This window comes from Microbacterium sp. zg-YB36 (assembly GCF_024623575.2).
Lineage (GTDB): Bacteria > Actinomycetota > Actinomycetes > Actinomycetales > Microbacteriaceae > Microbacterium.
This window is the reverse complement of record NZ_JANJFD020000005.1, coordinates 1-56937: the sequence shown is the minus strand read 5'-3', so window position 1 is coordinate 56937 and position 56937 is coordinate 1. Positions and strand designations below refer to the sequence as shown.

Here is a 56937-nt window from a genome sequence, read left to right as displayed (position 1 = left end):
ACCAGGCGATGAAGGCGATGGACGTCGAGGAACTCGAGATCAGCCCCTGGGCCCTGCGCGAGGGCGTGCTGCTGCGGTACATCGAGTCGCTGTCGTGGAGTGCCCCCGGCGTCTGACCGCTGCCGAGTGAGTATTCGTCCCCTCGAGTGAGTATTCGTCGCGGCGAGTGAGTATTCGTCGCGGCGAGTGAGTATTCGTCGCGCCCGACGCGAATACTCACTCGGCGGCGTGAATACTCACTCGGCGGCGTGAATACTCACTCGGCGGCCTGCGGGGTCGTCATCGAGCGCCACGGCACCCGGCCCCTTTACTCGCGAACGCCACGGCGGGAGTATCACTTCATGGATGCCGCGAAACCACAGATTCGCACGCCCGATCAGCGCATCCGAGTCTTCATCAGTTCCACGTTGAGGGAGCTCGAGCCTGAGCGCCGCGCCGTGCGCGCCGTGCTCGAGCGGCTGCACCTGGCCCCGGTGATGTTCGAGCTCGGCGCCCGGCCCCACCCGCCGCGCGCCCTGTACCGTTCCTACCTCGAGCAGAGCGACATCTTCATCGGCCTGTACTGGGAACGCTACGGCTGGGTCGCCCCGGATGAGGAGATCTCCGGCCTCGAGGATGAGTACCGTCTCTCCACCGCCCTGCCGTCGCTGATCTACATCAAGGAGCCGGCCCCGAAGCGCGAGGAGCGCCTGTCCGGCCTGCTCGACGCCGTCCGCTCCGACGACCGCACCTCGTACAAGTCGTTCCACACGCCCGAGGAACTCGCCGACCTGGTGCTCGCCGACATCGCGACCCTCCTCGCCGAACGCTTCGACGCGGCAGAGGCCGCAGCGGCGCAAGTCGCAGCGGCCGAGGCTGCGGCCGCCGAAGCCACAGCAGCCACCGTGTTCGACCCGTCGCCCACCGGCTCGCTCTCGATCGTCGGCGCGATCCCGGCACCCTACTCGTCACTGGTCGGCCGGGAGACCGAGATGGATGCCGCCCGCGCGCTGCTGGCACGCCCCGGCGTGCGCATCCTCACGCTCACCGGACCGGGCGGCGTCGGCAAGTCGCGCCTCGCGATCGAGCTCGCCCTGGATGCCGCGACCTCCGGCCGCGACGTCGCGTTCGCGGCGCTGGAGTCGGTCACCCGCCCCGAAACGGTGATCACGGTGATCGCCCGCGCCCTCGGCGTGCGCAATGTGGGCGACGAGCCGCTGGCGTACAAGGTGCAGGCGGCGATCGTCGACCGCGACGTGCTGCTGGTCGTGGACAACATGGAACACCTCATGGCGGCATCCGATGTGCTCGTCCAGTTGGTCAGCGGCGCGCCCCGGTTGCAGCTGTTGGTGACCAGCCGTTCCCCACTGCGGCTGCGGGCGGAGCAGGTCTTCGAGGTGGGGCCGCTCGAAACCCCCGAGCCCGACACCGACAACGAGACCGCCGCCTGCGCTTCGGCCGTGTCGCTGTTCGTGCAGCGCGCGACGGCGGTGCGGCCGTCGTTCCGCCTGACGCCGGAGAACACCCCCGCCGTGATCGCGATCACCCGGGTGCTCGATGGAATCCCCCTCGCGATCGAGCTGGCCGCCGCGCGGGCGCGCATCCTGAGCCCGCAGCAGATCCTCGCCCGCCTGGATTCCGCACTCACCCTGCTGGTCGACGGCGCGCGCGACCTTCCCGACCGGCAGCGCGCGCTGTCCCGCACGATCGAGTGGAGCGTCGATCTGCTCGACGAGCGCTCCCGCACCGCGCTCGGGGTGCTCGCCCCGTTCTCCGGCTCCTTCGCCCTGGCGACCGCCGAGCACGTTCTCGCGAGCGCCGGTGTCGACGACCCGTTCGACGTGCTCGAAGCTCTCACCGACGCCAGTCTGCTCAGCCGCGTGGATGCCGGCGAGATCCCGGCGTTCCGGCTGCTGGGTACGGTGCGCTCCTACGCGCTGGGCATGCAGCCGGCCGACGAGGCCGAGCGCAACGTGCAGGGGTGGATCCGCGCCTACCTGTCGTTGGCCGAGGATGCCGGCGACGGTTTGCGCGGCTCCGATCAACTGGAGTGGCTGGCACGGCTGGAACTGGAGATCGACAATCTGGCCGCCGTCATGCGCACGCTGCTGAACAGACACGAATTGGATGCCGCAGCCGAGTACGCCTGGCACCTGTACCTGTTCCTGTGGATCGCCGGCTACCTCGGTCTCGTGGCGGGCTGGATGGCGGAACTGCTGGCGGCCGCCGACCGCGAGGACATCGCCCTCACTCCGCGCAGCCGGGCGATCGCGCTGTACTACGTCAACGCCGTGCGCTTCTGGCAGCAGGACGACTACGACCCCATGCCGGGGCTGGAGTCCAGCCGCGACCTGTTCCACGAGGTCGGCGACGAGGACGGCGCGGCGCTGGCGGGGGTGTCGGTGGGGCTCGCGCAGCTGGCGCGGGTGCCGGTGCCCGACGTCGCCGCCGCGACGGACGAGCTCGAGCGCAGCTACGCCCGGTTCCAGCATGCGCAGGACACCTGGGGGCAGGCGATGTCCCTGGTGATGCTGGGGCGTCTCGATCTGGCCACCGGCTCCCCGGAGTCCGCCCGGTCGCGCTTCGAGCAGAGCCTCGCACTGGCGCAGGCTCAGGGCGAGCGGCTCGGCATCGTCATCGCGCAGAATCACCGCGGCTGGGCGAGGCTGCTCAGCGGGGATGCCGAGGGGGGCACGGCCGATTTCATGGCATCCTTCGAGCTCTCCGTCGCGCTCGGTCACGACGACGGCACCGCCTACGGCCTGGAGACGTTCGTGGCGGTGCAGGCAGCGGCGGGCAACGCGATGGCGGCGGGGCTGCTGCTGGGCGCGTCGCAGCGACTTCGCCGGCGCACTGGTCTGGGCAACCGGGGCGCGTTCGATTACCACCTGGCGCCGCTGCAGGCGCTGCGTGATGCGGGGAAGGGTGAGGAATTGGATGCCGCGGTGTCCGACGGCCTGGAGCTGACGGTGGCGGAGGTGCTCGACCGTGTCCGGCCGTGACTTTCTTCGCCCCACGTCCGACCGGGTGTTCGCGACGACCCGGTGGGTGGCCGTGGTCATCATCCCGTTCCTCGTCATCGCGGCGTTCCTGCTCTATGTGTTCCCGACCCGCACCGGCGAGCTGTTCGCCTGGCCGATCGATCCCCCGCTGACGGCGTATCTGCTCGCATCGGCATACGTCGGCGGGGTGTGGTTCTTCCTCCGCGTCGCGACCACGAGACGGTGGCACCGGGTGTCGCGCGGGTTCCCGGCGGTGGTCGTGTTCGCAGGGCTCCTGCTGATCGCGACGCTGCTGCACCTGGACCGGTTCTCGCAGAACCTGTCGTTCTACACCTGGCTGGTGCTCTACGCCACGACACCGGTCATCGTCGCGGTGCTGGCAGTCGTGCAGCGGCGGGAGGATCCGCACGTGCCGGAACCGGCGGATGTGACCATCCCCCGCGCGGCGCGCATCGCGCTGGCGGTGATCGGTGCCGGTGCGCTGTGCGTGGGGCTGTTCGCGTTCATCGCGCCGGCCGCGGCGGTGGAAGTGTGGGCGTGGCAGCTGACCCCGCTCACCGCGCGGGTCACTGGGGCGGTGCTGACGCTCACCGGGGTCGTGAACGCGGCGATGCTGTGGGATTCGCGGTGGAGCGCGTTCCGCGTGCTCTTCCAGGCGCAGCTGCTGAGCCTGGTGGCGATCGGGCTGTCGCTCATCGTGCGCCGGGAGGATCTGCTGAGCGAGCGGCCCGCCGCGCCGCTGTTCGTCGCGCTGATCGTGTGCGCGCTGCTGGCATACGGCGGGCTCACGGCGTGGTGCCAAGTGCGACTGCGCCGCGCGCGGGCTGCGCGCACGCGTGTCGGGGCCGTGGCCTGAGCCGGCGGGCGGATGCCGCGCGAATACTCACTCGGGAGCACGAATACTCACTCGGGAGCGGAGAGAGCCGGCCCCCAGCGGCGCGGCCCTCTCGCGGCTCCGGCGCTTGTGCACGAGCGCGGATGCCTGACGGCGTGGGGTAGCGAGATCGAGCGTGGGGGGTTGCCCGATCAGCGCGGTTCCGAAGCCGTGTTAGGACAGTTGTATCGCATCCAGCACGATTGTCGTAATTCGCCGGTCAGACGCGCAGCGCGAGCCGTTTCTGCACCACGGCGGCGAGGTCTGCGGCGACCGCCGAAGCGGTATCCGCGGTCTCGGCTTCGACCATCACGCGCACGAGCTGTTCGGTTCCCGACGCGCGCAGCAGCACCCGTCCCGACAGTCCGAGCGACGCGGTCGCGGCGGCGAGGGCCTCCTGCACGGTCGCGTCGTCGTTCACCCGAGTGCGGTCGACGCCGGTGACGTTGATCAGCACCTGCGGGTACACGGTCATGACGGATGCCAGCTCGGCCAGCGTGCGGCCGGTGCGTGCCATCTCGGCGCACAGGTGCAGGCCCGTGAGCAGTCCGTCACCGGTGGTGGCGAACTCGCTCATGATGACGTGGCCGGATTGCTCGCCGCCGAGCGAGAACCCGCCGGCGGCCATGCGCTCCAGCACATAGCGGTCGCCGACACCGGTCTGCTCGACGTGGATGCCGTTTTCGGTCATCGCACGGTGCAGACCGAGGTTGCTCATGACGGTCGCCACGAGGGTGTCGTGCTTGAGACGGCCGCGTCGCTTCATCGACAGCGCGAGGATCGCCATGATCTGGTCGCCGTCGATGATGTTGCCGGCGGCGTCCACGGCGAGGCAGCGATCGGCGTCGCCATCGTGCGCGATGCCGACGTCGGCACCGACACGTACCACTTCACCGGCGAGCACGTCGAGGTGAGTGGAGCCGACGCCGTCGTTGATGTTCATGCCGTCGGGGTCGGCGCCGATGACCGTGACGCGGGCGCCGGCATCCCGGAACGTTTCGGGTGAGACTCCGGATGCCGCGCCATGGGCGCAGTCCAGCACCACGTGCAGACCATCCAGGCGATAGGGCAGCGAGCCGAGCAGGTGCACGACGTAGCGGTCTTCGGCGTCGGCGAACCGGCGAATGCGACCGACAGCGCCGCCGGTGGGCTGCAGCTTGGGCCCGGACATCGCCTCTTCGATGCGCGCCTCGACGTCATCGGGCAGCTTCGAGCCGCCGCGGGCGAAGATCTTGATGCCGTTGTCGGGTGCGGGGTTGTGCGAGGCCGAGACCATCACGCCGAAGTCGGCGTCGCGGTCGGCAACGAGGAACGCCGCCGCCGGGGTCGGCAGCACACCGGCATCCAGCACATCCACGCCCGACGAGGCGAGACCTGCCGACACGGCGGCCGAGAGGAACTCCCCCGACATCCGAGGGTCGCGCGCGACGACGGCGGTGAGCCGCTTGCCGGCCCTGCGCCGAGCCTCGGCGATACGCCCCTGGCCCAGGACGACGGCAGTCGCCTGGGCCAGGGAGAGCGCGAGGTCGGCGGTGAGGGGGCCGTTGGCCAGCCCCCGCACACCGTCCGTACCGAACAGCGCCATGTGCGGTCGGATCAGCGCTTCGAGTACTGAGGCGCCTTGCGGGCCTTCTTGAGACCGGCCTTCTTGCGCTCCTTGACGCGAGCGTCGCGCGAGAGGAAGCCGGCCTTCTTCAGGGTCGCGCGGTTGTTCTCTTCGTCGATCTGGTTGAGCGAGCGAGCGATGCCGAGGCGCAGCGCGCCGGCCTGGCCCGAGGGGCCACCACCGGAGATGCGGGCGATCACGTCGTAGCCACCGGCCAGGTTGAGCACCGTGAACGGGTCGTTGATCAGCTGCTGGTGCAGCTTGTTGGGGAAGTAGTCCTCGAGCGTACGGCCGTTGACCGTGATGGTGCCGGAACCCGGAACCAGGCGCACGCGGGCGATGGCCTGCTTGCGGCGGCCGACGGCCGCACCGGGAACGGAGAGCACGGGGCGCTCGACGGTGGCCTGGGTGGCCTCGTCAGCGGGCGTCTCGGTGGAGTAGTTCTGCGGGGTCTCTTCGATGTTCGCCATCAGTTTGTCCTTAAATCTGAGGGGGCGCTTACTGGGCGACCTGGTCGAGGGTGTACGTCTTGGGCTGCTGTGCCGAGTGCGGGTGCTCGGCACCGCGGTAGACCTTCAGCTTCGACAGCTGCTGGCGACCGATGCTGTTCTTGGGCAGCATGCCGCGCACGGCCTTCTCGACGGCGCGCTCGGGGTTCTTCTCGAGCAGCTCCTCGTACGCGACGGACTTGAGGCCGCCCGGGTAGCCGGAGTGGCGGTAGGCCCGCTTCTTCTGGAGCTTCTGACCCGTCAGCGCGACCTTGTCGGCGTTGACGATGATGACGAAGTCACCGGAGTCCATGTGGTTGACGAAGGTGGGCTTGTGCTTGCCACGCAGAAGCGCGGCAGCGTGCGATGCGAGGCGGCCGAGGACGACGTCGGTTGCGTCGATGACCAGCCACTCGCGCTGGATTTCGCCAGCCTTGGGGGTGTAAGTGCGCGTCACGATAGTGCTGCTTTCTTGTGTCGAACGGAGGAGTTCGTGAATCCCACTCCGGGGTGGTTCGATCCCGATGCGGGTCGAACACGCCAGTGGAGGGCTCACGTTCGCGGTACCCACCAGCAGGCAGCAGGCACCAAAGAGGTAGTTTAGCACGCCACCCCTTCGGTCGAAGATCGAAGCCATCGGATGCCGGCGGGCGCGAGATCCGCGTGAGGTTACGCCTCCGGTTCGCCCCTGGCAATCCCCTGGGTGCGCGCTGCACCGCGGGTTAGCGTCGACGCATGAGCTCCGCTGACCCCAGAGAGCCGGGATCCCCGGTGTACGACCAGAACTCCACTAGCGCCGCCGTGCCGGTGGAGTCCCAGCACACACTGCAGCGCGATGTGCACGAGCGCGAGAAGGAGCGCTTCGGCGGCTTCAAGTTCGGCGCCGCGTTCTTCGGCTGGCTGACCGCCATGGGGGCCACCGTTCTCCTCACCGCACTGGTGGCGGCCGTCGGCGCGGCCGTCAGCGGGTTCGGATCGGGCACCACCGTCGATGACGCCGTGGATGCCGCCACCGATAACACCGAGACCGTCGGCGTGGTGGGTGCGATCGTCCTCGGCTTGGTGCTGCTGATCGCGTATTTCGCCGGCGGCTACGTCGCCGGGCGGATGGCACGGTTCAGCGGGCTGAAGCAGGGCCTGGCCGTGTGGATCTGGGCCGTGGTCATCGCGATCGTCGTCGCCATCATCACCGCGATCGCCGGGAGCCAGTGGAACATTCTGGGCAACCTGCCGGGCCTTCCCGCCATCCCGGTGACACCAGAAACGGCAACGCTCACCGGCATCCTCACCGCTCTCGGGGTCGCCGTCGTGACGCTGGTCGGGGCGCTCCTGGGCGGAGCGGCTGGCATGCGCTACCACCGCCGGGTCGACCGGGTCGGTCTCGGCCGATAGGAGAAGACGCCACATGATCAGCGCACACAACATCGCAAGCCTCGTCGGACGCCACGTCGTCGACGTGGAGGGCAAGAAGGTCGGCTCTGTCGGGCAGGTCTTCGTCGACCCCCGCACCGGGCGGCCCAACTGGGTGACCGTGAAGACCGGCCTGTTCGGCACGTCCGAGACCTTCGTGCCGCTGGATCAGGCGGACGAAGTGGATGGCAACCTGCGGGTGCCGTTCACGAAGGACGCCGTGAAGGATGCTCCCCGCTTCGAGTCCGACGGCGAGCTCAGTCGGTCGCAAGAAGACGAGCTATACGCCTACTACGCCGACCATGAACCGCGCCGCGACGACGTCCGCGATGGTGGCGAGAACGACGATCCCGACGCGACGCAACCGCACGCGCAGGATGCCGGCACGCAGACGGCGCAGTCCGCGCAGACCGCGCAGACCGGCACCATGCGGCTGCGGAAGTACGTGGTGACCGAAGAGGCGACGGTGACCGTCCCCGTGACGCGCGAGGAAGTGCGTGTCGAGTGGGTCGGCGAGGCCGAAGAGGCATCCGCGCCCGAGGAGAACACCACCCCGACCGACCGCTGATGCGGTGACAACCCCAACGAGAGGAGAGCCCATGGCGCTCGGAGATGACATCAAGCACGAAGCCGAAAACCTGAAAGGCAAAGCCAAGGAAGGCACAGGCAAGGCAACCGGCGACAAGTCGCTGGAAACCGAGGGCCACGTCGACCAGGCGAAGGCCCAAGGCAAGAAGGCAGTCGACGACGTCAAGGACGCCTTCACCGACAAGTAGCCTTCAGCAAAACAGCGATCGCTCCCCCAGCGGGGGCGATCGCTGTTGCGTAACGGGGCCGGTCAGGCCGGGATGAAGTCGAATCGCTTTCGGGCGCCGCGGCGGGGCGTGCGATCCGGATCGACCCAGCGCGGCGGGATGAACCAGACGTCGGCGCAGCCGCCGTCGCGTTCGATGAGCGCCAGCTTCTGGGCCTTGGTGAACAGCCGCTTCTTGGGACCCCAGTCGAGAATCTCGCTCTGCCTACCGAGCACGCAAGGGATCACGCCGCCGCCGGCGGCCATGCGCCGCGCGGTGCTGATCGAGATCGGCTGGGTGAGTCCATCGATGGTGGCGTTGCCGGTGCCGTTCTCGAGGTCGTCCAGGGAGACCCGCAGTCGATCCGAGCACCGGTATCTATTTCGGCGCCTCGAATAACGAGACGCACGCCAACGGCGTGCCCTACCTCCGCCCGGTGCGTTTCGCGGTCATGAAACCGGGCGATCCCGTGGTGCCGCTCGCTGACCTGTGGCCGACGATCAGCCCCGCCCTCTTCATCGCGAACGGTGCCGTCTGGTGTGGCCCGTTCAAGAAGCCATTGCTGACTCTCTAGCGCACCAGGGAACTCGCAGTGTACGGGCGAGTTCCCTGGTCGGCCGCGCGCCGGTACGGCATGCGGCGAATCAGCGCATAGATGAGCCGGTCCGTCCGACGCGTGATCGACCGAATCACCGGGTAGCCGCGCCGGAAGTAGCGGCCCCGGATCTCGTCCCCTTCGTCGTTGCCACCCTCGCCCTTGGTGACGGTGATGTTCGATGCATGCAGTCTGAACGCCGCGAGTTCGCGGCGCACGTAGTGCAGTCGCCCCCGGCGTTGCAGGCGGGCGAATAGATCCTGATCCATCGCGCTCTGGTACAGCTCGTCAATGCCTCCGATCTGCTGCACTGCGGCCCACCGGAACAGGCTCCCCTGCTGCGGGATGAGGTTCTTCCCGACACGGAAGTACCACCGTCCCCAAATGCCGGGGCGCTGAACCCAAAGCGTGGCGCCGTCCTCATCGATATACCGAACCTGCCCGTAGACGGCCGGCGACTTCGGATGCTCTTCGAGATGCCGCGTCGAAGCGAGCAACGATTCGGGCGCTAGCAGGTCATCGTCCCCGAGCCAGGCAACGAACTCTGCCTCGTGAGGGGAGTTCCATCCGTCGTTGATAGCAGCAGACAACCCGCGACGGTTTGACCTCAGCAACTCCACCCCGAGGTCGTCACAGATGTCCTGAATGGGTGCGGAGTCCGGCGCGACAACACGCACGATGGGTTGAACGTCTGTCTCCTGGTCGAGAATCGATCGCAAGGCATCTATGAGCCAGTCACGGCGGGTTCCCAAGGTCGGCACGACCATCAGCACTTGTCCATCGATCATGCGGCCGAGCCTACCGAACCTGTATCGCACGTCACGCAAGCCCACCGACGCCAACACGCTCGGTCTCCTGCTCGACTGCACCCGAACGACAGGGGCCACACCCTGCTCGGACAGGACTACGCCCGCGCGCTGACCGCCTAGTTGATAGCGGCTACGAGTTCGGCGTACTGTCGGGCCCCGCCGGCGGTCGGATGCACCCCATCGGCACCCGTCTCGACCTCCCATCCGAGTGCTGACACGTAGGGCACGCCGAGGTCGTCGCACGCTTCGCTGAGCGTCGCGTCGACCTCGGCCTCACCCTCGCGGCCCGGAACGTCGACTGGGCCAACCACGACAACCGGGATGCCGTCGAGCGCGTCCAGCGTCGCCGAGAAGCCCGACCGGATGCCCGTAGCGTCGAGCCCAACATCGTTCAGCCCGCCCGCGACGATGACCCGCCCGGGCTGGGCGGAGGCCAACGCACGCACGCGCGCCGGGAACGCGCCGTCGCCGCAGTATCCGGCGTTCGAGAACCCTGTGCCACCCTGACCAGCCACCACTACCTCGCCGCCCGTCTCATCCGCGAGCACGAACGGCCAAGCATCCCGATATTCCGCCAGCGTGTCACCCGTCGTCCATGAATCCCCGAGGATGCCGAGCGGCGGGGACTCGCCGGGAACCTCGATCACCGCGCCCCGCTCATCGACCTGGTCCCTGATGCTGTCGCACAGCGCGGCCACGGTCGCGACACTCGACGCCTTCCGCACAACGAACACGCCAGCAGCCGCGACGACCGCGACAACGACGATCCCCGCCACGATCCACAGCACACGCCTACGCACGCGCCCGACCCTATCGGCCAGATGAGATCCGTCTCATCCGCGCCAATGACGCACAGGAAGGGCCTGTTATCGACGACCGCCCTGCCGTTGTGTCGGCTGGCATTCGGGCGCTTTCGTCCTACCGATGCCAGTCCTAACCTGAATGACTCCCGCAACGGAGACGCCGCGGCAGGTGCTGGCCCGCCGGTCGACGCTTGCCGAACAACTCACCCACCTGGAGCTTGAAATGACATACGAACGCGCCGTATACGCTACCGGCATCGCCCACCCCGCTGTGACGGCCTTCCTCGCGGAACCCTCGCCCGTCGCCGCACCGCGGTCGTGCGCGCTCACCCGAAAGCGCTGATTCGGACACCCGCCCCGTGGAGGACTACGCCGCGACCGTGCCGACGACTCCCAGCGCGATGAAGCTCGCGTTGTAGAAGAGGTGTACCAGCACCGCCCCCCAGATGCGCCCGGTCAGCAGCACGAGCAGGGCACACGCAAGGCCGACGGCCCCGAGCGCGACGGCAGCATCCACCGTGAGTGTGCCGCCGATCGAGTGCACGACGATGAACAGTCCCGTCGACACCAGCGCAGCGGCCGCCCCTGCCGCGAGCCCGCCGAAGGCGTGGCGCAGCGCGGTGTACACGGCCACGAGAATCACGGCGCGGAAGAAGAACTCTTCCAGCACCGGCGCCACAAGGATCGCAGGCACCGCTTCGGTCCACAGCCACGACGTCGGCAATTGCCCATCGAACGTGGTGAAACTCGGGAACGGCGGCTGGGTTCCGGTGGCAGTCTGCAGCCAGCCCTGCATCAGTCGCAGCAGCATTCCGAGCGCGACACCATAAAGCGCGTCGATGGGGCGCAGCCTCAGCAATCCGGCCGGCCTAGATCGCCGAAATGCGATGACAATCGGAATGAGTATCGACAGCCACAGGAAGAAAGTGCTCAGCGGCGCCGCCCACGGCGTCGTCGGCATGAGCCACGCGACCGCGTACCCCAGCAGCACCCCCGCGCCTAGGCTAAACAATGCCCATGCGGCGAGCATTTCGCGCCACTTGTGCACGGTGCGCCCGCCCAGCCGCCAGTCGGTTCTGCGACGCCGTGTGACCGCGTCGGATCGAGCCGGACGAGCCGACGAAAATTCCTGCGCGGGCGCGTCCGTGACGTCGCTAGGCTGATCGGGCACGGCCTCACGTTACCGGGGCCGTCCTCGCCCGCAGATCCACTCGCAATGACACCCCCACCCGGGAGGTTCCGCAGTGTTCGAAATCCTCACTGTGTGCACGGGCAACATCTGCCGTTCACCCCTCGCCGCGCTGATGCTGCGCACGCGCTTGGCCGACCTCGATGGAGTCGTCGTGCACAGTGCGGGCACGCACGGCCTGGCGGACGCCGCCATGACCGATGAGGCGGTCGAGTTGGCGGTCGCCCGCGGCGCCCTGCCCGATCACGCTGCGGCGCACCGCGCGCGGTTCCTCACCGAGCAGCATCTGGCGAGCCCCGACCTGATCCTCGCCATGGCGCGTGAGCACCGGCGAGCGATCGCCGAACTCGCACCCGCACGGCTGCGTTCCACCTTCACGGTGCGCGAGTTCGCTCGCCTCGCCGTCACGCTCACCGATGAGGAGCTGACCGACGCAGCCGACGCAGCGAGCATGACAGATGCCGCGGCGCGCCTTCGCGCGGCATCCGCCCTCATCGCCCGTCAGCGCGGACTGCTGCCGCCGCTGCCCGACCCTGCCGATGACGATGTAGTCGACCCATTCCGGCGGTCGTGGAAGACATACGAATTGTCGGCGTCGCAATTGGACCCCGCAATAGACGCGGTGGAACGCGTGGCGAGGCTGGCCGCGGTGGGAATCGCTGTTATGCCAGACTGAGACGAAACCCCGACAGACTCGCCCGTCCCCCGGCGCGATGCACCGAGAGGCATCATGGAGCTCAGCGACTACATCCGCATCCTCCGCAAGAACTGGGCCGTGATTCTGGTTGCGACTTTGCTGGGGCTCAGTGGCGCGGCAGCCTATTCGCTCACCCGAACGCCGATTTATGAATCCTCGAGCACAGTATTCGTCTCCACGCAGACGAGCGGCACAGTGGCCGAATTGCAGCAGGGTTCCAGCTTCACGCAGGCCCGTATCAATACGTATGTGGGTTTGGTCAAGACGCCGATCGTCATGAACCCGGTTATCGCCGAACTGGGTCTCGGCATCACGGCGGGCCAACTCGGACAATCAGTCGCCGCCAGCGCGGCGCTCAACACCACACTCATCACGATCACCGCCGAAGACGCCGATCCGGTGCGTGCCGCGGAGATCGCGAATGCGCTCGCTGCGGGACTGACTGCGGCAGTGGATTCGATCGAGCCCACGGGCGAGTCGGGCATGAGCCCCGTGAAGTTGTCACGGGTGAGCGATGCACAGCCCGCGATGTCACCAGCCAGCCCAAATGTGCCGCTCAACCTGGCGTTGGGCACGCTGGTGGGCCTGGCCCTGGGCCTCGGAATCGCCGTGCTGCGGACCGTGCTCGATACCCGCGTGCGGACCTCCCGCGATATCGAGCAGGTCACCAAGGCCCCCATGATCGGCGCAATTGCTTTCGACCCGAAGGCAAAAGAGCGGCCACTCATCGTGCACGCGGATCCCCTCAGCCCACGCGCCGAGTCGTTCCGGGCGCTTCGCACCAACCTGCAGTTCCTCGACATGGGCGGGCGAGCGAGCTTCGTCGTGACGAGCTCCGTGCCCAGCGAGGGAAAATCAACCACCACGATCAACCTCGCCATCGCCCTCGCCGACGCCGGCAAGCGCGTCGCCCTGCTCGATGCCGACCTGCGCAAGCCGAAGGTGGCCGAGTACCTCGGCATCGAAGGCGGCGCGGGATTGACCGACGTGCTCATCGGTCGAACCCGTGTGGGCGACGTGATGCTGCCGTGGGGTGGCCGCAGTCTGTACGTGCTGCCGGCGGGCAAGATTCCCCCCAACCCGAGCGAACTGCTGGGGTCCCGCCAGATGCAGCAGCTACTCGAGGTGCTTGAGCGCGACTTCGACGTGGTGCTGTGCGACGCTCCCCCGCTACTGCCGGTGACCGATGCCGCCATCCTCGCCCGCGCCACGAGCGGGGCAATCGTCGCCGTCGCTGCCGGTCGCACAACGCGCCATCAGCTGTCGGGTGCGCTCGAGGCACTAGAGACCGTGGGGGCGAAGGTTGCTGGCGTTGCCCTGACAATGGTGCCGACACGCGGACCCGACTCGTATTACGCCGGGTACGGCGGGTACGGCGGGTACGGCTACATCCAGAAGGACACGGCGAAGAAGGCCTCTCGCGGCCGCAAGCGCAAAACCCCGCTCGCTCCCGCGCCGACCGTGGCGCAGGCAGGGCGTCGTTCCACTCAGGGTCCGCCGACGGCCGCGCGCCGCCCGGTAGCGGAGTAACCCCGCTCATGGCACGCCGCCCGCGCGGTGTAACACGCACGAGCCGCCTGCTCGCGGTGGCCGCCGTGGCGTTGCTCGCGATTGGCTCGACTGCGCTGGCTGCCGCTGCCCTGCAGCACGGCAACCCTGACACCCCGTCGCGCACGCCCGCGCCAGCGCCCACGTTTGACCTGGGCGTGGAAAGCGGAGTGCCGGAGACCCCGGCAACGGTATCGCCGCCGCCTGCACCGATCGCAGACGCGCCCAGGGCGGATGAGCGCTTTCTTTCGATCGGCTCGGGTGGCATGTGGCGCGCCACCGCTGGCGAGTGTGGAGTGACCCCGCCAGTCGTGGAACGTTCGACCGACGGCGGCCACACCTGGACCGACGTGACGCCGCTCTACCGCGGCATCGGCCAGGTGCAGGGCCTGGATACGTTCGCTGGAACCGAAGCCGAAATGCTCGCCCATATGGGCGATGCGTGCGACCTCGAGCTCTTGCGCACCTTCACTCAAGGCCGCTTCTGGGAGCCCTATCCCGACGTTCTTCCAGATGCGACCTACCTCTCTCCGGTAGACCGCGGTGTAGTCGTGACCCCTGATGGCGAGATCGATGCGCCGTGCGATGATGCGTGGGGATTGCGCACCTCGGCGGACCTGGTCGCGCTGATCTGCGAAGGAATCGCCTACCGGCTCACCGACGGCGAATGGACGTCGCTCACAGATGACTCTGCGGTCGCACTCGCCATCTTTGACGACGTTGTGGTCGTGGCGCACTCCGATGCCGCATGCCCCCAGTTGGCTGTCTCGCGGCTGGGCGCCGAACCAGCGCTTGCCGGCTGCGTGGACGCTGCGGATAGGACGGCGGCAGCGCTGGCGGTGAGCGGTGACGGTCTCCTGGCCTGGTCCGGCGACCGGTTGATTGCGGTCGGGTGAGTCGCCGTGATTCCTGGCGTCGTAGAGCCGTCATATTCGACTGATAGGTTTCCCTACGGCGGTATGACAATTCGTATGGGCGTGAAGGGGCAAGCTTGAGGGCGAATGATCAAGTCAGGTCGTCCGATGTCGCGCGCTCCTTTGTCTCCCACGTAATTCCGCCTCGCAAGTCCACCCCGGCGATCGACCGTTGGCGTGAGCACTACAGCCGTCGACTATGGCTAACGGACACACTTGTGCTCACCTGGATCGTATACGGCACTCAGATCGCCTGGTTCGGCCTAGGCAATGTGGACGTCACCGTCCGCGCCGACAGCCGGCTGAGCGAAGTCTCATACTGGGCGTTCTCGGCGATGCTGATCGTCCTATGGATGTGGATGCTGAGCTTGTTTGACACCCGCGACTCGCGCATCATCGGGAGCGGCCCGACGGAGTACACGAGTATCATGCGAGCGAGCATGGCGCTCTTCGGCGGCATCGCGATCGTCGCGTTTCTAACCCGGGTAGATGTCGCACGCGGCTACCTTCTAATTAGCCTGCCGTTCGGCATGGGGGTACTTCTCTTTGTGCGGTGGCTCTGGCGACAGTGGCTCGTCGCCAAGCGATCTGTGGGTGAGTACTCCGCCCGTGTGCTGCTGGTGGGCTCCCGCCAGTCCGTGCTCGATATCGCGGCCGAGCTGATGCGCGCGCCCAGCAGCGGTTACCGCATCGTGGGGGCGTGCATGCCTGGGGCAAGCGAGCACGAAACGCTCGCCGCAACGACAATCCCGATCGTGGGAGACGTGAGTGCTGTAGACCACGCCGTCGCCGCCACGGGCGCCGACACCGTGATCGTCACGAGCACCGACGAGCTTCCTCCAAACAAGGTGAAGCAGATCTCGTGGGGCCTAGAGGCCGGCCGTCAGCACTTGGTCATCGCGCCGAGCATCATGGACGTCGCCGGTCCGCGCATCCAGACACGACCGGTCGCGGGCCTTCCCCTTATCCACGTTGAGACGCCACGCTTCAGCGGCGGTCAGCGGGTGGTGAAGCGCGCCATGGACCTCGCCGCGTCGATAGTCGGCGTCGTCGTCATTAGCCCCCTGCTCGCGTTTTTCGCAATCGCCGTGCGACTGTCGAGCGAGGGTCCGGTTTTCTTCCGTCAGACGCGCATCGGCCTCGGGGGGCGGGAGTTCACCATGCTGAAGTTCCGCACGATGGTGGTCAACGCTGAGGAGCTCATTGACGAGCTCCGCGACCAGCAGCGCGACAGCGGCAACGAGGTCCTGTTCAAGATGAAGGACGACCCTCGCGTTACTCGGATCGGCCGCATCATGCGCAGGTTCAGCCTGGACGAACTGCCCCAACTGTTCAACGTGATTGGTGGATCGATGTCACTCGTCGGGCCACGCCCGCCGCTTCCCCGCGAGGTGGTGATGTACGAGCAGCACGTTCACCGTCGCTTTCTCTCGAAGCCCGGCATCACCGGGCTGTGGCAGGTGAGCGGCCGCTCAACTTTGAGCTGGGAGGACTCGGTTCGACTCGACCTGTCCTACGTCGATAACTGGTCGCTTGTGAGCGATCTCGTCATCCTCGCGAAGACAGTCAAAGTTGTCGCAGTGCCTGGGGAGACCGCGCGATGAATGCGCACGACGATATGACTGATGCTGACGCGAGGACCGGACGCATAAGAAGGTTCCTGCTGGGAACGCTCACTTTCCAAGGACTCCCGGTTCTCGGGGGAGCATTCCCCCTGGCCACCATAGTTGCAATCACATTAATACCCGTCCGACCGGTCGCCAAGCGACCCATTTTTGCCAAAACGCTGCCGTTCCTCGCAGTTCTGTGCGTCGCGGCACTACTCGGGTCATCACTTCTGCAGCAGCGAGCTATCCCGCAAGAGTCAATTTCGTACCTCGGCGCCACGGCGCTGCTCCTTTGGGTCGGCATTGGAACCGCGTCCGGGGCACGCGGCGCCTCAGAAATCCTCTTGTGGACCTCGGTCGGGACCGGCGCCTACTGGTTGGCCGTCGGCAACGACCTCACCCGCGCTGGGCTTGACTACCTTTGGAAGTTCGGAATCGCCTTTCAAGCTGTTGTCATCACACTCTGGATAGTAAGTCGACACGTCAAGAACTACCGTGCGGCCAGCGTCGCGGTACTAGTCCTGGGCACATTAGTCAGTCTGTTCGCGGGCTACCGCTCGGCAGCACTGATCGCGCTCGCGGCCGCTCTCATCACGGTCGTAAAGGGCACAGACCGCCGGCTGGGACCGATGCGGCTCACTTTCGTAATCGCCGGTGGCGTGGTGGCCTACTGGCTACTCACGGCGAGCATTGACGCTGGCCTCTTCGGAGTGGAGCTTCAGATAAAAACGCTCGCACAGTCCGGCTCCGGAGTTCTTGGTGGGCGGACGGAGTTGGCGCTGTCAGCAGCCGCGATCGGAGCTGCTCCCGCCTTCGGATGGGGATCGCTTCAAGCAGTGAACGCCGAAACCATCGGCCGTGCGCAGCGAATCGCCGAACACTTCGGGCTGGACCCGTCTGTGTATCTTCCCATCTGGATCCGCCCTAACGGAGCCCTCTCCGTTCACTCAATGCTCTTCCAAGCATGGATCGAAGGGGGCTTGATTGCCGCGGTGTTTCCGTTGGCACTTGTCGGACTATTGATCTGGTCCGTGCTTGCCTCGCGCGGGCGGTGGTCAGCGTTGACCGTGTTCGCCAGTCTCGCCACAACCTGGGATCTCCTGTTCTCTCCTTGGGACTTTGGTCGCTCTGCCCTAATCGCGGCCTCCTGCGCACTGGCCGTCTGGTCGATCGTGAGCGCCGGGAGATCGGATACCACGGGCTTCCGCACGACACCGTCGCTTCAGCAGCGCTCACGCCTGGGACACCACATTGAGCACTGATATGCACCTGGCCCTTAAGCGGAGAGGTCTGGCAGCTACCCCGCAGCGATCCGGCGATCCGAACACGCCGAATCGCAGGCCACGGGGCGACGGAAGGCGGGAGGCGTATGTCAGACGCTGATGCGCCCGGCCCACCCGCCCGCCGCACGGTCGGACTTAGTGCTCTGGTGAGGGTGGCCACTTTTCCATTCACCGCCATCGCCGCGTTTGCCTCGGCAGCGCTGATCATCGGTTACGCGGGTCCGACCTCATACGCCGCGATGTCGGTGGTTATCACCCTTTCCCAACTCGTCCCCTATGCCGACCTAGGCGTAGGTGCCGGTGTTATCAATGCAGTCTCAACGGCAAGGCCCGGCGACGATTCTGGCAGGCGCGCAGCAGCGAGTGCAGTTCGGTTGCTGCTTCTTTCGGGAGCAGCAATCGTGATCATCGGCGTCGCTGTCGCCGCCCTCGTTGGCTGGCCCTCGGTGCTCAGCCTCGACGACCAGAACCTCGCTGGCCTACCAGAGGCGATACTCGGAGTGATCCTACTGATTGGGGTAACGGTTCCCCTCGGTATCGGCCAGAGGATATTGACTGGCTTGTTCCTAAACCCGACCGCAATTGCGATTTCCGCAGTCGGGCCAATGCTCGGGCTCATCGGGACCGCCTCGATCGTGGGTGCCGGTCTCCCCCCTGTTTTCCTTGTCTTCCCCCCAGTTCTCGGATCGGCCGCGGCCGCGCTAATTGCTTCGATGCTGGCATTCCGGAGGATCAGCTTCCGCGCCGCCGACGTCTTTCGCGTGAAAAGCTTCGGCTCCCCTGGCCTCCTTCGAATCGGGCTGTGGTACTTACTCTTAAGCATTGCGTCCGCAAGCGCTTTTCAGTCTGGTCGCCTGGTCCTCGCGCACACCTCGTCACTTGAGATTCTCGCGCAGTTCGCGATCACGATGCAGGTTTACTCACCGGTTTGGTCGTTCTTTGCAGCCGGGGGCACCGCACTGTGGCCGATATTTTCCCGCCGACGGATGCAAAATCGAGCTTCATCCCCCTTGTTCTTCCGGATGACCGTAATATTCGCGTCCGCGGGCGTTCTGTGCGCAGCATGCCTGGTGGCCCTGGGCCCGTGGGTTGCGGCCGTGCTGTCGCAGGGCACGATTGATACAGGCCGGCTCGTCTTCTTGGCTTGCGGTATTTTAATCGTTGCGCAGTCATTCCAACTTGTTCAAGGAGTTTTCCTGACCTCTCAGAGGGGCATCAGGCATCAAGCCCTTTGGTCTCTCCCGCTTGCGGTCACAGTGATTCCACTTGCGCTCGTATGGTCCGTGCCGGCCGGCGCCGCGGCCCCTTTTATCGCGGCCGCGACGGGCGTCACGTTGTTTCAGATCGTGCCCAACTTCATACGAATTCGCAGGCAGGGAGCGCGCTCAAATGAATCCGACTAGCCCAAACCCGAGTTGGGCCCGCCTTCGGGCCGGGGTTCCGGCACTCTTTGGCGAGTTTCGGGTTTCCATTCCGCGGACGGTTCGCGCGCGGGCCCTTTCCCCGAGTTCTCGTGGCAACAAGGTTCGCCCTTCGAGGCGGAGGCTCAATCACGGCCCCGCGGGGCGGGTTTCTTCACCTGGGCACAGGCTACTTCGGCTTTGTGGATCGTCATGTTCGTAGCCTTCTGCGAATTCGGGGCGAACTGAAGATTCAGGGGAGCGTCCGTATCGCTCGCGGTGCCGCGTGGGATATGGGAGAGGGTGCGATCGTAGAGGTAGGGAACGGCACCTACTTTTCACCCTTCACGAGAGTAATCGCGACGGGACGAGTATCAATTGGCGCGCGGTGCGCAATCGGTTGGTCGACCGAGATCTTGGATACGAACTTCCATAGCCTCTCCGACGAGTCGTCATCGACGGCGGATTCGACAAGCGTCACGCTCGGTGACCCTGTCTGGCTTGGTAGCCATGTGAAAGTTCTGCGGGGAGTTTCCATCGCCGATGGATGCATCGTGGCCGCGGGAAGCGTCGTCACACGCTCCGCGCCTGAACCCAACTGTCTCTTGGCTGGAGTTCCGGCTCGCATCGTTAGACGCGGGGTTGAATGGTCTTAGTGCATCCCGGCGGCCAACACGCGGGTTAGAGAGACGCCAGTCGCTCAGGGCTTCTCGTCCCGCCTTCACACCTCGAGTTAGGCAGTGTATGCCGAGCCGTCGGCAGCCTTGGGGGCGGCGGCGACCGGCAGCCGCCGCATGACGCCGAAGACCAGTCGGTCCGTGACGGAGGTCAGGGGGCGAACGAGTTTCGCCCATTTCGAGTACTTCTCGCGCAGGCGGGCACTCTCGTCGATGGATCCTATGGAGTCCGCGTGGGTGCTCGTAATACTCGCCGGGTGGATACGGAAGGCCGCTACCTCAGTTGGAACGTAGCGAAGCCGCGCCGCCTGTCCTAGGCGCATGAACAAGTCTTGGTCCATAGCAGCAGTGAGGGATTCATCTAGTTTCCCCACACGAACGACCGCTGACCACCTGAACAGAGCACCGGGCTGTGGAACGAGGTTCTTACCGAGGCGGACATACCACTGCGCCCACCAGCCCGGCCTCATCATCCACATGGTCGCCCCGGTCTCCGAGATGAAACGAACCTTACCGTAAGCCGCCGACGACACCGGATCGGCATCCAGTGCGGCAATCGTGGACCCCAACGATCCGGGGCTAAGAAGATCGTCATCTCCGAGCCAAGCGACGTACTTGGCCGAATGAGGTGCTGACCACCCGTCATTAATGGCCGCGGACAGGCCAGGTCGTTCAGACTCGAGCAGTTCGATGCCGAGCTCCTGTGCAAACCTCGTGAGCCCCGCCCTCTTGGGAGCAACCAACCGAACACGGACGTGCACCCCAGCTGACTCAGCACTCTTGATCACGGATGAGACGGAGGCGCGCAACCATTCCGGCCGCGAGCCGAGTGTCGGGATGACCACCAGCACATTCTCATTCGACTCCGTGCTGTACAAAGTTGACCTCTTCTCGATGGTGGGCGAGAAACTGAGACCGAAGTGAGAAATGACCCTCGAGAACGTTGCGTCGTTTTCGGATGCGCCCACATTCCGGTGATAAAGCGCATGTTCCTGACTTGCTCCACTAGGTGCATAGTCCCGCACAATCGCCACCCTCATTGCGGGAGTTCCCGCAAGCCCAGCGGCGGCCTTGAACCAGATATCGTCTGCAGACGGCGCCAATTGGGCGGCTAGGTCGAGTGCGGCGGCGATAGGGGCAAGACCGTTGGGCGGATAGAGAATTCCGCCGCGCCCCGTAAGAAACACGAGGTTGCTGGCTTCCAGGGCCGGCGCCTCTGGCCATGAGGTGTACGGTGCAAATTCCCCGTCATCGTTGAACGAGATTGTCGTTCCGCGCGTGCCGATGACCGTGTTCGGAAACCACTCTGCGGCTGATGCGAGTAACGCCAGCCAACCTCTGCTGTAGAGGACATCGTCGTCGGCCGTGACAATCTTCCGAGAAGGGAACTCCTCGATCGCCGGCACAAGCTTCTTGTAGGATCGCGTGTTTGTGTCGACCCACCTAATCGACAGTTGCGCGCGATGACGGCGCACAAGCCTCCGCAGCGGAGGCGGGAGATCCAATTCCGCCTGCGGAAACTCTTCGGCGGCAAGGTAGAGAACGACCGGGGCCCCGACGGATTGCATTAATAGGCTCTTCACCGTGCGATGCACCACGCGCACCCGTGCCGGATAGGACGTCAAGGTCACCACGAGATCATCCCGAAGCCCCCTGGGGCGACGGGCGGGCGCGAGGGTTACGGTCGCTCGCGCCAACAAGCGATCCTTCTCACGAGCGATTCGGGACTTCATCCGCACCGCCGCAACCCGCCCAATGCGCGCCTCATTCGGTGCACCGTCGGCCGACCGGAGCCACCGGCGCCAGAAGGCGGTGGGCGCATGCTCATTCACTGGGCCACCTGCCGCACGATTCGAGCTGGATTCCCCACTGCGGTGGTTCCCTCAGGAACGTCCTTCACCACAACGGACCCCGCGCCGATCTTTGCGTCCGCGCCGACGCTGATTGGGCCTATCAGAACGGCGCCGGCGCCAACCTCACACCGATCGCCCAGCGTGGGACTGGCGCCACTGTCTCCGCGGTTTCCGATGGACACGTGCTGGCGCAATACAACGTCCGCGCCGATAAGCGTGTCGACGTTCACCACCAACCCGAACCCGTGCGCGATCGTTAGGCGGGGGCCTACGAGGGTCTTCACCGGGAGCTCCACGCAGAGAACCCACTCAGACAAGACGTTGTACAGAAAGATGATCGGTAGCGCCCAGATCTTTGGTCGTTTGTCGAATGGCCACCGCGCGGCTTGAGCAAGCCGAAAGGCGAGCAACAGAACTTGGGTGCGGGGCCTGTGCCTGTTGCGCCAGAAATCCTGGAAGAGCCATCCACGAGACCAAAATGGCCTGTATGAGCGTGGGCACCCGTATCGGTGGCTTGTGGCCCCCTGCCGCGCAAGATCATGACTTACATTCTCTATCACTCCGCCACAAACTGTGGCGGAATCGCATTCGTTCAAGTTACTTATCTCCGATTAGTTCTAGGATCACGGCGGCACTATGGCGCCCAAAGTCGTCCCAGGTGAGTTGCGACACCAACTGTTGTGCGCGCCTGGAGACATCCGAGAGGATCCGTCTGTCGCCATCCAGCGACGCCAGAAGTTCACCAAGTGCGGCGGCATCTCCTACGCGCACAATTAACCCGTTCTCACGGTCGGTAACCGGCTCACCCACGCCAGTGCTCTCGGTCAGGATGCACGGCAAGCCCGCTGCCATGGCTTCGAGCGCGACCAGTGCAAACCCTTCCGCCAGGCTCGGCAGCGCGAGCACATCCGCTTTTCGATATTCGAGTTGCAGCGCTGCGGACGATAGCGGCCCCAAAAGTTGGACATTAGCCATGGGAAGTGCGCGCTCGCGGACAAGGGCACCGGCGTCCCCCGCAACCCGCAACTCAACTCTTTCACCCAGGCGTGCCATTACCTCGAGGAGATACCCGATTCCCTTTCGCTGGTTCGCTTGTCCCGCAAACAACACTTTCAGCGGTCCGTTGTCTGCCGCATTGACATCTCGCCACGTGAGCGCGGGGGCGCCGTAGCGGACGACCTGTACCCGCTTAGTAGACCAAGGGGCCGGATTCTCCGCCACGAAATCACTCCCCGCAATCACCATGTCGGCGGCTTCGATTTCCTCTCAACGGTCTTGGCGGAGATGCTCGTATGGCGCGAGCGCCGCTGACCATTCAGGGTTGCGCGAGGCCTCCGCGTCGAGAATTGCAACCAACGTCCGGCTGTCCACAATGGGCTGCAATAGTACCCGCTTGGATCTCCCGGAGGCGCTGCGAAACGCTCGCAGGCTGCAGGTCTTTGGCCAACCACGGCGTCGTAGGCCATTGAGTGATGTTCCACTACTCTTGCTGCTGCCGCGGCCACGCTCCGCGTCCGCCTCCTCATTGCGCGAAGTGCGTGATCGCTATCGCGAAGGCGAAGGGCCCGGAACAAGAGTTCCCATGCGAGCCCGCGATGGTGGATGTTGACGCGCTGGGACGTTTCCCGCGGGAGAACTCGGGACTCAAGCGCAGGCGCCACCCTCGGAAACCACTTCCCTACACGTCGGATAAACGCAGATTCCTTCAACTGGGAACCTGTCATGTAGTCGACGTCACATCCCGTCGCAGATAGCCGCATGGCAACATGCCGGGGTTCAGGATGCGTGGCCGCATTGATAACGAGAATTCTGACGCGACCGTCGCCGCGCCCGCTTGACTCACTGCGTCGAGATAACATCTTCTTTTCCGTCCAGTCATGACAGCCATCGTCAGGCGAGCAGTTTCAATACCCCCTGGTGGTAGTTCTGTACCATCTGCTCCAGAGTCGGGTAGTCCCAGTCAGCCGGTCCGAACCCCGACCTGTTCGCAATCCGCTCAACCAAGTCAGCGTAGGCCAACGGGGTGTCCTGCGACGTGAAGACCGAGACGCCCTCGGCGAGGTACTCCGCTTCGGGAGCGTGGTAGGGCCAAGTCGTCGTAATTATCGGGATGCCAGCCGCTAGAGCGTCAACGGCCAGGAGCCCAATCCGACCCGGCGACAGGATCGCAATTGACTGCGCGAGGAGATTCGCCTTGTCATGTCCTCCCACATAGCCCAGGATCCGCACCTGTCCGCGGCCAGCGGCCGAATCGAGCAGGTGCCGATCCTCTCCTTCACCGCCGACGAGGATCCTCACCGGTACGTCACGGTCCGCGAGGATCTGGAGGACTTCTGCCAAGAATCCAAGACGCTTGCTACTGTCCAGCCCTCCCAGAGAGGCAAACGTCGCGATCTTTGTCTTGTCTAGGTCAACCGCCGACCGCACCGCACGAAGGTCTCGGCGAAGCGCTGTCGTGTCCACGGAGTTCATGACCGTCGTGACGTCGTGCGGATGGGCACCCCAACTGATGGCCTTTCTGGCCCCGGTTGGCGTGTATGCGAAGATATGGTCCGCTTTGCGGACCATCCACCGCTCGAGAGCAGCGTCCAGCGGGTTAGGCGGCGAGACATACGACTCCACATGCCCCCAAAGCCCAACCGAGGTGTTTCTGCTCGTCAAGGCAAGGTAGGGGTCTAGGGAACTCCCCATCAGTGGCATAATCACCGCGTCAGCACCCTTCCAGAACCGCCGGGTATTGCCGACCGTCAGCGTGCGACCAGCCACTTGCAGTTGTCGTGGAGCTCCATCGACAGCCCACTCCGCCCTTGCCTGATCTCCGCGCGCGGCTTGAGATCCATTGGGCTTCCCCGCCACAACCGTCATCCCGATGCCGTCGCGGCTCAAGACTTCTCGCAACCCCGAAAAAAAGGCGACGCGGTACAGAGGGACGTACGGCTGCACGATGCAGACCTCGGCCGCGTTAGCCATCTGCCGCGCCCGCGTAATCCGCGCTGAGAGACTCGGCCACCACAGCGATATTGAGCTCGGCATGAAGGTAGGTCTTCGCACCCGCGACCATCGCCCGTGCACGGTCCTCATCCCGCAACAATCCTGCGACCGCCGCGGCCAAGCCCTCTGGTGATCCGTTCGTCACCGCGGCCGCGCCATACTGAAGGCACATCTCCGCGATCCCTAGCGACTCTGTGACCACAACTGGCGTCTCTGCACGGAATGCTTCTAAAACGGTCATCGGAAAGACCTCCCCCACGGATGGGAGAACGAAGACGCGGGCGTTAGCCAGGAATTCGTCGGTCTCGCTTGGGGAAACGGCGCCGACGATGCTGAGCCGATCACCAAGGCCTGACCGGCTTGCAGCGCTTTGGACCGCGGCAAGCTCGCCCTCGTCGGGGCCCGCGAGGACATACCGGAGGTCAGGAAACTCCGCCGAGAGGATCGCGGCCATCTCAATGAATGCCACGGGGCGCTTCCGCTCGTGCAGCCGTGCCATGAACAGCACCGTGTCTTCGCGTGCTGGAGGGGTGGCCGCCGAGAGGGGAATCACGACCCCATTGCGGATCCGCTTGAGTGTCGCTTGCGGCTCGACCGACGAGACGTCTCTGTCCTCGCGCCCAGTCAGGGTGTACACGGCCCTCGCTGATCTGAGGATCGGCCGGGTGTACATCGCGTCGATCGGCACCGAGAGCGGGTTCGAGGATCGATCGATCATCCCGTGCGTCTGAACGAAAAGTGGCACACCCGCGCGCAGCAGCATGGCGGCGGCGGGAAGTGTCACGAGATCGCGGGCAAGGTGGACATGAGCTGCATCGATCGCTGCGGCGTCTGCTTTCAACGCGGTCGTCAAGCCGACAGCTCGCATCCCGGCGAAACCAAGTGAATCAAAGCATCTACGCGCGGGGAACAGCCGACGCTCGTACCCGTCCACGGCGTCGTGGGTAGCGCCAGGCAATGGAGCTGCCGCCCAGAGGGTAACGTCATGGCCGGCCGCAGCGAGCGCCGCGCACTGCGCCTCCGCCACACGAGTCGGGCCACCGAATGCTCCGTCGGGAGAAAGATAGGTGACGATTTGAGCGATCCTCATAGCAAGGGCCTCTCGATCTTGTCGCCACAGGAACAAGCGGCTCGCGGAGAGCCCTCCCCGTCCAGACAACTCATGAGCCGTCCCAAGTCGTCACCAATGGAAATGTCGATCGACCAACAAAGCTCATCAGGTTTGCGCCGAGTCTTGAGCGTCATCAACTCGATCGAATCTATGCCCGACCACCACGCATTCATCGCCGCTCACGACCGCGTTTGGTGGCACGTCTCCAAATACAACGGTCAGGGGCTTCACGAGCGCAGATCTTCCCACAGTAGCGCCTCCTAAGACGACGCAGCGCGACGTGATCCAGACGCCGGCATCGATGTGGATTGGACGAGTGATCAACGCCATGTCGCGACGGTGGGCGTGACTCCCGGTCGTCATGAACGTCTCCTGCGAGATCACGACATCGTGACCGATGTAGATGTGGTCCTGATTGTGGAACCAGACCCCCTCTCCAACCCAGGAGCGATTTCCGACATGCAGCTTCCAGGGGAACTTCACCCGCGTCCGCGGACGAAAGACCACTCCGTCTCCGATTTCGGCACCGAACGCTCGAAGCACTCGCACTCGCAGACCTGAGCTGATCTGCCACGGATTCGTGACAAAGAGCAGTTCACAGGCGGCCCAGAGGTAGACGATCAACGCTGGTCGGTCCCAGGCGGCGCGCTCTCCTGGCGCTTTCGATAGATCGATCACCGGCACGTTGTCCAAAAGTCCTGCCTTTCGGTAACCCGGACGAAATCACACCCACGATAGCCTCGTGATGTGTCAGACCAGTTACGCCGAGTCCTCATCCTCGGACTCAACTATCCCCCGGAGCGTACGGGCATCTCTCCATACACCGGCGCGATGGCGCGCGGAATCGTGGGTCGTCAGTACGAGACGCGGGCACTGACTGCACATCCCCATTATCCAGACTGGAGGGTGAAGCCAGGTTATGGGCAGTGGGTGCGGCGCGAAATCATCGACGGTGTGCAGGTCACCAGGCTTCTTCATTATGTACCCTCCCGTCCTTCGGGGTTCAGGCGCGCACTTTCAGAGTTGACCTTTGGTCTCCGACAGGCCGGACAGCCCTGGGAAGAGCCTTCGGTGATCGTTGCTTCCTCACCTGCCCTCATATCCACAGCAGTCGCCCGCCTTCGTTCACTGATCACGCACGCCAAGACACCCTTCGTTGTGTGGGTGCAGGACCTCTATAGCCTCGGACTGAGCGAAACCGGCCAGTCGAACGGTCTCGTCCTGAGGGCGATGCACCGCGTTGAAGGATGGTTGCTTCGTCACGCCGACCGCGTCATCGTGATCCATGAGCGATTCGCATTGCGCGTACACGAGGACTTCGAGGTGCCGCTATCGCGCATCGAGGTGATCCGAAACTGGACCCACCTTCCACCAGCCGCACCAGTAGATCGCGCCCTCGTGCGTGAATCGCTCGGGTGGTTATCCGGCGAAACGATTGTGCTTCACGCCGGAAATATGGGCGTCAAGCAGGGGCTTCGGAATGTGGTCGAAGCAGCACGCCTCGCGCATGACCGGGACGATCGCGTACGGTTCGTATTTCTTGGAGGCGGTTCGGAGCGCCCTCATCTGGAAACGCTAGCAGCGGGGCTAGACACAGTCACCTTCATGAAGGCGCTTCCAGACGATGAGTTCGCGGCTGCTCTACAGGCCGCCGACGTGCTGCTCGTCAATGAGAAAGAGGGGGTAGCTGAGATGGCGGTGCCGAGCAAGCTCACTTCCTACTTCTCGGCAGGTCGCCCCGTGCTTGCCTCTACCGACGCAGATGGGATAACCGCGGAAGAGATCCGACGATCGAATGCGGGTGTTGTCGTACCCGCCGGCGACCCTCAAGCCTTACTCGACGGGGTCCTCACATTGACCGCGGATCCCGCCCGAGCGAACACCCTTGGCGCGAATGGCCGCAGATTCCGCGATAACGTACTCGCTGAGACCACTGCGATCGACGCCTTTGACGCACTATTGTCACGCCTCATCGACGCTGACGATCTCTCGATCCAGCCGCCACCTGACCGCACGCTGCATTCCCGCCCGACGAACACGGAGACACGATGACCAAGCGCGCCCTCATTACCGGCATCACTGGCCAGGATGGCTCCTATCTCGCCGAGTTGTTGTTGTCCAAGGGCTATGAAGTGCACGGCCTCATCCGCCGCGCCTCCACCTTCAACACCTCACGCATCGATCACCTTTACGTCGACCCGCACGATCCCGAAGCGAAGCTCTTCCTGCACTACGGCGATCTCAGCGACGGCGCGCGCCTGGTGACGTTGATGGCGCAGATCAACCCGGACGAGGTTTACAACCTCGCCGCACAGTCGCACGTGCGGGTGTCGTTCGACGAACCGGAGCACACCGCCGACACCACCGGTACCGGCACGATTCGTCTGCTCGAGGCGGTGCGCCTCTCCGGCATCCACACGCGCTTCTACCAGGCCTCGTCGTCTGAACTCTACGGCGCGACCCCTCCCCCGCAGAACGAGGACACCCCGTTCTACCCGCGCTCCCCCTACGCCGCGGCGAAGCTCTACAGCTACTGGATCACCAAGAACTACCGCGAGGCCTACGACATGTTCGCGGTCAACGGGATCCTGTTCAACCACGAGTCTCCTCGCCGAGGGGAGACGTTCGTCACCCGCAAGATCACCCGCGCCGTTGCCCGCATCAAGGCCGGCACCCAGAAGGACCTGTATCTCGGCAACCTGGAATCCATCCGCGACTGGGGTTACGCCGCCGAGTACGTCGAGGGCATGTGGCGCATGCTGCAGGTCGACACACCGGAAGACTTCGTCTTGGCCACCGGCGTCGGGTACACCATCAAGGACTTCCTCGAAACGTCCTTCGGCCACGTCGGACTGGACTGGATGGAGTTCGTCAAATTCGACGAGCGCTACCTGCGCCCCACCGAGGTCGACGCCCTCATCGGCGACCCGTCAAAGGCGGCGGACAAGCTGGGTTGGACCCCGACCATCGACGGCAAGGAGCTCGCCAAGCTCATGGTCGACGCGGACCTCACGGCCCTCGAAGAGGGCCAGCACTGGATCGACACCGTCAAGCTCCCCTCGTGGGCCGCAGCGTGACCGCGAGCGACCGGCTCGATTACACGCCGGGCGAACTCGATCGCGACGCCACGTTCTACGTGGCAGGGCACCGTGGCCTCGTCGGGTCTGCGATCGTCCGTAAGCTCGCGGCTTCCGGATTCGGGAAGGTCGTGGGCAAGTCGTCGGCCGAACTCGACCTGAAGAACCGCGACGCGGTGTTCGAGTACATGGCCGAGATCAAGCCGAGGTACATCGTGTTGGCCGCGGCGAAGGTCGGCGGAATCCTCGCCAACAGCACGTACCCGGTCGACTTTCTCAGCGATAACCTCCGCATCCAGACGAACGTGCTGGATGCCGCATTGGCGAACGATGTCGAGCGCGTCGCTTTTCTGGGCTCGTCGTGCATCTACCCCAAGCTGGCCGCGCAGCCGATCCGCGAGGACTCGCTGCTGACGGGGCACCTCGAGCCCACTAACGACGCGTATGCGATCGCGAAGATCGCCGGCATCCTGCACACACAAGCCGTGCGCCGCCAGTACGGGCTCCCCTGGATCTCCGCCATGCCGACCAATCTTTATGGCCCCAACGACAACTTCTCACCCCAGGGCTCGCACGTGCTGCCCGCGCTCATCCGCCGGTACGACGAAGCCGCGTCATCGGGCGCACCGACCGTCACGAACTGGGGCACCGGCACACCGCGCCGCGAGTTCATGCATTCCGACGACATGGCCGACGCCGTATTGCATCTGATGGAGCACTACGACGGTCCCGAGCAGGTGAACGTGGGCACGGGCACGGATGTGACCATCCGTGAGATCGCCGAGGCCATCGGCACCGTCGTGGGATTTACCGGGAACACCGAGTGGGACACCACCAAGCCCGACGGCACGCCGCAGAAGCTGCTCGATGTCTCCAAACTCGCCGAAGCGGGCTGGACCGCGAAGATCACTCTCGAAGAGGGCCTCGAGCGCACTGTTGCCTGGTACCGCGACAACGTGGACGCTATTCGCGAATAGGCGATGCTCAGGCGAACTCGTCGTTGTCCTGCACTTCATGCGCGACCGAGCAGTAGGGATGCGCACCGCGCCATATCGCGCGGTGCGGACGCACTAAAGCCCCGCATTCCTCGCACTGGACAGTGCCGACGCCCCACATCGTCCTGTCCACGAAAGCCAAAATCCCCATGAGCATCGTTCCCCCACAACGCCCTTACCGCTCCGCACGAGCGGACCCCAATGGACCCCATCGTCCGCACGCGACGCTACGCCCCCTATAGGCATCAATCAATGGCCTCCGCGGTCTGCTAGGAATAGGGAAGGACACGATAGCCGCCCACCGGTGCCGGCACCCGCATCCGAAGCCCCTACTTCTTCGACCTGAGGAATGCCATGCGTCTGTCTGTCATCGGTTGCGGTTATCTCGGCGCGGTTCACGCGGCGGCCATGGCATCCATCGGTCACGACGTGGTCGGCATCGACGTGGACGAGAGCAAGATCGCGTCCCTCTCGCGCGGCGAGGCACCGTTCTTCGAGCCGGGGCTGCCGGAGCTGCTGACCGAGGGCATCGCGTCCGGCCGGCTGCGGTTCACGACCGATATGGCCGAGGCGCAGGGCGCGAAGGTGCACTTCATCGGCGTCGGCACCCCGCAGCAGAAAGACGGGTCGGCGGCGGACCTGACCTATGTGAACGCCGCGGTGGACGCACTCATCCCCTACTTGTCCGAGGGCGATGTCGTCGCAGGCAAGTCGACTGTGCCGGTGGGGACGGCTGCCACGCTCGCGGAGCGCGTCGCGCCGACCGGCGCAACGCTGGTGTGGAACCCCGAGTTCCTGCGCGAGGGCTTCGCCGTGAAGGACACCATCGACCCCGATCGGATGGTCGTCGGGGTGCGCGAAGACGGCGAGCGCGTCGCCGACATCCTGCGGGAGGTCTACCACCCGTCCGTTGCCAAGGGCACGCCCTTCATCGTCACCGACTACGCCACCGCCGAGTTGGTCAAAGTCGCCGCCAACGCGTTCCTGGCCACGAAGATCTCGTTCATCAACGCGATGGCCGAGATCGCCGAGGTCACCGGTGCCGACGTCACCACGCTGGCCGATGCGATCGGACACGATGCGCGCATCGGTCGCCGGTTCCTGGGTGCCGGCATCGGGTTCGGCGGCGGGTGCCTTCCGAAGGACATCCGCGCGTTCGCTGCCCGTGCCGAAGAGCTCGGTCGGGGCGAGTCGATCGCGTTCCTCCGAGAGGTGGACGCGATCAACATGCGCCGCCGTGACCGGGCGGTCGACCTCGTCGTGAGCGCCCTGGGCGGATCGGTGTTCAAGAAGAACGTGACGGTGCTGGGCGCAGCATTCAAGCCGCACTCCGACGACATCCGCGACTCGCCCGCCCTCGACGTCGCCGTGCGCCTGCATGGCCTGGGCGCGTGGGTCACCATCACCGACCCCGAGGCGATCGAAAATGCACGGGAGCGGCATCCGCAACTGAATTACGTCGCCGACCGCGACGAGGCTTTGCGCGGAGCCGACGCGGTGATCGTCGTGACGGAATGGGACGAATACCGGCGGCAGATGTCCCCTGAGCACGCGGCATCCCTCGTATCCGGACGCGTCATCGTCGACGGCCGAAACTGCCTCGACGCTGCTGCCTGGCGTGCCGCCGGGTGGGAGTACTACGGCATGGGTCGCCCCTAAGTACCAGAAATGCGCATCCGGATGCAATGGTTTTACGCCGCTTGTCGCGGCGCCCTAATTTGATCTCGGCGGCCTCGGATTTTAGAGGGGTCTTGCCGGGGCCGCCTTCTCCCGTCGCGATTGCCCCTAGCGCTGAGCGCGCGATCTGGGCACAATCAGATCCACCGCGAACGGACGAGGGGGTCCCGTTCTCGGGGGTGCAGGGGGAACCATGGCGCACACAGCATCGCCGAGGGCTGTCGTTATCGAAGACGACACCGACGTTCGCCATTTGCTGATTGAGATCCTCACCAGCGCGGGATTCACCGTCACCGCCGCCGAGAACGGCATCGACGGCATCGCCGCGGTGGTCGCCTACGATCCGGTGATCACCACCATCGATGTCGACATGCCGGGCATCGACGGGTTCGAAGTCACCCGGCGCATCCGCGCGCAGGGCAGTGACGCCTACGTCGTCCTGATCACGGCGCTCACCGATGAGGCCGATGCGGTGCTGGGGTTCGGCGTCGGTGCCGACGACGTGGTGACCAAGCCCTTTCGCCCGCGGGAGCTGCGAGCGCGACTGCTCGCCCTGTTGCGCCGCCCTCGCGTCTCCGACCCTGATGCGCCGCGTAGCGACGGCTCCGCCACGAGTGCGGCTTCCACGACCACCCACGTGTCGGATGCGGTGCGCTTGGACGGGCTGCTGCTGGACCGTGACACCCGCACCGTCGTCGTCGACAGCAACGACATCGCGCTCACGCGCACCGAGTTCGAGCTGCTCGCCACGATTCTCGAGTCAGGGCGCCGGGTGCGCAGCAAAGCCGACCTGGTGCTCACGTTGCACGACGAGACCTACCTCGATCCCTCCAAAGTCAGCGAGGCCGACGAGCGCGCGATCGAAGCGCACATGACCAACCTGCGTCGCAAGCTCGGCGATAGCGCGCTGCAACCTCGGTTCATCGAGACGGTGCGCGGTGCCGGATATCGCGCGGTCGCGCCGCACCCGGATGAGGACGCCGAAGACAGCGAGCCGTAGTCGCCATCTGGATACACTGACCCCATGGCGGACCCCCCGACCCCCGAGGTACCGCCGCGCAACGACGGCGTATCCACCCGGTGGAGCGACCCCCGCACCCGATCCATCTGGCAGTGGCAACTGGTGCTCGCCGTCGCCGTCGCGGCGATCGCCGCTGTCATCGTGCTGCTCACGCCGCAGACGTTCGCCCATCCGGTGTTCATCCTCGGCGTGCTGCTGCTCCTGCTCGTCAGTGCGCTCACCCTCGTGGTGCCGTGGGACCGGTTCTCGCACCGCACCGTCGCACTGATCCCCGGCCTGGACATCATGGCCATCGGGCTCATGGCCTCGGCCAGCGACGGTCTGCTCGCGATTCTCTGGGTGTTCCCGATCGCGTGGGTCTCGACCTACTACTCGCTGCCGTGGCTGGTCGCCGCGCTGTGCGCGATCGCGGCGATCCTCGTCACCGACATGCTCCTCACCTCGCTCACCCCCGAGCAGACCGTGCAGCTGCTGGTGGTGCTGCTGGCGCTGGTGTTCATCGGGGTGACCATCACCACCGGTTCCCGCCGCACGCGCGCCTTCAGTCGTCTGCTCGAGCGTCAGTTCGCGCAGCTGGAGCGGACCCTCCGCCGCGTCGAGGCGCAGGAGAAGCGGGCTCTCGTGCTGTTCAACTCCGTCGACACCGCACTGGCCCGCGTCGACGGGCGTGGCATCATCCGAGGCGCGAACGATGCGTATCAGCGCCTCTATTCGATCAGCGACGCCTCCCACGCCCACCCGCCGGCCGCCGTCGAATACGACGGCTACCGCGGCGAGCCGCTGCCGCCGCACGACACGATGATCGCCCGCGCGGCCCGAGGCGAGATCTTCGCCGATCAGCGCATCTGGCTGTACGACACGTCCGGGCAGTGGCACGCGCTCGACGTCTCCACCAGCGTCGTGGCATCCACCTCGGACGAGCCCGAGGTCACGCTGCTGACCATTCGCGACGTGACCGCGGCGGTCAACGCGGAGCAGGAGAAGAAGACGCTCACGAGCGTCGTGTCCCACGAACTGCGCAATCCGCTCACCTCCATCGTCGGGCACGTCGATCTGCTGCTGGACCGTGACGATCTGCCCCGCGACGTGCAGGAGAAGCTGGCGGTGGTCGAGAACGCCGGTCAGCGGATGCAACGGTTGATCGCCTCCGTCCTGGAGAAGAACAAGCCCGCCCCGCCGGCGGCACGGGTCGTCGACCTGGGCCGCGTCGTCGCGGCATCCGTCGATGCGTTCGGCCCTGCGGCACAGACCGAGCAGCTCACCGTGGAAGCCGCACTCGAGCGCGACCTGTTCGTCACCGGCGATGCCTTTCGCCTGCGCCAGGCGGTGGACAACATCATCGGCAACGCCGTGAAGTACACCCCGCGGGGTGGGACGATCCGCGTGGATGCCCACCTCGTCGACGGGGAGGTCCGCCTGGCGGTGACCGACACCGGCATCGGCATGAGCACGACGGACGTGGACCGCGTGTTCGAGCCGTACTTCCGCGGCCAGACCGCGCGCGACAGCGGCATGCCGGGCACCGGACTGGGCATGGTGATCACCCGCGAGATCGTGCAGCAGCACGGCGGGCAGCTGTCGTTCACGAGCGCGCTCGGGCGCGGCACCACCGTTGTGGTGCACCTTGCCGCGCACGAGCAGGATGGAGCGCCAGAATGATCAACTCGGGTGTGAGCGTCGTGCTCGTGGCCCTGTCGACGGTCAACACCGCGGTGATGGTCGGGCTGGCGTTCTTGTACCGGCCCAGCCGCGCGACGGGCATCTGGACGTTCGCGTTCACGCTGGCGATGATCACGTCGTACGGGTGGGTCGCCGCGGACGCCATGGGCTCCGTCTCGCTGCGTGCCGCGTGCGCCGCCGCCATGCTCGGCGCGACGGTGTTCATCTGGGTGGGGCTGCGGGTGCGACGCGGCGCGCGCTCCTACACATGGATCGCCGTGGTGTTCACCCTCACGTGCACGATCGTGCTGCCGCTGACCGCAGAGCTCGATGCGTTCTCGATCATCTTCCGGGCGGCTTTCGTCGTCGCCGGCGTCTTCGCCGCCCTCACCCTCGCCGAACTGGTGCGCATCGGGGCGCGGATGCGGCATGAGACCCTGCCGCTGGCGGTGGCGTCAGCCGGTTTCATCATCTTCAGCGTGCTGAGTGTCGCCGACGGCCTCATGCGCGGCTTCCCCACCGGCGGCGCCGGTGCGGGCGACGCTCTGTCGCTCATCCGCGACCTCAACTCGATGGCCTCGATCGTCTACGGCACGGCCGCCATGATCACCCTGCTGCTGCTGTCTCGCGAGGGCGCATCGACCCCGCACGTCACGCTGACGACGACCCCCTTCCGCGCCGTCGCCGAAGACCGGCTGCGGCGTGCTGAGGCGGCGGGCGACCCTTGGTGGTGCCTGCTGGACATTCGGCTGGACGACCCGGAGGACCTGCGTGAGGCGTTCAGCGCTGCGGACTTCTCCCGCATCGCCGACCGCTTCGCGCGCGATGTCACCTCGGTGCTGCCGCCCGACGCCGACATCGAGTCGCAGGGTGACAGCGGGATCGTCGTGCTGCTGCCGCGACCCGAGGGCGCGGTGCGGCAACTGCTGGCGCGGCTGCTGGACAGGGTGGCCACCGCGGACTCCGCCCGGCCGATTGCAACACGCGTCTCGGCGAGCATCGGCTGGGCCAGCGTCGACACCGTCGGCTACGACCTCGACGAACTGCTCGCCGCCGCCCGCGCAGCCAGCGCCCAGGCGCACCGCAGCGGCGGCGACCGCTGGGAGCGCGTGACGCTCCCCGTAGGCTGATCGCGTGACCGCTGCCGTTCTCCCCCGACCCGTGCGCATCGCGGGAATCGTGTTCGCAAGTGTCCTGGGGGCCCTGCTGGTGGCAGCCATCGTGGCCGGCGCGTGGATCGGCGTGCGGGCGGCATCGGCCTACCAGCACCTGCGCACCGCTCAGGCCACTATGGGCGAGGCAATCGACAGTCTGAGCGATCCGGCCCAGGCCGCGGGGCTCATCAACGCCCTCTCCGGCGAGACGTCCGCCGCACACCGGCTCACCTCCGACCCGGTGTGGCGTGCCGCCGAAGGCCTACCCTGGATCGGGCCGCAACTGGCCGCGGTGTCGACCATCGCCGCGGCGGCCGACGAGGTCGCCGGAACCGCCCTCCCCCCGCTCGCCGAGGTGGCCTCGGCCTTCTCCGTCGACGCGCTGCGACCCGCCGGCGGGCGCATCGACACCGCGGTGTTCCAGGCCATCGCCGAGCCGGCGCGAGCCGGAGCCGACGACGTCGCCGCGGCGGCGGCATCCATCGCCGCCATCGATCGCACGCCCCTGCTCGGTCCGGTGCGGGACGCAGTCGCCCAGGTGTCGGACCTGCTGCGCACCGGAGCCACCGCCACCGACGCGCTCGCCCGCGCGAGCGCGCTGTTGCCGGGCATGCTCGGCGCCGACGGCGAGCGCGACTACCTCATCGTGTTCCAGAACAACGCCGAGTGGCGCTCCCTCGGGGGCATCGTCGGCGCGATGGCGGTCGTCCACACCGCGGACGGCACGCTGGAGCTGAGCGCGCAGAATTCGGGTGCCGCGTTCCCCCGCTACGACGACGCCGTGCTGCCACTGTCCGATGAGCTGCTCTCGCTCTACGGCCCGCGCCCCGGGCGGTGGATGCAGAACGTCACGCAGGTGCCCGACTTCGCCGTCTCGGCCGCGCTGGCCCGCGAGATGTGGCTGCGTGAGACCGGTCGGCACATCGACGGCGTCATCGCGATGGATCCCGTCGCGCTGTCGTACCTGCTGGAAGCCACCGGCCCCGTGACGTTGCCTACCGGCGATGAACTCACCGCCGACAACGCCGTGCAGCTGCTGCTCAACGAGGTGTACCAGCGCTATGAGCGCCCCCGAGACCAGGACGCGTTCTTCGCCGCCGCGGCGGCCGCGGTGTTCGAACGGCTCGCCGGCGGCGCGGCGGACCCCGCCGCGATGGTCGCCTCGCTCGCCCGCGCCGGCCAGGAGCGCCGCCTGCTGCTGTGGAGCGCCATCGAGGGCGAGCAGGACGTGCTCGCCGGCACCACCCTCGCCGGGGGTCTGCCCGCGACCGACGCCGAGGCGGGCCGGTTCGGGGTGTACCTCAACGACGGCACCGGCTCGAAGATGGACTACTACATGCGTGCTGACACGCAACTGGCGTGGAGCACGTGCGCGCTCGATGACGAGGGCCGCGCCACCGGGGAGGCGAGCCTCACCCTCACCCTCACCAACACCGCGCCGGCGGATGCCGCGACGTCGCTGCCGGAATACATCACCGGGGGCGGTAATTTCGGCATACCGCCGGGAGTGTCCCGCACCGTCACGTACCTCTATCTTCCGCGGGGCTACGAGCTGACCGAAGCGGACTTGTCGATCGACAAGGGGTTCGGCGGCGGATTTCACGACGATCGGCAGGTGCTGTCGTTCGGCGCCGACCTCGCGCCCGGTGAAAGCGTGACGGTGACCGTCTCAGTACGCACGCCGGGGCCCGCCGCCGCCATGATCATCGCCGAAGTGACACCGACGATCGCGGCGGACGCGCCGACCGAAATTGTCGCGGACTGCCTTTAGCCCATAGAGTCGGAAAGCGGCGGTTTTTCACGCCTTTATCGAAAGAGACTCATGACGCATCGAGTGACCCAGGCCCTCGCCATAACGGCGATCGCAGCAGCCTCGATGCTGGCCCTTCCTGCAGCGGCCAACGCCTCCACCATCTACCCGCCGTCCGACTCGTGCGCGGTCTCATCCGCAACCATGGTCGCGGGTGAGCCTTTCGACTTCACCTGCAACGCCAGCACGTTCAGCGCCAACGAGACGGTCACCATCACGATCACCGGCGAGAACGGCGCGGGTGCCACTTTCGGCGCCGCATTCGTGAAATTCGCCATCTCCACCGGCAGTACCACGCGCACCTCCACCGCGACCGGCTCACTCGAGCCCGTTGAGATCACGTTGCCGGCAGATGCCAGCGGCGTGTACAACATCGCGGCGATCTCGGCGACCTCGGCCGGCGGCGCCGGCAGCACCACGCTCACGTCAGCCGACGGCAGCCTGCCGGTCACCGGTGGCGACAACGGCGGGATGATCCCCCTGTGGCTGGGCGGCGGCGCCCTGCTGCTGGGTGGCACGGCGATCGCCGCAGCAGCGGCCGCGCGACGCGCGCGCGCTCAGCACTGATCCTCGGCACGCACCCGCGCATCCCACCGTTCACCGGCGGCGTAGGCCGCGGTGTAGCCCTTTTGAGGCGTGCACAGACACACCGCCCCGTCGTGTGTACCATGAGGAAAAAGATCACCCCGTCCCCCCGAGGTTGTGCAATATGACTGATTCCACCGCGCCACCGAAAACCGCGGTGATCGTCGAAGACGACCCGGATATCCGGCATCTCCTGGTGGAAGTCCTGGGAGCCATGGGGTTTGCGACCGTCTCGGTCGACAACGGCGTGGATGGCGTAGAGGCGGTACTGGCCTACCAGCCGCTGATCACGACACTCGATGTCAACATGCCAGGAATCGACGGATTCGAAGCCGCCCGCCGCATCCGCGCCCAGAGCGACACCTACATCATCATGCTCACCGGTCTCGAAGAAGAGGCCGATGTGCTGCTCGGGTTCGGCGCCGGTGCCGACGAGTACATCTACAAGCCCTTCCGCCCGCGCGAGCTGCGCGCCCGCATCGACGCGCTACTGCGTCGCCCGCGTATCGGCGGGGACACCGCGAACGTCGGCCAGCAGCACCAGTCTGCCCCGACTTTCGCCGGCGCCCAGCTGGCTACGGCCGTCCTCCCGGCGCTTCATCCCCCCGAGCCGGCGCCCCCGCAGCCGCACCCTCACGGCCGGCTGGGTGCCGGCGCTCTCGCACACCGCGATCTCGAACTCGATCCCGACAGCCGCATCGTCATCGCGGCCGGGCAGGAATTGGAGCTCACCCGCACCGAGTTCGACCTGCTCTCCACGCTTATGGAGTCCAAGCGCCGGGTGCGCAGCAAAGCAGATCTCACCCTTGTGGTGCGCGCGGACTCGTACGTGACGAACTACTACGTCGGCGAAGCGGACAAGCGCGCCATTGAGGCACACATGACAAACCTGCGCCGCAAACTCGGCGACAGCGCCGCCCTCCCCCGATACATCGAGACGGTACGCGGCGTCGGCTACCGCATGACATCGGATTCCGCGGACTAGCGGCGTCGCCGCCACGCGCACTTCCTGTTCCCGACGTCGCGGCGGTCACCTCGCGGAAAGTCCGGGCACCCATGTCTCCCCAGACACGGACGTCAGAACTCGGGTTCTCCGCGTGATGACTCCTGAATACTAGGGTGCTGACGAACCCGAAAACCGCGTATTTCCGCGCCCTTAGCGGTTCCTTGGGGGTTTCTTGCGGTCGCCGTCACTCAGCGAATGCGGCGGTGCCGGGAGCCTCTGAAACGGGTGCCTTCGTGCACTCTTAACACAAATGAAACCACCCGAATTTGCGCCGACACCGGTTTTACCCCAATACTGACTAAAGAAGTCTCCTTCCTGACTCTTAACACAAGCATTTCAGAGTTGTCAGGGAGCCCCAGCAAGCACAGACCCCCCTGACCGAAAGCACTGAAGCCATGAATAAGACACTTAAGGCGGCCACGGCAGCGACTCTGCTCGCTGGCGCATTCGCCCTCGCCATCCCCACCGCCGCGCACGCCGCATATGTCGTTCCGCCGGCCGACGTCACCGTCGAAGACGCCACTGTTGCCCCCGGCGGCGTGGTTGAGCTTGAGGTCGCCGACGACACCTTCCGTCCCGGCTCCGACGTGGTCATCTCGCTGACGGGTGAGAACGCCAGCGGCGCCTCGCTCGCATTCGTCAAGTTCGCCGTCGAGACCGCGACGCTCGGCACGGTCGACGCCGCAGCCGACGGCTCGCTCAGCGCCGACATCCGCCTCCCCAGCAACGCGATCGGCCAGTACACGGTGCGCGCGTCCGGCGTGGACGCGAGCGGTGCCACCGTCACGGCCGCGGTCACGGTCACCGCGGTGACTGCAGCTGCCCCGGGCGGCGACACCCTGCCCGTCACGGGTGGCGACAACAGCGCCCTCCTCGGCCTCTGGGTCGGCGGCGGCGCGCTGCTGCTCGCCGGTGGCGGCCTGGCCGTCGCAGGCACGGTGCGTCGTCACCGTGCCCAGGCGACTGCCTGACCTTCGCCTAAACGAACAAGAACGCCCCGGACCTCGGTCCGGGGCGTTCTTGCGTCTGCGGGGGCGTTGAGCTTGGAGCGCCGCAGCCATATTTCTGACGCAACTTTGGCGCAAGAAGCGCAAGCGTCTGAGGCCGCCCGGTTCAATGACCAAGTGGCGACGTGGGGATCGCTACACAGGGGGGAAGCTGTCAGCCGGCCGAGAAGGTGGGGGGTCCGGCCGGCTGCAGCTGCCAAGGGCGCGGGGTGACGCTGCCCGGTGTCACACCATGCGTCACGCCGCGCCCTCCGGGGCACGCACCATGGACGGCTCGGCGGTCACGAGGATCGGCAGATGGTCGCTGAGACCCTGCGGAAGCGTCTTGACCCGCTCGATGTCGAATCCCACCGACGTCGCGAAGTCGTAGTGACCGCGGAAGAACTTGTACCGGGTGTACGTGCGCACATCACTCAGGGTCAGTTCATACCCCTGCTCGCGCACCTTCTGCCCGAGGCTCTCCTTGAACACCGGATAGTTGTAGTCGCCGACCATCAGGATCGGCAGCCCCTCGCCCAGATCGGCCAGCTCAGTGAGCGCCGTCTTGATCTGGTGCCGGCGCAGCGAGTTGAGCGCGGTGAGCGGGGCGGCGTGGAACGACGCGACGATGACCTCGCGGTTGTTGTCGATGTCCCGCAGACGCACGCCCAGCATCCGCTCCTCGGCGGGCTTGAGCACCCGGTCGTGCAGCGACTTCTTCAGCGACATCGACCGCGCCTCGACAGCGCGGTAGGTGTTGGCGCGGTAATACACCGCCAGGCCGAGGCGATTGCGATGGGTGGCATCAGCCAATTTCAGTCCACCGATGTAGTCGGGGATGCCGGCCGTGACGGCCTCTTGCAGGCACAGCACGTCGGCGCCGTGCTTCTCGACCAGATCGGTCAGTTCACCGGCAGCCCGGTGCTTGCGTAAGTTGTACGAGATCACCCTCATGGTGTCACCAGATTATGCCCGGCACCTGGTGCCCCGATGAAGGTTGCGCATGTGTCCGCTGAACGGGTAAGCCAGGGCCGGATGCCGCTACTCGACGACCCGACGCCGGCGCGTCTGCTCGGCGCGCACGGCCAGCAGCTCGTCCGCGGGGTAACCCACCTCGGTGAGGGTGAGCCCCCGGGCCGCGAACACTTTGAACTCGCTCGTGCGCGTGGCCCCATCGCGCAGCGCCACCACATCCCGCGGATCCAGGCGCCCCTCCCCCACGCCGACGCACGCTCCGACGAGCGCCCGCACCATGCTGTGGCAGAAGGCGTCGGCCCTCACGTTCGCCACGACGTCGGCCGTGTCGTCACGGCGCCAGTCGAATTCGAGGAGCGTGCGGATGGTCGTGGCCCCGTCCCGGGGCTTGCAGTACGCCGCGAAGTCGTGCAGGCCGATGAGCGAGCGGGCGGCGGCATCCATCGCCGGCACGTCGAGGCGGGTGCGCACCGTGGTGGTGCGGTGCCGCTGCATCGGGTCGTATCCGGTCACGGCATCCGCGATGCGGTACTCATAGCGGCGACTCGTGGCCGAGAACCGGGCGTCAAAGCCCTCTGGCGCCACGCTGGTGCGCCGAACGTACACGTCGGGGTACTGCCCCAGCACCCCGGCGATCCGACTCGCCAGTGCGGCGACGCGCTCTGCGTCGTCATCCGGCGGCGGCGCACCGTCGGCATCCGCCTGCGTCCCGCCCTCGCGCTCGGCGCGTCTGGCCCGCCGTGCCCGCAGCCGCGCGACCTGCGCGTCGGTGAGATCCAGGTGGGCCACCTGGCCGGTCGCGTGCACGCCGGCATCCGTCCGCCCCGCCACGACGAGCCGGGGCACACCGCCGAGGATCCGGGCGATGGCGTCTTCGATCGTTGCCTGCACGCTGCGAAGCCCCGGCTGCCGCGCCCAGCCGCGGAAATGCGTGCCGTCATAGGCGATGTCAAGACGGATGCGCACGCCACAAGCCTACTCAGCCGCCGTCCCCGCTCCGCTGCGTTTCGCCGGTGTCAGCGGGTGATGACCGTCACCGTCGCGACGCGCTGCAGCACCTCGTGGCTGATCGAGCCGAGCAGGAACCGCGCCACCGCACTGCGGCCTCGCGTGCCGATCACCGCGAGCTTCGCATCGGCGGCGAGCGCGTTGATCACCGCGGCGGGGTAGCCCTTCACGGCACGTTCGTCGATGACGAGGTCGGGGTACTGCGCGCGCAGGCCCGCCAGCGACAGCGCGAGGTTCTCCTCTGCGGTGCGCTGCATGTTCGCCAGGTACAACTCGGGGTAGACCATCGCGGCGTTGCGGGGCGCGGTGACCGGCGTCCACACGCACACCGCGATCAGCGGCTCGCCCAGGCGGTCGGCCTCGGCGGCGGCGAACCGGATAGCCCCCTCCGACACCGGCGACCCGTCGACGCCGACGAGCACGCCGGTGCGGTCGTGGATGTCGATGTCGGGCACCACCACGACCGGGCAGTGGGATGCAGCCACGACGCGGATGCCGTGGGCTCCGCGTGCCGGACCCGACCCCGGCCCCCGGTAGTCGCTGCCGATGACCAGCAGCGCCGCATTGGCGGATTCCTCCACGAGCACGTTCACCGGGTTTCCCGCCACCACACGTGTCGTGATGTGCACGCCGGAGGAGGCGGCCCGGGCGACTTCGGCCTCGAGCATGTGCCGGTGGGCATCGAGCACCGTCGCCATCACCGAGCTTTCGCCCACCGCCCCGATCGCGCCGCCCACCACGCTGACGAGTTCGACCTGCTGGCCCCGGTGGGCCGCCCGGCGCACCGCCCAATCGACGGCCCGACGGGTCACCGGGGCCTCGGTTACGCCAACAACGATCTTCTCGGTCATGTCTTCCTCCGTCAGATGGTGCGCTGCTGCCAGCCTATGACCGAACGCCCGCGTGCAGGGGGTGAGCTGTGCGCACCACTGCGGCGGCTCCCGGTGGCAACCCGGGGCGTGGGAGAGCCCCGACATACACTGGAGACGTCTTCCTCGAGCCGGTGCGCACAGCCCGCCCGAGGGTCCCCCGCCACACCCTCTGCGAGCTGTTTCTTGAACGCACCGCTGTCTTCGCGCGCCCGGCATTACGCGGGTCTGGACGGTCTGCGCGCGCTCGCGGTGACCCTCGTGGTGCTCTACCACGTGTTCCCGGCGTGGGGCCTGGGCAGCGGCTTCCTCGGCGTCGACGTGTTCTTCGTCATCTCCGGATTCCTCATCACGAGCCTCCTCCTACGCGAGCATGCGGATGCCGGTCGCGTTCGGCTCGGCGACTTCTGGCGCCGTCGTGCACGGCGCCTGCTGCCGGCCCTCGCGGTCGTCGTCACGGTGTGCGCGACAGCCGCGTGGCTCGTGGGCGCCGACCTGCTGGTGGGACTGGACAGCCAGCTGCTCGGGGCGGCGACCTTCTCGTCCAACTGGGTGTCGATCGCGGTGGGCAGCGACTACTTCGCCACGACCGCGCCCGAGCTGTTCCGCAACCTGTGGTCGCTCGCCGTCGAGGAGCAGTTCTACCTGTTGTGGCCGCTCGCGCTGCCGCTGTTCCTGGCGCTGAAGCACCGGGCCGCCCGGGTGGTTGTGGCATCCGTCCTCACGGCGGCATCCGCCATCGCCGCCGTCGTGCTGATGCTGGGCGGAGCCGACCCCACCCGCGTCTATTTCGGCACCGACACCCACGCCTTCGGCCTGCTGCTGGGCGTGACGCTCGCCTTCGCCGTCCGGGGTGTGCTTGACCGCACCGCGCACACCCACTCGTCCCGCACGGTCACCGGCATGACCGGCACGCTCGCCGTCGTCGGGATCGTGGCGCTCGCGGCCCTGCCGCCGCTTCCGGGCGCTCTGACGTATCCGGGCGTGCTCGTGGCGGCATCCGTGCTGACGGCCGTGGCGATCTGCTGCGCCATCTGGCCCGGCTCGTGGTTCGGCCGACGACTGGACGCCACGCCGCTGCGCTGGCTGGGGCAGCGGTCGTACGGGATCTATCTGTGGCACTGGCCGGTGCTGGTGCTGCTGGCCCACGCCGCCACCGGCCGGGCGCCCGACGCGGCCACCCCGCCGTGGGTGGGCGTGCTCACCCTGGCCGTCACGCTGGCAGCCGCCGCGGCGTCGTATCGCTGGGTGGAGATGCCCGTGCGCCGCCACGGCTTCGCCGGGTCGCTGCGGGCCCTGCGCGTGCGGCTGACGAGCACCCCGCAGCACCGGTTCGGCGCAGTGGCGGCCCTCATCGTCGGGGTGCTCGCGCTCGGCGGCACCACGGCGGCGCTGGCGGCGGCGCCCGAGCACACCACCGGTGAGATCGCGATCCAGGCGGGGCAGGCGGCGCTCGAGGCGGCGGAGGCCACCCCGGCGGCGGGGGCGGACGCGGGGGCGGATTCCGGGGCGGATGCGGCATCCGGCGCTCCCCCGCCGATCACCGGCGACCAGATCACGGCGGTCGGCGACTCCGTCATGCTCGCCTCCGCGCCGGCGCTGCTGCAGCGCTACCCCGGCATCGCGATCGACGCGGCGGTGTCACGGTCGATGTGGTCGGGGCCTGACATCCTGCGCGCCCTCGATTCCCAGGGCGCACTGCGGCCGGTCGTCGTGGTGGCTCTCGGGACCAACGGCGCGGTGTCCCGCGACGCGCTGGCGGAGATGGCCGGCATCGTCGGACCGGAACGGAAGCTGGTGCTGGTGGACGCCTATGCCCCGCGGGACTGGATCGACGGCGTCAACGGCGACCTGCGTGCGTTCGCGCGCGGGCGCGGCAACGTCGCCGTTGCGCACTGGAGCGGCGCGATCGCCGGCCGCACCGACCTGCTGGCCGGCGACGGCGTGCACCCGAGCCCCGCGGCGGCCGAGGTGTACGCGTCGACCGTGGCCGACACCGTGGACCGTCTCAACGTCACCCACGCCGCCCACCTGGTGCGCGCCGCGGGGCACGAGCGCGCGCGAGAGCTGGGCCGGCTCCTCCCCGCGGAGTGACGTCGCGGCATCCGCCCGTCGTCGGCGCCGTCCATCCCGGCATCCGCCGCTCCCCCCGAGAAACCGCTTCTCGGTCGAGAAACCACGCGATGCAGGGTTTCTCACCCGGATACTGGTTTCTCACCCGGGCGGGGGCGCGGCGCGGGCGCCGGCAGGCCCGCGTCAGTACCGGCGCACGAGGGCCCGGTCGCGCTCGGTCGTGACGAAGCCGAGCCGCTCGTACAGCGAGTTCGCGCCGGTGGGGCTCTCGGTGTCCACGTCGAGCACGGCCGCGCCCAGCCCGGCATCCGCCGCCGCGCGCAGCGTCCGCGCGATCACGAGCGGCGCGAGCCCCCGACCGCGGTGCGAGCGCACGACGCCGATGAGGTCGATGTAGGCGTGCGAGACGCCGAGGCTCTCCCAGTCGTCCTCGTTCACCGACGCGAGGCAGAACGCTACGATCCTGTCGCCTTCCAGCGCCAGGGTCGACAGCTCGGGGCGCAGGAACGGACCTCCCACGAACTTCTGCCACCGCTCCGGTTCGCTCGGCAGGCTCCCCCAGTGATCGCGGAAGGCGTCGTTGCGGGCCTCCAGGGCATCCAGGGCGCGCTCGGCGGTGTATGGCACCAGGGTGATGCCGTCCGGCGCCTCGCGCTGGTCCACCGGCGCGGCGAGGTCGCGCTGCATCGACGCGAACCAGCGATCCACATGGAACCCGCGCCGCTCGGCGATGCGCACCGCGTCGTCCTGCGTCTCGGCGGCGTGCAGCCGCACCTCGCCGGGCAGCGTCGACTCGGACTGGGACAACTGCTGCAGCGCCCGCTCGTGCTGCCAGGCCAGCAGGGCGGTGCCGATGCCGCGACGGCGCCAGTCCGGATGCACGGCGCCCTGCAGGTCGATCTGCATCCGCACCTCGCGGGACGGGTGCACGAACGAGCTGCCGACGGCCACCGGCAGCCCGTCGGCGGCGAAGCCGAGCACCGTGTCCTGGCCGTGGTCGATGTGCGTCAGTTCGAACGTGTCGGCGACGTCCTCACGCGGCGTCGTCCAGCTGGGGTGGTCGACGCGGTCGGATGCCGCGATGACGCCGTGCATCGCGTCGATGTCGTCCCGGGTGGCCATGCGCCAGGTGGCGACATCCGGATGCCGGGGCAGCTGCGGGTCCGCCACCGGGCCGATGCGCTGGGTCAGAGTCGTCGTATTGCTCACCGGTCCACCCTAGGGGGCCGGGAAACGCAGCGAGGCCCGCGCCTGGCGAACCAGGTGCGGGCCTCGGGTGCAGGATCGAGCGGACTCGACCCGAAAGGGATTACTCGGACTTCTCCTCGGCGGGAGTCTCGACAGCGTCCTCGGCAGCAGCCTCGGCCGCGGCGCCCTCTTCGGGCGACTCGGCGCCGGCCTCGTCGGCCGGGGTCTCCTCGGCGGCGGTCTCCTCGGCGGGGGTCTCTTCGACCTCTGCCTCAGCGGCCGGCTCCTCCGCAGCGGGAGCGGCAGCAGCCGACTTCTTCGCCGACTTCGGCTTCGGGTTCACGGGCTCGAGCACCAGCGAGATGACGGCCATGGGGGCGTTGTCGCCCTTGCGGTTGCCGATCTTCGTGATGCGGGTGTAGCCGCCCTCGCGGTCAGCGACCTGGGGGGCGATCTCGGTGAAGAGCGTGTGGACCACGGTCTTGTCACCGATGACCGACAGCACGCGACGACGCGCGTGCAGGTCGCCGCGCTTGGCGAACGTGATGAAACGCTCGGCCAGGGGACGCAGACGCTTGGCCTTGGTCACGGTGGTCGTGATCGAGCCGTGCGTGAACAGCGCCGCGGCGAGGTTCGCGAGAAGCAGGCGCTCGTGGGCGGGGCCGCCTCCGAGGCGGGGACCCTTGGTGGGCTTGGGCATGTCTATAACTCCAGTTGGAAAGAAGTGCGGTGCGGATGCCGCGACCAGGCGTCACGCCGAGGTCGCGGCATCCGGTAAATCAGATGGTCTCTTCGTCGTATCCGCCGTAGAAGTGCGCGCCGTCGAACCCGGGAACCGAGTCCTTCAGCGACAGGCCGAGCGAGACGAGCTTGTCGCGCACCTCGTCGACCGACTTCTGACCGAAGTTGCGGATGTTCATCAGCTGCGTCTCCGACAGGGCGACGAGCTCCGAAACCGTGTTGATGCCCTCGCGCTTGAGGCAGTTGTACGAACGCACCGACAGGTCGAGGTCCTCGATCGGCATCGACAGCTCGTTGGAGAGAACCGTCTCCACCGGCGCGGGGCCGATCTCGATGCCCTCGGCCTCGACGTTCAGCTCGCGGGCGAGACCGAACAGCTCGGTGAGGGTGCGACCGGCCGAAGCGACGGCGTCGCGCGGGGCCATGGAGGCCTTCGTCTCGACGTCGAGCACGAGCTTGTCGAAGTCAGTGCGCTCTCCGGCACGCGTCGCGTCGACGCGGTAGCTGACCTTGAGGACCGGCGAGTAGATCGAGTCGATCGGGACGACCCCGGCCTCGGCGTACTCGTTGCGGTTCTGGGTGGCCGAGACGTAGCCGCGGCCACGCTCGATCGTCAGCTCAAGCTCGAACTTGGCGGTGTCGTTGAGGGTCGCGATGACCAGCTCGGGGTTGTGGACCTCGACACCGGCGGGAGCCGAGATGTCGGCGGCCGTGACCTCGCCGGAGCCGGTCTTGCGCAGGTAAGCCGTGATGGGCTCGTCGCGCTCGCTCGAAACGACGAGCTGCTTGATGTTGAGGATGATCTCGGTGACATCTTCCTTGACACCGGGGATGGTGCTGAACTCGTGCAGCACGCCGTCGATACGGATGCTGGTGACGGCTGCCCCGGGGATCGACGACAGCAGGCTGCGGCGCAGCGCGTTGCCGATCGTGTATCCGAAACCGGGCTCCAGCGGCTCGATGATGAACCGGCTGCGGAACTCGCCGATCTTCTCCTCGGTCAAAGTGGGACGCTGTGCGATGAGCACGATGTGTTCCTTTCGATCACGTGACCGCTATATGACACGTGTGTGTGGTGAGGTGTTGAGTTGTGACGGATGCCGCGCCTCGCGGCATCCGGTATGCGTGCAGTCGTCAGGGCCGAGACCGGGCCGCGCGTGTACGCGGGGCCCGGGCTCGTGAACCTGTCGAGGATCAGACGCGGCGGCGCTTGGGCGGGCGGCAGCCGTTGTGCGCCTGCGGGGTGACGTCCTGGATGGAGCCAACCTCAAGACCGGCGGCGGTCAGCGACCGGATCGCGGTCTCGCGGCCCGAACCCGGGCCCTTCACGAAGACGTCGACCTTCTTGACGCCGTGCTCCTGGGCCTGACGCGCTGCCGACTCGGCCGCCATGCCTGCGGCATACGGGGTCGACTTGCGCGAGCCCTTGAAGCCCACGCCACCGGACGATGCCCAGCTGATGACAGCGCCGGACGGGTCGGTGATCGAGACGATCGTGTTGTTGAACGTCGACTTGATGTGGGCGTGGCCCAGTGCGATGTTCTTCTTTTCCTTGCGGCGCGGCTTGCGCGCGGCGCTCTTGGCCTGTGCCATGTTCTGCGTTCTCCCTAAATCCTGAGGCGCCGGCGGAGGCCTAGCGCGCCTTCTTCTTGCCGGCGACCGTGCGCTTGGGGCCCTTGCGGGTACGCGCGTTGGTCTTGGTGCGCTGGCCGCGCACCGGGAGGCCGCGGCGGTGGCGCACGCCCTCGTACGAACCGATCTCGATCTTGCGGCGGATGTCGGCGGCCACCTCGCGGCGAAGGTCACCCTCCACCTTGTAGGTGCCCTCGATGTGGTCACGGAGCGAGACGAGCTGCTCGTCGGTGAGGTCCTTGACGCGGATGTTTCCATCGATGCCGGTGGCAGCGAGGATCTCGTTGGAACGGGTACGGCCAACGCCGTAGATGTAGGTCAGGGCGATGATCACGCGCTTATCGCGCGGGATGTCGACGCCGGCAAGACGTGCCATGCGACTCTCCTAGGAGTGAGTGGAGGTGTGGAGCAGAATCGGTGCCCGGGCCTCCGCCCGAGGTGTCCCCTCTTGCGAGGTTCTGATCCTGCCGTGTGTGTTTGTTCAGTTGTGAGTCTGTGAGGCGGATGCCGCGGCATCCGTCCTGTCAACCCTGGCGCTGCTTGTGGCGGGGGTTCGCCTTGCAGATGACCATCACGCGGCCGTGGCGGCGGATGATCTTGCAGTGATCGCAGATGGGCTTGACGGAGGGCTTGACCTTCATGATGCTTCCTATTCGCTGTCTTCGCCGGGCAGGATCGCGCGAGCGACCTGGGGCGTTACTTCTCGACCGGTCTAGCGGTAGCGGTAGACGATGCGGCCGCGCGTGAGGTCATAAGGGCTGAGCTCAACGACAACGCGGTCCTCGGGGATGATGCGGATGTAGTTCTGCCGCATCTTGCCCGAGATGGTTGCGAGCACTTTGTGTCCGTTGCTCAGCTCGACGCGGAACATCGCGTTCGGGAGAGCCTCGGAGATCACACCCTCGATCTCGATGACACCGTCTTTCTTCGCCATACGCTCGCTTACAGTTATGCGGACCGGTCGGTCTGCGGTGGATGGGATTCGGTGCGGCGACACGCCAAAATAGGCGCAACGCACCAAACGTCAAGCATACGTGGTAGTACCGCGTGCGGCAACTCGGGCGTGTCGACGCGCCGCCTCGGGCGTGTCGCGCCGCACCCCGGCTGCCCGGGCCCGCGGCTATCGCGCCGCCCTCTCCCCCGAGAAACCACTTCTCGGGTGAGAAACCATGCATCGCGGTGTTTCTCATCCGAAACCTGGTTTTCCATCGGCGTCGGCGTCGGGCCCGTGCGCGCGGCGCTTCCTCCACAGGGCGCGGATGGGCGGTGCTGTCCCCGGATCGGGATGCGGGCGCCGACGCCGGATGCGGCGCGTGCGCACGCTGGGGACATGATACCGCTGCAGATCGCGCCCGCCCCCGTCATGCTCACGCTGCAGGGCGACGCCGCGCACGCCGGGCTGCGCGTCCGCGCGGGCGCGGCCGTGATCAGGGTGCGTCCGGGGGTTTACGCGCCCCGGGAGCAATGGGCCAGGCTCCAGCCGTGGGAGCGGTATCGAGCGCGGGTCCATGCGTTTCACCTCAAGCAGCCCGACGCGATCCTCGCCCTCGAGTCCGCCGCCGCGGCGATGGGCCTCCCCGTCTTCGGGGAGCCCCGCGACATTCACGTCTACGACCCGGAGCGCACCAGCTCCCGCCGCTTCGGCGACGTCTGCGTACACACCAGCGCCGATGCCAAGCCCGTCGAGCTGCGCGGCGGCATGCTGATGACGGCGCCGGCTGCCACCGCCGTCGACCTCATGCGGGTGCTGCCTCCGGCGTTCGGACTTGCTGTCGCGGATGCCGTGGTGTCGGCGAGCCGGCCCGATGCGGCATCCGTCGACCTGCTGCGTGAGATCGCCGGCTCGCAGGTGAACCGGCGTGGCAGCGCCCGCGTGGCACTGCTGCTGGAGCTGGTGGATCCGCGGTCGGAGTCCGTGGGCGAGACAGTCAGCCACGCGGTCATCGTCTGGCTCGGGTACGAGGGCCCCGAACTGCAAGTCGAGTTCGTCGCCGAGGGCTTCGTCGACCGGGCCGACTTCTTCTGGCGTCGCGCGAGCGTGATCGGCGAGTCAGACGGTTACGGCAAGTACGTCGGCACCGATGCCGCGGACACCGTGGCACGCATCGTGAACGAGAAGCAGAGGGAAGATCGCCTCCGCCGCCAGGTGCGCGAGTTCACCCGGTGGGATTGGGCCACGGCGATGCGCGTCGCCCCGTTGGACGAGCGACTCGGCCGCGCCGGCGTGCCGCGCGTGCGGCCCCCGCAGCGTGCGCTGCTGGCGACGCTGCGACACAACCCGCGGTCGCTGCCGAAGTGAGAAACCACCTCTCGGTCGAGAAACCACGCGGTGCGTGGTGTCTCATCCGAGAAGTGGTTTCTCAGCGCGGGCGCGGACGCGACGCGGCGCGGGCGCGGGCGTGGCGCGGGCGTTACATCCCCAGGCGGGACGTCAGGTCGGCGGTCACATCGCCGGTGATCGTGACGTACTCACCGTTCACCAGCAGCGTCGGGGTGCCGGCGGAGCCCTCGGGGCTCTCCGGCAGCTCCTGCGCCTGCGACAGCACGAAGTCCGCGTACGTCTCGTCGGCGATGCACTCGGCGGCGTCGGGGGCACCGGCATCCGCCGCGAACTGCGCGAGCTCGTCGTCGGTCAGGCCCTGCCCGGTCGGGTGCGTGGCGAAGACGGCGGTCATGAACTCGTACGCCGCCTGCCCGCTGGTCTCGGCGACGCAGTACATCGCGTTGGCCGAGCGGGCCGAGAACTCCGTGCCGGATGCCGCGTTGAGCGAGGCCAGCGCCACCGGCTGCACCCGCAGGGTGATGGCGTTCGAATCCACGAGCTCGCTGATCGTGGGTCCGTACGCATCCTCGAAGTCCTGGCAGTGAGGGCAGTAGAAGTCCATCCACAGCTCGACCTCGTCCGCGCCGTCACCGACGACGATCGCGCCGGTCTCGGCTTCGATCGAGGACCCCGTGGGGGCGGATGCCTCGGGCGAGGCGGCACTGTTCATCCACCACACCAGCGCTCCGACGCCGACCAGCACGACGACGACCGCGGCGCTGACCCATACCGCGAACCAGTTGGTCTTGTTCCCTGCCGATGCCACGAAGTTGTCCCCTATTCGATCCTGCGCGGGACAACGCCGAACGGCGCCAGACCCGCAGCTCCGCCATCGGGCGCCGTGAGCACCCAGATACCGCCATCATGCACTGCGACGCTGTGCTCCCAGTGGGAGCCGACTGAGCCGTCGATGGTAGAGACCGTCCAGTCGTCGTCCTCGACGAGAGTCTCTTCGCTGCCGGCGACGACCATCGGCTCGATCGCCAGGCATAGCCCAGGGCGGACCTCGGCGCCGAGGTCGGCCGTGCGGTAGTTGAACACCGACGGCGCCTCGTGCATCTTGCGTCCGATGCCGTGGCCCACGTAGTCGCGGAGGATCCCGTAGGTCTCCCCCGACGATTCGATGTACCCCTGCACGGCGTCGCCGACCTCGGCGATGTGCCGTGCGTTCGCCAGTGCGGCGATGCCGGCCCACAGCGACCCCTCGGTCACCTGGGACAGCCGCTCGCGCTCGGCCACCAGCTCGGGCCGCGACGGATCGGGCACGACGATCGTGATCGCCGAGTCGCCGTTCCAGCCCTGGTACTGCGCGCCGGCGTCGATCGAGACGATGTCGCCCGGTTGCAGCACGCGGTCACTCGGGATCCCGTGCACGACCTGCTCGTTCACCGACGTGCAGACGGTGTGGCGGTAGCCGCGCACCAGCTGGAAGTTCGACACCGCGCCGCGTGCACGGATGACCTCGGATGCCGCGGCATCAAGTTCCAACGTCGTCACGCCGGGTGCCACGAGCGCACGGACGGCGTCGAGGGCCGCGGCGGTGATGAGGCCGGGTTCGACCATGGCCCGCAGCTGTGCGGGGGTCTTGTAGATCGAGCGGCGCAGCACGTCGTCAGGCGCCGACGAGGTCGCGCGCGGCCAGTGCCGCGGTGACCCGCTCGGTGATGTCATCGAGCGTGCCGACGCCGTCGATCGTGTCGACGATGCCGCGCTCGCGGTAGACGTCGAGGATGGGCGCGGTCTCGCGCTCGTAGATCGACAGCCGCTTGGCGATGGCCTCTTCGGTGTCGTCGGCCCGGCCCTGCTCGTGCGCGCGACGCGTCAGCCGCGTCATGCTCTCGTCCCGCGGGACGCTCAGCTCGATGACGCCGGTGAGCTCCTCGCCGCGCGCGGCCAGGAAGGCATCGAGGTCGGCGACCTGACCGAGGTTGCGGGGATACCCGTCGAGGAGGAACCCGCCCGCGGCATCCGCCTGCGCCAGCCGCTCGCGCACGATCGCGCTGGTCAGCTCGTCGGGTACCAGGTCGCCGGCATCGATGATCGCCTGCACCTGCTTTCCGAGCTCGGTGCCGTCCTTCACGGCGGCGCGGAACACGTCGCCGGTGGAGATGACGGGGATGCCGAACGCTTCGGCGACGCGCACGCCCTGCGTGCCCTTGCCCGAGCCCTGCGGCCCGACGATGAGGAGACGAGGGGTGGTCATCGGAGGAGTCCTTCGTAGTGGCGCTGCTGCAGCTGCGCGTCGATCTGCTTCACCGTCTCCAGACCCACGCCGACGATGATGAGGATGGATGCCCCACCGAACGGGAAGTTCTGGTTCGCACCGACCGTGGCCAGGGCGATCAGCGGGATCAGGGCGATGAGACCCAGGTAGATCGAGCCGGGCAGCGTGATGCGGGTGAGCACGTAGTCCAGGTACTCGGCGGTGGGCCGGCCGGCACGGATGCCGGGGATGAAACCGCCGTACTTCTTCATGTTGTCCGCGACGTCGACCGGGTTGAACGTGATCGCGACGTAGAAGTAGGTGAATCCGACGATGAGCAGGAAGTACACCAGCATGTACAGCGGGTTGTCACCGGTGGTGAAGTACTGCTGGATCCACGCGACCCAGCCGGGCACGTTGCCTTCGGCATCCGGGTTCTGGTTGAACTGTGCGATCAGCGCGGGGATGTACAGCAGCGACGAGGCGAAGATGACGGGCACGACGCCGGCCATGTTCACCTTGATCGGGATGTAGGTGTTGGTGCCGCCATAGGTGCGGCGTCCCACCATGCGCTTGGCGTACTGCACCGGGATGCGGCGCTGCGACTGTTCGACGAACACGACGAGGCCGACGGTGAGCACGCCGACGGCGAGCACCATGAGGAAGATCTCGAAGCCGCGGGCCTGCCAGATCGACCACATGGCCGAGGGGAAGGTCGCCGCGATCGAGGTGAAGATGAGGATCGACATGCCGTTGCCGACGCCACGCTCGGTGATGAGCTCGGCGAACCACATGATGAGGCCGGTGCCGGCGGTCAGCGTGATGATCATGAGCAGCTGGGCCCACCACGCGTCGTTGGTGAGCAGCTGGTTGCACTCGGCGACGCCGGTGACGCCGAACAGCTGACCGCTGCGGGCCACCGTGATGAGGGTGGTCGACTGCAGCAGCGCCAGCGCGATGGTGAGGTAGCGCGTGTACTGCGTGAGCTTGCCCTGGCCGGCCTGGCCCTCCTTGTAGAGGGTCTCGAAGTGCGGGATCACCACGCGCAGCAGCTGCACGATGATGGTCGCGGTGATGTAGGGCATCACACCGAGCGCGAAGATCGACAGCTGCAGCAGCGCCCCTCCGGAGAACAGGTTCACCAGGGACATCAGGCCCTCGGTGCCGCCGGACTGCGCGAGACACGACTGCACGTTGGGGAAGTCGACGAAGGGCGTCGGCACGTGCGCGCCGAGGCGGTAGATGGCGATGATCGCGAGCGTGAAGCCGATCTTCCGCCGCAGGTCGGGTGTGCGGAAGACCCGCGCAATGGCGCTGAACAAGTCGGATTCCTCCAAGGGGATTGCCGGTCACCCCGCGGGCGCGGCATCAACCAGCGTACGGCAACAGGGGCCGGAGACTTGCTCCGACCCCTGTCACGCGATTACTTGATAGTGCCGCCAGCTGCGACGATCTTCTGCTCAGCAGAGCCGGAGACCTTGTCGACGGCCACGGTGAGCTTGACCGAGATGTCGCCGGTGCCCAGCACCTTGACCTTCTCGTTCTTGCGCACGGCACCCTTGGCGACCAGGTCGCTCACGGTGACGTCGCCACCGTTGGGGTACAGCTCGGCGAGCTTGTCGAGGTTGACCACCTGGTACTCGACGCGGAACGGGTTCTTGAACCCGCGCAGCTTCGGCGTACGCATGTGCAGCGGCATCTGACCGCCCTCGAAGCCGACCCGAACGCTGTAACGCGCCTTCGTGCCCTTGGTGCCTCGACCCGCGGTCTTACCCTTGGAGCCTTCACCACGGCCGACGCGAGTCTTGGCGGTGTTGGATCCGGGGACCGGACGCAGGTGGTGCACCTTCAGCACGCCGGGACGGGACGCCGGAGCATCCGTCTTCGGTGCAGCCTTGGCAGCGGCCGGCTTCTTAGCGGCAGCCTTCTTGGGCGCGGCCTGAGCGGCCTCGTCCTTCTTCTTGGCCTGTTCAGCCATTAGTCGATCTCCTCAACCTTCACGAGGTGGGCGACGGTCTTGACGTAGCCGCGCGTCTGCGCGTCGTCCGGACGGACGACAGTGTCGCCGATCCGCTTGAGACCGAGGCTGCGCAGCGTGTCGCGCTGGTTCTGCTTCTCGCTCACTTTGGACTTGGTCTGCGTGACCTTCAGACGGGCAGCCATCAGGCACCAACCTTCTTCTCGCGCGCGGCCTCGGCAGCAGCTGCCTCGGCGCGGATGAGACGGGCGGGAGCAACCTGATCGAAGTCCAGGCCACGGCGTGCGGCAACCGCACGCGGCTCCTCAAGGCTCTTCAGAGCCGCGACGGTCGCGTGCACGATGTTGATCGTGTTCGACGAACCGAGCGACTTCGAGAGCACGTCGTGGATGCCGGCGCATTCGAGCACGGCACGCACCGGACCACCGGCGATGACACCGGTACCGGCAGCAGCCGGACGCAGCAGCACAACACCGGCAGCGGCCTCACCCTGCACCGGGTGCGGGATGGTCGAGCCGACACGGGGCACGCGGAAGAAGTTGCGCTTGGCCTCTTCAACACCCTTGGAGATGGCCAGGGGCACCTCGCGGGCCTTGCCGTATCCGACGCCGACCAGACCGTTGCCGTCGCCCACGACCACGAGGGCGGTGAAGCTGAAGCGGCGACCACCCTTGACGACCTTGGACACACGGTTGATCGTGACGACGCGCTCGAGGAACTGGCTCTCGTTGCGGTCACGCGAGTTGCGCTCCCGGTTGGGGTTGCGCTCGCGACCGCCGCGACGCGGCTCGCGCTCGGCAGCCGCCGTCTCGGGCGCCGCTGTAGCGGCCTCGGCCGTAGCCGCAGCCGGAGCGGTTTCGGTCACTTCGTTCTCCTTGTTCTCGCTCACAGGTTCAGGCCTCCCTCGCGGGCGCCTTCGGCGATCGCGGCCACACGACCCGCGTAGCGGTTGCCACCACGGTCGAACACGACGTCGACGACGCCGGCGGCCTTCGCACGCTCGGCGACGAGCTCGCCGACCTTGCGGGCCTTGGCAGTCTTGTCACCGTCGAAGGTACGCAGGTCAGTCTCGAGCGTCGATGCCGACGCCACGGTGTGACCCTTGCTGTCGTCGACCAGCTGGACGAAGACGTGGCGGGCCGAACGGGTGACGACGAGGCGCGGACGCGCTTCGGTGCCGACGACCTTCTTGCGCAGGCGCGCGTGACGACGCGCACGTGCGACGGACTTGGAAGTCACAGCCATGGTTACTTACCAGCCTTTCCGGCCTTGCGCCGAACGACCTCGCCGGCGTAGCGCACACCCTTGCCCTTATAGGGCTCGGGCTTGCGGATCTTGCGGATGTTGGCGGCAGCCTCACCGACGGCCTGCTTGTCGATGCCGCTCACGGTGACCTTGTTGTTGCCTTCGACCGTGAACGTGATGCCTGCCGGCGGTTCGACCAGCACGGGGTGCGAGAAGCCGAGGGCGAACTCGACCGAGCCGCCCTTCTGTGCGACGCGGTAACCGGTGCCGACGACCTCAAGGCCCTTGGTGTAGCCCTGGGTGACGCCGATGATGTTGTTGTGGATGAGCGTGCGGGTCAGGCCGTGAAGCGACCGCGACTCGCGCTCGTCGTCGGGACGGGAGACCAGAACCTGGCCCTCCGTGACCGCGACCTCGATGGGGCGCGAAACGGTGAGGTTGAGCTCACCCTTGGGGCCCTTGACGGAGACATCCTGGCCGGAGACCTCGACGGTAACGTCGGCGGGGATGTCGATGGGAAGACGACCGATGCGGGACATTCAGATCACCACACGTAGGCGAGGACTTCCCCACCGACGCCCTTCGACTCGGCCTGGCGGTCCGTGAGGAGGCCAGAGGAGGTGGACAGGATTGCTACGCCAAGGCCGCCGAGCACGGTGGGGATCTCGGTGGAGCGTGCGTAGACGCGGAGACCCGGCTTCGACACGCGCTTGATGCCGGCGATCGACCGCTCGCGGTTCGGGCCGTACTTCAGGGTCAGCGTGAGGGTCTGGCCGACGCGGGCGTCAGTGACCTCCCAGCCGGCGATGTAGCCCTCCTGCTGGAGGATCTCGGCGATGTGAGTCTTGAGCTTGGAGCTCGGCAGCGACACGGAATCGTGGTGGGCCGAGTTCGCGTTGCGCAGACGGGTCAGCATGTCTGCGACCGGGTCTGTCATTGTCATGTGTTTGTTCCTTCGTTCACGAGGTTTCGGATGCCGTTACGCGACAGCCGACCTGCGATGATTTCGCAGTATTCAGTTGTACGGACGTTTGGTCCCGGACCGCAGGGTCCGGGCCCCAACGCCCCACGAGATAGGGGTAAGCCCGGGGGGCGTCGGCCC

The 56937-nt window shown here is 66.9% G+C and carries 60 protein-coding genes (1 of these 60 only partly in view); 27 read left to right on the top strand and 33 right to left on the bottom strand.

From position 1 onward, the window contains the following. The 3 genes from NQ151_RS12230 to NQ151_RS12220 form a co-directional block, all read left to right on the top strand. Nucleotides 1-116: the 3' portion of a Ppx/GppA phosphatase family protein gene (locus NQ151_RS12230; protein WP_257528246.1), read on the top strand. The gene continues 829 nt to the left of window position 1, outside the view; the window shows 116 of its 945 coding nt (coding positions 830-945); the start codon falls outside the window, past its left edge; it ends in the stop codon at nt 114-116. Between the two features lie 225 nt (nt 117-341). After that, complete coding sequence (locus NQ151_RS12225) at nt 342-2981, top strand: DUF4062 domain-containing protein (RefSeq protein ID WP_257528245.1); 2640 nt, start codon at nt 342-344, stop codon at nt 2979-2981. Further along, nucleotides 2968-3837 carry a hypothetical protein gene (locus tag NQ151_RS12220; RefSeq protein ID WP_257528244.1) on the top strand — a complete coding sequence of 290 codons (870 nt, stop codon included), beginning with the start codon at nt 2968-2970 and terminating at the stop codon, nt 3835-3837. Before NQ151_RS12225 ends, NQ151_RS12220 begins: the two co-directional genes overlap by 14 nt. 238 nt (nt 3838-4075) lie before the next feature. On the opposite strand, the gene glmM is transcribed toward NQ151_RS12220, so the two are convergent. From glmM to rplM, 3 genes are read right to left on the bottom strand one after another with little or no spacing between them, the layout of a single operon-like run. Beyond that, nucleotides 4076-5440 (bottom strand): phosphoglucosamine mutase, encoded by a 1365-nt coding sequence (glmM, locus tag NQ151_RS12215; protein ID WP_257509133.1) that lies wholly within the window; start codon nt 5438-5440, stop codon nt 4076-4078. Nucleotides 5441-5451: 11 nt separating this feature from the next. Then, nucleotides 5452-5931, bottom strand: coding sequence for a 30S ribosomal protein S9 (gene rpsI, locus NQ151_RS12210; protein WP_257528243.1), 480 nt, complete (start codon nt 5929-5931; stop codon nt 5452-5454). 28 nt (nt 5932-5959) lie between these two features. Continuing rightward, entirely contained in the window at nt 5960-6406 is a 447-nt protein-coding gene (gene rplM / locus NQ151_RS12205; RefSeq protein WP_257494842.1) for a 50S ribosomal protein L13, read from the bottom strand. Between the two features lie 278 nt (nt 6407-6684). On the opposite strand from rplM, the gene NQ151_RS12200 reads away from it, so the two are divergent. The 3 genes from NQ151_RS12200 to NQ151_RS12190 are packed head-to-tail and all read left to right on the top strand — an operon-like array spanning nt 6685 to nt 8135. Beyond that, nucleotides 6685-7341, top strand: coding sequence for a hypothetical protein (locus NQ151_RS12200; protein WP_257528242.1), 657 nt, complete (start codon nt 6685-6687; stop codon nt 7339-7341). Nucleotides 7342-7354: 13 nt separating this feature from the next. Next, nucleotides 7355-7927, top strand: coding sequence for a PRC-barrel domain-containing protein (locus NQ151_RS12195; RefSeq protein WP_257528241.1), 573 nt, complete (start codon nt 7355-7357; stop codon nt 7925-7927). A gap of 31 nt (nt 7928-7958) precedes the next feature. After that, a complete protein-coding gene (locus tag NQ151_RS12190) occupies nt 7959-8135 on the top strand; it encodes a CsbD family protein (RefSeq protein ID WP_257509129.1) in 177 nt (58 codons plus the stop codon). A 62-nt stretch (nt 8136-8197) separates the two neighbouring features. Here the strand turns inward: NQ151_RS12190 and NQ151_RS12185 are convergent, their stop codons facing one another. The 3 genes from NQ151_RS12185 to NQ151_RS12175 all read right to left on the bottom strand — a co-directional run bounded on the left by NQ151_RS12185 (nt 8198) and on the right by NQ151_RS12175 (nt 10345). Next, nucleotides 8198-8419: a hypothetical protein gene (locus NQ151_RS12185; protein WP_257528240.1), complete on the bottom strand. Its 222-nt coding sequence runs from the start codon at nt 8417-8419 to the stop codon at nt 8198-8200. A 304-nt stretch (nt 8420-8723) separates the two neighbouring features. Further along, entirely contained in the window at nt 8724-9536 is an 813-nt protein-coding gene (locus tag NQ151_RS12180; RefSeq protein WP_257528239.1) for a glycosyltransferase family 2 protein, read from the bottom strand. A gap of 137 nt (nt 9537-9673) precedes the next feature. After that, nucleotides 9674-10345, bottom strand: a complete 672-nt coding sequence (locus tag NQ151_RS12175) for an SGNH/GDSL hydrolase family protein (RefSeq protein WP_257528238.1) — start codon at nt 10343-10345, stop codon at nt 9674-9676. 154 nt (nt 10346-10499) lie between these two features. On the opposite strand from NQ151_RS12175, the gene NQ151_RS12170 reads away from it, so the two are divergent. After that, nucleotides 10500-10703: a hypothetical protein gene (locus tag NQ151_RS12170; RefSeq protein WP_257528237.1), complete on the top strand. Its 204-nt coding sequence runs from the start codon at nt 10500-10502 to the stop codon at nt 10701-10703. Between the two features lie 24 nt (nt 10704-10727). On the opposite strand, the gene NQ151_RS12165 is transcribed toward NQ151_RS12170, so the two are convergent. Next, entirely contained in the window at nt 10728-11351 is a 624-nt protein-coding gene (locus NQ151_RS12165; protein WP_257528236.1) for a CPBP family glutamic-type intramembrane protease, read from the bottom strand. 253 nt (nt 11352-11604) lie between these two features. Between NQ151_RS12165 and NQ151_RS12160 the strand changes: the two genes are divergently transcribed. From NQ151_RS12160 to NQ151_RS16780, 7 genes are all read left to right on the top strand, one after another. Continuing rightward, the gene (locus tag NQ151_RS12160) at nt 11605-12225 is read left to right on the top strand and encodes an arsenate reductase/protein-tyrosine-phosphatase family protein (protein ID WP_257528235.1); all 621 of its coding nucleotides are present in this window, start codon (nt 11605-11607) and stop codon (nt 12223-12225) included. A 54-nt stretch (nt 12226-12279) separates the two neighbouring features. Continuing rightward, nucleotides 12280-13776, top strand: a complete 1497-nt coding sequence (locus tag NQ151_RS12155) for a tyrosine-protein kinase domain-containing protein (RefSeq protein WP_257528234.1) — start codon at nt 12280-12282, stop codon at nt 13774-13776. An 8-nt stretch (nt 13777-13784) separates the two neighbouring features. After that, a complete protein-coding gene (locus tag NQ151_RS12150) occupies nt 13785-14690 on the top strand; it encodes a hypothetical protein (RefSeq protein WP_257528233.1) in 906 nt (301 codons plus the stop codon). Nucleotides 14691-14926: 236 nt separating this feature from the next. Next, entirely contained in the window at nt 14927-16312 is a 1386-nt protein-coding gene (locus NQ151_RS12145) for a sugar transferase (RefSeq protein WP_257528232.1), read from the top strand. Then, nucleotides 16309-17577, top strand: coding sequence for a hypothetical protein (locus NQ151_RS12140; RefSeq protein ID WP_257528231.1), 1269 nt, complete (start codon nt 16309-16311; stop codon nt 17575-17577). The genes NQ151_RS12145 and NQ151_RS12140 overlap by 4 nt, the downstream gene beginning before the upstream one ends. A gap of 173 nt (nt 17578-17750) precedes the next feature. Further along, nucleotides 17751-19001, top strand: a complete 1251-nt coding sequence (locus NQ151_RS12135; RefSeq protein ID WP_257528230.1) for an MATE family efflux transporter — start codon at nt 17751-17753, stop codon at nt 18999-19001. A gap of 290 nt (nt 19002-19291) precedes the next feature. Then, on the top strand, nt 19292-19654 hold the full coding sequence (locus NQ151_RS16780; protein WP_353477576.1) for an acyltransferase: 363 nt from the start codon (nt 19292-19294) through the stop codon (nt 19652-19654). A 77-nt stretch (nt 19655-19731) separates the two neighbouring features. Here NQ151_RS16780 and NQ151_RS12130 read toward each other — a convergent pair whose 3' ends face one another. The 6 genes from NQ151_RS12130 to NQ151_RS12110 all read right to left on the bottom strand — a co-directional run bounded on the left by NQ151_RS12130 (nt 19732) and on the right by NQ151_RS12110 (nt 26323). Continuing rightward, the gene (locus NQ151_RS12130; protein WP_257528229.1) at nt 19732-21306 is read right to left on the bottom strand and encodes a glycosyltransferase family 2 protein; all 1575 of its coding nucleotides are present in this window, start codon (nt 21304-21306) and stop codon (nt 19732-19734) included. Between the two features lie 197 nt (nt 21307-21503). Beyond that, nucleotides 21504-21710, bottom strand: a complete 207-nt coding sequence (locus NQ151_RS16775; RefSeq protein ID WP_353477575.1) for a serine O-acetyltransferase — start codon at nt 21708-21710, stop codon at nt 21504-21506. A 415-nt stretch (nt 21711-22125) separates the two neighbouring features. Next, entirely contained in the window at nt 22126-22773 is a 648-nt protein-coding gene (locus tag NQ151_RS12125) for a glycosyltransferase family 4 protein (RefSeq protein ID WP_257528228.1), read from the bottom strand. A gap of 645 nt (nt 22774-23418) precedes the next feature. Further along, nucleotides 23419-24498: a glycosyltransferase gene (locus NQ151_RS12120; protein ID WP_257528227.1), complete on the bottom strand. Its 1080-nt coding sequence runs from the start codon at nt 24496-24498 to the stop codon at nt 23419-23421. Continuing rightward, nucleotides 24491-25609: a glycosyltransferase gene (locus NQ151_RS12115; RefSeq protein WP_257528226.1), complete on the bottom strand. Its 1119-nt coding sequence runs from the start codon at nt 25607-25609 to the stop codon at nt 24491-24493. The genes NQ151_RS12120 and NQ151_RS12115 overlap by 8 nt, the downstream gene beginning before the upstream one ends. A gap of 126 nt (nt 25610-25735) precedes the next feature. Next, nucleotides 25736-26323, bottom strand: a complete 588-nt coding sequence (locus tag NQ151_RS12110; protein ID WP_257528225.1) for an LbetaH domain-containing protein — start codon at nt 26321-26323, stop codon at nt 25736-25738. A 54-nt stretch (nt 26324-26377) separates the two neighbouring features. On the opposite strand from NQ151_RS12110, the gene NQ151_RS12105 reads away from it, so the two are divergent. The 11 genes from NQ151_RS12105 to NQ151_RS12055 all read left to right on the top strand — a co-directional run bounded on the left by NQ151_RS12105 (nt 26378) and on the right by NQ151_RS12055 (nt 39585). Next, nucleotides 26378-27682 carry a glycosyltransferase family 4 protein gene (locus NQ151_RS12105; RefSeq protein WP_257528224.1) on the top strand — a complete coding sequence of 435 codons (1305 nt, stop codon included), beginning with the start codon at nt 26378-26380 and terminating at the stop codon, nt 27680-27682. After that, nucleotides 27679-28707, top strand: coding sequence for a GDP-mannose 4,6-dehydratase (gene gmd, locus NQ151_RS12100; protein WP_257528223.1), 1029 nt, complete (start codon nt 27679-27681; stop codon nt 28705-28707). Before NQ151_RS12105 ends, gmd begins: the two co-directional genes overlap by 4 nt. After that, nucleotides 28692-29684, top strand: a complete 993-nt coding sequence (locus tag NQ151_RS12095; protein WP_286130182.1) for a GDP-L-fucose synthase family protein — start codon at nt 28692-28694, stop codon at nt 29682-29684. Before gmd ends, NQ151_RS12095 begins: the two co-directional genes overlap by 16 nt. 372 nt (nt 29685-30056) lie before the next feature. Further along, on the top strand, nt 30057-31361 hold the full coding sequence (locus NQ151_RS12090) for a UDP-glucose dehydrogenase family protein (protein WP_257528222.1): 1305 nt from the start codon (nt 30057-30059) through the stop codon (nt 31359-31361). Nucleotides 31362-31572: 211 nt separating this feature from the next. Then, on the top strand, nt 31573-32379 hold the full coding sequence (locus NQ151_RS12085) for a response regulator transcription factor (RefSeq protein ID WP_257509109.1): 807 nt from the start codon (nt 31573-31575) through the stop codon (nt 32377-32379). 24 nt (nt 32380-32403) lie between these two features. Continuing rightward, complete coding sequence (locus NQ151_RS12080) at nt 32404-34059, top strand: sensor histidine kinase (protein WP_257528221.1); 1656 nt, start codon at nt 32404-32406, stop codon at nt 34057-34059. Continuing rightward, nucleotides 34056-35189, top strand: coding sequence for a hypothetical protein (locus tag NQ151_RS12075; protein ID WP_257528220.1), 1134 nt, complete (start codon nt 34056-34058; stop codon nt 35187-35189). Before NQ151_RS12080 ends, NQ151_RS12075 begins: the two co-directional genes overlap by 4 nt. A 4-nt stretch (nt 35190-35193) precedes the next feature. Then, nucleotides 35194-36984: a DUF4012 domain-containing protein gene (locus tag NQ151_RS12070; protein WP_257528219.1), complete on the top strand. Its 1791-nt coding sequence runs from the start codon at nt 35194-35196 to the stop codon at nt 36982-36984. Between the two features lie 51 nt (nt 36985-37035). Then, a complete protein-coding gene (locus NQ151_RS12065) occupies nt 37036-37590 on the top strand; it encodes a cell wall protein (RefSeq protein ID WP_257528218.1) in 555 nt (184 codons plus the stop codon). 142 nt (nt 37591-37732) lie between these two features. Continuing rightward, on the top strand, nt 37733-38593 hold the full coding sequence (locus NQ151_RS12060) for a response regulator transcription factor (RefSeq protein ID WP_257528217.1): 861 nt from the start codon (nt 37733-37735) through the stop codon (nt 38591-38593). Nucleotides 38594-39009: 416 nt separating this feature from the next. Continuing rightward, nucleotides 39010-39585 (top strand): hypothetical protein, encoded by a 576-nt coding sequence (locus tag NQ151_RS12055; protein WP_257528216.1) that lies wholly within the window; start codon nt 39010-39012, stop codon nt 39583-39585. A gap of 273 nt (nt 39586-39858) precedes the next feature. Here NQ151_RS12055 and NQ151_RS12050 read toward each other — a convergent pair whose 3' ends face one another. The 3 genes from NQ151_RS12050 to NQ151_RS12040 all read right to left on the bottom strand — a co-directional run bounded on the left by NQ151_RS12050 (nt 39859) and on the right by NQ151_RS12040 (nt 42434). Next, nucleotides 39859-40554: an endonuclease/exonuclease/phosphatase family protein gene (locus NQ151_RS12050; RefSeq protein ID WP_257528215.1), complete on the bottom strand. Its 696-nt coding sequence runs from the start codon at nt 40552-40554 to the stop codon at nt 39859-39861. Nucleotides 40555-40641: 87 nt separating this feature from the next. Then, on the bottom strand, nt 40642-41541 hold the full coding sequence (locus tag NQ151_RS12045) for a tRNA pseudouridine synthase A (protein WP_257528214.1): 900 nt from the start codon (nt 41539-41541) through the stop codon (nt 40642-40644). 50 nt (nt 41542-41591) lie between these two features. Then, entirely contained in the window at nt 41592-42434 is an 843-nt protein-coding gene (locus tag NQ151_RS12040) for a universal stress protein (RefSeq protein WP_257528213.1), read from the bottom strand. Nucleotides 42435-42638: 204 nt separating this feature from the next. Here NQ151_RS12040 and NQ151_RS12035 point away from each other — a divergent pair, with 204 nt between their 5' ends. Then, the gene (locus tag NQ151_RS12035; protein WP_257528212.1) at nt 42639-44546 is read left to right on the top strand and encodes an acyltransferase family protein; all 1908 of its coding nucleotides are present in this window, start codon (nt 42639-42641) and stop codon (nt 44544-44546) included. Nucleotides 44547-44708: 162 nt separating this feature from the next. On the opposite strand, the gene NQ151_RS12030 is transcribed toward NQ151_RS12035, so the two are convergent. The 7 genes from NQ151_RS12030 to infA all read right to left on the bottom strand — a co-directional run bounded on the left by NQ151_RS12030 (nt 44709) and on the right by infA (nt 49020). Further along, nucleotides 44709-45734: a GNAT family N-acetyltransferase gene (locus NQ151_RS12030; protein ID WP_257528211.1), complete on the bottom strand. Its 1026-nt coding sequence runs from the start codon at nt 45732-45734 to the stop codon at nt 44709-44711. Nucleotides 45735-45834: 100 nt separating this feature from the next. After that, nucleotides 45835-46413, bottom strand: a complete 579-nt coding sequence (rplQ, locus tag NQ151_RS12025; RefSeq protein ID WP_257528210.1) for a 50S ribosomal protein L17 — start codon at nt 46411-46413, stop codon at nt 45835-45837. 79 nt (nt 46414-46492) lie between these two features. Beyond that, entirely contained in the window at nt 46493-47482 is a 990-nt protein-coding gene (locus tag NQ151_RS12020; RefSeq protein WP_257509096.1) for a DNA-directed RNA polymerase subunit alpha, read from the bottom strand. Between the two features lie 166 nt (nt 47483-47648). Next, nucleotides 47649-48047: a 30S ribosomal protein S11 gene (gene rpsK, locus NQ151_RS12015; protein WP_023954078.1), complete on the bottom strand. Its 399-nt coding sequence runs from the start codon at nt 48045-48047 to the stop codon at nt 47649-47651. 40 nt (nt 48048-48087) lie between these two features. Next, nucleotides 48088-48462, bottom strand: coding sequence for a 30S ribosomal protein S13 (rpsM, locus tag NQ151_RS12010; RefSeq protein ID WP_257509095.1), 375 nt, complete (start codon nt 48460-48462; stop codon nt 48088-48090). Nucleotides 48463-48610: 148 nt separating this feature from the next. Next, nucleotides 48611-48727, bottom strand: coding sequence for a 50S ribosomal protein L36 (gene rpmJ, locus NQ151_RS12005; RefSeq protein WP_257509094.1), 117 nt, complete (start codon nt 48725-48727; stop codon nt 48611-48613). A 71-nt stretch (nt 48728-48798) separates the two neighbouring features. Beyond that, nucleotides 48799-49020, bottom strand: coding sequence for a translation initiation factor IF-1 (gene infA, locus NQ151_RS12000; RefSeq protein WP_017201569.1), 222 nt, complete (start codon nt 49018-49020; stop codon nt 48799-48801). A gap of 396 nt (nt 49021-49416) precedes the next feature. Between infA and NQ151_RS11995 the strand changes: the two genes are divergently transcribed. Further along, nucleotides 49417-50385, top strand: coding sequence for a hypothetical protein (locus NQ151_RS11995; protein ID WP_257528209.1), 969 nt, complete (start codon nt 49417-49419; stop codon nt 50383-50385). Between the two features lie 112 nt (nt 50386-50497). On the opposite strand, the gene NQ151_RS11990 is transcribed toward NQ151_RS11995, so the two are convergent. The 10 genes from NQ151_RS11990 to rpsH form a co-directional block, all read right to left on the bottom strand. Continuing rightward, the gene (locus tag NQ151_RS11990; RefSeq protein WP_257528208.1) at nt 50498-51175 is read right to left on the bottom strand and encodes a DsbA family protein; all 678 of its coding nucleotides are present in this window, start codon (nt 51173-51175) and stop codon (nt 50498-50500) included. Between the two features lie 11 nt (nt 51176-51186). Beyond that, complete coding sequence (map, locus tag NQ151_RS11985; protein ID WP_257509223.1) at nt 51187-52017, bottom strand: type I methionyl aminopeptidase; 831 nt, start codon at nt 52015-52017, stop codon at nt 51187-51189. A gap of 4 nt (nt 52018-52021) precedes the next feature. Beyond that, entirely contained in the window at nt 52022-52612 is a 591-nt protein-coding gene (locus tag NQ151_RS11980; protein WP_257528207.1) for an adenylate kinase, read from the bottom strand. After that, the gene (secY, locus tag NQ151_RS11975; RefSeq protein WP_257509090.1) at nt 52609-53934 is read right to left on the bottom strand and encodes a preprotein translocase subunit SecY; all 1326 of its coding nucleotides are present in this window, start codon (nt 53932-53934) and stop codon (nt 52609-52611) included. Before secY ends, NQ151_RS11980 begins: the two co-directional genes overlap by 4 nt. Before the next feature lie 101 nt (nt 53935-54035). Then, complete coding sequence (gene rplO, locus NQ151_RS11970) at nt 54036-54590, bottom strand: 50S ribosomal protein L15 (RefSeq protein WP_257509089.1); 555 nt, start codon at nt 54588-54590, stop codon at nt 54036-54038. Continuing rightward, entirely contained in the window at nt 54590-54775 is a 186-nt protein-coding gene (gene rpmD / locus NQ151_RS11965; protein ID WP_257509088.1) for a 50S ribosomal protein L30, read from the bottom strand. Before rpmD ends, rplO begins: the two co-directional genes overlap by 1 nt. Beyond that, nucleotides 54775-55479, bottom strand: a complete 705-nt coding sequence (rpsE, locus tag NQ151_RS11960) for a 30S ribosomal protein S5 (RefSeq protein ID WP_257509087.1) — start codon at nt 55477-55479, stop codon at nt 54775-54777. The genes rpmD and rpsE overlap by 1 nt, the downstream gene beginning before the upstream one ends. Further along, nucleotides 55476-55835, bottom strand: coding sequence for a 50S ribosomal protein L18 (gene rplR, locus NQ151_RS11955; protein WP_257509086.1), 360 nt, complete (start codon nt 55833-55835; stop codon nt 55476-55478). The genes rpsE and rplR overlap by 4 nt, the downstream gene beginning before the upstream one ends. Before the next feature lie 2 nt (nt 55836-55837). Next, nucleotides 55838-56374, bottom strand: a complete 537-nt coding sequence (gene rplF, locus NQ151_RS11950; RefSeq protein ID WP_257509085.1) for a 50S ribosomal protein L6 — start codon at nt 56372-56374, stop codon at nt 55838-55840. A gap of 5 nt (nt 56375-56379) precedes the next feature. Further along, nucleotides 56380-56778, bottom strand: a complete 399-nt coding sequence (gene rpsH, locus NQ151_RS11945) for a 30S ribosomal protein S8 (protein WP_257509084.1) — start codon at nt 56776-56778, stop codon at nt 56380-56382. Nucleotides 56779-56937 lie beyond the last annotated feature (159 nt).

Coding starts and splice junctions, on each gene's coding strand:
- NQ151_RS12225 (WP_257528245.1), top strand. CDS start 342: ATGGATGCCGCGAAACCACAGATTCGCACGCCCGATCAGCGCATCCGA.
- glmM (WP_257509133.1), bottom strand. CDS start 5,440: ATGGCGCTGTTCGGTACGGACGGTGTGCGGGGGCTGGCCAACGGCCCC.
- rpsI (WP_257528243.1), bottom strand. CDS start 5,931: ATGGCGAACATCGAAGAGACCCCGCAGAACTACTCCACCGAGACGCCC.
- NQ151_RS12200 (WP_257528242.1), top strand. CDS start 6,685: ATGAGCTCCGCTGACCCCAGAGAGCCGGGATCCCCGGTGTACGACCAG.
- NQ151_RS12195 (WP_257528241.1), top strand. CDS start 7,355: ATGATCAGCGCACACAACATCGCAAGCCTCGTCGGACGCCACGTCGTC.
- NQ151_RS12190 (WP_257509129.1), top strand. CDS start 7,959: ATGGCGCTCGGAGATGACATCAAGCACGAAGCCGAAAACCTGAAAGGC.
- NQ151_RS12185 (WP_257528240.1), bottom strand. CDS start 8,419: ATGGCCGCCGGCGGCGGCGTGATCCCTTGCGTGCTCGGTAGGCAGAGC.
- NQ151_RS12180 (WP_257528239.1), bottom strand. CDS start 9,536: ATGATCGATGGACAAGTGCTGATGGTCGTGCCGACCTTGGGAACCCGC.
- NQ151_RS12170 (WP_257528237.1), top strand. CDS start 10,500: ATGACTCCCGCAACGGAGACGCCGCGGCAGGTGCTGGCCCGCCGGTCG.
- NQ151_RS12155 (WP_257528234.1), top strand. CDS start 12,280: ATGGAGCTCAGCGACTACATCCGCATCCTCCGCAAGAACTGGGCCGTG.
- NQ151_RS12150 (WP_257528233.1), top strand. CDS start 13,785: ATGGCACGCCGCCCGCGCGGTGTAACACGCACGAGCCGCCTGCTCGCG.
- NQ151_RS12140 (WP_257528231.1), top strand. CDS start 16,309: ATGAATGCGCACGACGATATGACTGATGCTGACGCGAGGACCGGACGC.
- NQ151_RS16780 (WP_353477576.1), top strand. CDS start 19,292: ATGGGAGAGGGTGCGATCGTAGAGGTAGGGAACGGCACCTACTTTTCA.
- NQ151_RS12125 (WP_257528228.1), bottom strand. CDS start 22,773: ATGGTGATTGCGGGGAGTGATTTCGTGGCGGAGAATCCGGCCCCTTGG.
- NQ151_RS12120 (WP_257528227.1), bottom strand. CDS start 24,498: ATGGCTAACGCGGCCGAGGTCTGCATCGTGCAGCCGTACGTCCCTCTG.
- NQ151_RS12115 (WP_257528226.1), bottom strand. CDS start 25,609: ATGAGGATCGCTCAAATCGTCACCTATCTTTCTCCCGACGGAGCATTC.
- gmd (WP_257528223.1), top strand. CDS start 27,679: ATGACCAAGCGCGCCCTCATTACCGGCATCACTGGCCAGGATGGCTCC.
- NQ151_RS12090 (WP_257528222.1), top strand. CDS start 30,057: ATGCGTCTGTCTGTCATCGGTTGCGGTTATCTCGGCGCGGTTCACGCG.
- NQ151_RS12085 (WP_257509109.1), top strand. CDS start 31,573: ATGGCGCACACAGCATCGCCGAGGGCTGTCGTTATCGAAGACGACACC.
- NQ151_RS12080 (WP_257528221.1), top strand. CDS start 32,404: ATGGCGGACCCCCCGACCCCCGAGGTACCGCCGCGCAACGACGGCGTA.
- NQ151_RS12075 (WP_257528220.1), top strand. CDS start 34,056: ATGATCAACTCGGGTGTGAGCGTCGTGCTCGTGGCCCTGTCGACGGTC.
- NQ151_RS12065 (WP_257528218.1), top strand. CDS start 37,036: ATGACGCATCGAGTGACCCAGGCCCTCGCCATAACGGCGATCGCAGCA.
- NQ151_RS12060 (WP_257528217.1), top strand. CDS start 37,733: ATGACTGATTCCACCGCGCCACCGAAAACCGCGGTGATCGTCGAAGAC.
- NQ151_RS12055 (WP_257528216.1), top strand. CDS start 39,010: ATGAATAAGACACTTAAGGCGGCCACGGCAGCGACTCTGCTCGCTGGC.
- NQ151_RS12050 (WP_257528215.1), bottom strand. CDS start 40,554: ATGAGGGTGATCTCGTACAACTTACGCAAGCACCGGGCTGCCGGTGAA.
- NQ151_RS12040 (WP_257528213.1), bottom strand. CDS start 42,434: ATGACCGAGAAGATCGTTGTTGGCGTAACCGAGGCCCCGGTGACCCGT.
- rplQ (WP_257528210.1), bottom strand. CDS start 46,413: ATGCCCAAGCCCACCAAGGGTCCCCGCCTCGGAGGCGGCCCCGCCCAC.
- rpsK (WP_023954078.1), bottom strand. CDS start 48,047: ATGGCACAGGCCAAGAGCGCCGCGCGCAAGCCGCGCCGCAAGGAAAAG.
- rpsM (WP_257509095.1), bottom strand. CDS start 48,462: ATGGCACGTCTTGCCGGCGTCGACATCCCGCGCGATAAGCGCGTGATC.
- rpmJ (WP_257509094.1), bottom strand. CDS start 48,727: ATGAAGGTCAAGCCCTCCGTCAAGCCCATCTGCGATCACTGCAAGATC.
- infA (WP_017201569.1), bottom strand. CDS start 49,020: ATGGCGAAGAAAGACGGTGTCATCGAGATCGAGGGTGTGATCTCCGAG.
- NQ151_RS11995 (WP_257528209.1), top strand. CDS start 49,417: ATGATACCGCTGCAGATCGCGCCCGCCCCCGTCATGCTCACGCTGCAG.
- NQ151_RS11980 (WP_257528207.1), bottom strand. CDS start 52,612: ATGACCACCCCTCGTCTCCTCATCGTCGGGCCGCAGGGCTCGGGCAAG.
- rplO (WP_257509089.1), bottom strand. CDS start 54,590: ATGGCTGAACAGGCCAAGAAGAAGGACGAGGCCGCTCAGGCCGCGCCC.
- rpmD (WP_257509088.1), bottom strand. CDS start 54,775: ATGGCTGCCCGTCTGAAGGTCACGCAGACCAAGTCCAAAGTGAGCGAG.
- rplR (WP_257509086.1), bottom strand. CDS start 55,835: ATGGCTGTGACTTCCAAGTCCGTCGCACGTGCGCGTCGTCACGCGCGC.
- rplF (WP_257509085.1), bottom strand. CDS start 56,374: ATGTCCCGCATCGGTCGTCTTCCCATCGACATCCCCGCCGACGTTACC.
- rpsH (WP_257509084.1), bottom strand. CDS start 56,778: ATGACAATGACAGACCCGGTCGCAGACATGCTGACCCGTCTGCGCAAC.